The organism is Longimicrobium sp., assembly GCF_048594345.1.
Lineage (GTDB): Bacteria > Gemmatimonadota > Gemmatimonadetes > Longimicrobiales > Longimicrobiaceae > Longimicrobium.
Window position 1 is genome coordinate 1 of sequence record NZ_JBMDXM010000019.1, and the last position, 57471, is coordinate 57471.

A 57471-nucleotide genomic window follows, 5' to 3' on the forward strand; every position below is an offset into this window, starting at 1 on the left:
CTTTGACCACCCAACTGTTCGAGCTCTTGCGACCGCCTTCCGTAGGGCCACCCAGGCTGAGGGACGGTTTGGTCAACCACAGGATGAACGAGTTGACCCTACGAAGGTGAACTTAGCACATCGTCAACACACAAGGATGACGGGCTTTGGGGATTTTCATCAGGAGGTTCGGCAACACTCTCTCACATCATACCGTTTCTGCTCATTCGCTGTGCATTCTGGCCTTTACAACTACATCTCACGCGGAGGCGCGGAGAAGCGTGATTTTCTCCGCGTCTCCGCGCCCTCCGCGTCTCCGCGTGAGCCGGCAGTAGAACTCGGCGTGCACGTCGAATCATGGAAATCTGTATCAGACGATTGGTCTCTGGTTCTGGTGGGAGCTTTGGCAACCCTCTGAGCGGAGGAAGCCGCATGCGGATGTGGGGAAACGGGTGGATGATGATGATGGGGCCGGCCGCGGCAATGGTGCCGCAGCCGGCGTACGCGCACGTCAAATGGTTCGCGGAGTTCAGCTTTTCCGGCTCGCGGCTGACGGTGGAGCAGGTGACGACCCCGGCGTTCTACGCGCTGACCCTGCTCAGCATGGCGGTGATCGGCGGGATGGTGCCACTGGACCGGCGGCTGGGGGAGGCAGCGTGGTACCGCGCCGTGAACGACTGGCTGGCCGACCGCCGCGGCGAGGCGCTGCTGGTGATGCGCATCGGGGTGTTCGCCACACTGCTGCTGGCGTGGCAGGCGGACGCGCTGCTGGCGCCGGAGCTGCGCGTGTGGGCGGGGTGGATCGGCTGGCTGCAGTTTGGGCTCGCGCTGCTGCTGCTGTTTCCGCGCACGGTGCCGGTCGCGGGCGGCGGGCTGATCGCGCTGTACCTGCTGGGCGCGGCCCGCTTTGGCGCGTTTCACCTGCTGGACTACCTGTTCTTTGCCGGCACGGGCTGGTACCTGCTGGTGAGCCGCGCTCGCGGCGAGCGCATGCGCGGAACGGGGCTTCCCGCGCTGTATGCCACGGTGGGGTTCTCGCTCTGCTGGGTGGCGCTGGAGAAGATGGTGTATCCGCAGTGGGCGCTGTACCTGCTGGACCAGCATCCGCAGCTCGCGCTGGGGCTGGAGATGCGCTTTTTTCTGCTGGCGGCGGCGTTCGTGGAGTTCAGCCTGGGCTACCTGCTCATCATCAACCTGCTGCAGCGGCCGCTGGCGCTGGTCATCACCATCGTCTTCTTCCTGACGACGACGGTGTTCGGCAAGCTGGAGGTGATTGGCCACACGCCGATCCACGCCGCGCTGATCGTGTTTCTGCTGCAGGGGCCGGGGACCACCTGGCAGCCGCCAATCGCCTTTCACCGCAAGCTGGGGCTGCGTACGGCGTTCGCCGCGGTGAACTTCGCCGTTCTGCTGGCCATCCTGCTCCCCCTCTACGCCGCCGCCGCCCAGGCCCAAGCGCGGGAGACGTCACGCACGGCGCAGGCGATCTCCGCCCGATCGCCGCGCTGATACCAGATCCGGAAACGATAGATTCCGGATGGGATGCGGGAAGCGCTTGGAGAGGGTAACGGAAGCCGCGACGTGGCGAGCGGCGCCGCACCGCGCGGCGGAGCGTGGTCAGGGGCTGGGGCGGGGCACCGGCGGCAGCGGCCGTACGGGACTGGCTTGGCCGCACAGGCGCTCGAGCTCGGCCTCCGGAAGCTGCTCCCAGTGCTGCGGGATGGGCGTAAGCCGGCGCTTTTCCGTGGGGCACTCAAACGTCAGCCACCCCGTCGCCAGGTGGGGGGACAGAAAAAGCGGCGGCTTGCGCCGGTCGGTGTTCGCGCGGCGCTCGGGGCCGGTGTAGCGGATTACCGGCTCGGGGCTGCGGCGGTCGTACCCCACCCGCCGCTCGTGCACGTCGTGCAGCCCCGGCATGACGTTCCACACCTGCCAGGTGACCCCTTCTCCCGTCTGGAACGAGCGGATCGGCATGGTGGGTCAGAGGTCCCGGGCCGCTGTCACGCCGAGGGCACCGGCTGCTGCCGCGCCTGCGCGCACAGCGCCTCGAGCTCCGCGTCCGAAGCCGCCTCCCATTCGGCCGGCGGGGGAGACAGGCGCCGCTTTTCGCGCTCGCTGGCAAAGCACACCCAGCCGCCGGTCAGCTCCGGGTGCCGAAGCTCCATCCGCCGCGCCCGCACGCGCCGCTCGGGGGTCCACCCGGGGGTGACGCGCACCCGCCGGTCCGTGCCCGCGCGCTTCTGCGTGTACACCCGGTGCGGCGGTACGTCCCACGCCGTCCAGGCGGTGCCGCTCGAGTCCGTAAATTCGCGAAGTGCCATTTCCTTTCTCGTCGCAGTGAAAGGTGCAGCCGGTTTTCTGATGCAAAGCCCATACCCGCAAACACTTAGCATAATCTGTTTCCACGATCCACGTCCGGAGAACTTCCGCTCTTTCCCTGGTGGAGTGGAGAAAACAGTTGGCGCGATGATTGCTGCAACGGACCTGCGTCGCAGTTGCCGGAGTGTGTCGCGGCCACGAAAAGGGGAAAGCTGATGGCGATGCGCGTTTTCCGTGATCCGGACGGGCGCGAGTGGCAGGTGTGGGACGTGGTGCCCAGCCGCGAGGTGGAGTCGGGCTCGCGCCGCCAGCACTACCTGCCGCCGGAGATGGCGGAGGGGTGGCTCTGCTTTGAGGCCGCCGACCAGAAGCGCCGCCTGACTCCGTTCCCCGCCGGCTGGGAGGAGCGGGACGACGAGTTCATGCACCTGCTCTGCCGCTCCGCCGAGCTGGTCAAGGCGCGCGGCGTGGCGCGTCCCGCGGAAGAGGCGCAACTGGTGGAGGAGGCGCACGGCGCGGACTAAGGTGTCGCCCGACTTCCCGAGCCGGTGATTTCCTGGCCTGCGAGTGTGTTTACGAATCGACCAAGGGCTTGATTTCCTGAGGGAGGCGCCGCTCCGAACCTGCTGCCACAAAGACACTTAGCGCCGACCGAAGGATCTCGCCGGCAGAACCGCGGGGCCGGCTTTCTGTGCTTCAGGTCGTAGCCATGCGTGGGGCAGACGAGATCCTTCGGTCGCGCGCAAACGGTTGTGGAAGTTTGGATTCCGTGTGGCGCTCCCTCAGGAAATCAACGGCCGGATTCGGGAGGTGAACCCGCTCTTGCCGCTCGCGCATCAAAACGAAAGCGGCCCCCGGCGTCGATGCCGGGGGCCGCTGTTCGTTGGTCAGCCGCGCTGGCTCAGGACAGGCGGCGGGGCTCGCCCTCGACGGCGAGCGGCTCACCGGCCACCGTGGCGCCCTGCACGGGAACCGCCGGCTGCGCCAGGTAGTTCTGCTGCGCGTTGGCCTGGATGGACTGCTCATCCACGCCGTTCAGCGCCCGCTTGAAGTCGCGGATGCCCTTGCCCATCCCGTTCGCCAGCTCCGGCAGCCGCTTGGCGCCGAACAGAAGCAGCATGACGAAGAAGATCAGTACAAGCTCGAAAGGACCAAGACCGAGACCCATCGTTACCTCGCTTGAAGGAGCGGAAGCTGCAGCCCGCCGTGAGAAGCATTCGAAAATCCGGCGCCCCGACGGCCTTGTGGCAGGGACTGCCAGTCAGGGCGTGCCAGAGTGCACCTAAGATAACCGCGAAACCCCTGTGCGACAACCGTGCCGCCGCACTTTCAGGGAAACCGGAAATGCTTGTCGGGCAGGACCTTACCCCCGATGGAGCATCCCCGGACTCTGGACGGCGGGCATCAGGCGCCGCCGGCCTCCCCTTCCAGCGCCTGGATTGCCTGCCGCACATGCTCCGGCAGCGGCGCCTTGCGGCCGGCGGCGTAGTCGTACGCCACCAGCGTTCCGCCCCCCTCCGCCGCCACCTCGCCCTGCGCGCGGCTCACGATGCGGTACTCCTGGGTGAAGCGGTCCTCCCCCACCTCCGTGACCCGCGCGCCGATCACCACCGTGTCGGGGTACACCACCGGCCGCCGGTAGCGAGCCTGCGTGGACGCCAGGATGGGCCCCACCTGCTGCTGCGCGCTTAGCTCGCGGAACCCGATGCGCTCCAGGTACGCGATGCGCGCGCCCTCGAAGTAGGTAAAGAACACCGCGTGGTTCACGTGGCGAAAGTAGTCCATCTCCGCCCACGCCACCGGCCACTCCACCACCATCGGATACTCCGCCCGCAGCCGCCGCTCCGCCTCGCTCCAGTCCACGGTGGGCTGGCTGGATGATGATACGTCCGTCATTCGCCTGTTGGATCTCTGCCTTGAAAGCCGCGGTTCCCGTTCACCCGTTCACCCGTTCACCCGTTCACCCGTTCACCCGTTCACCCGTTCACGCCTTCACCTCAGCCGCGCCCAGCCCCGCGGCGCGCCCCGTCGCCCAGGCCCAGAAGAAGTTGTATCCACCGATGGGACCGAAGCAGTCCAGGATTTCGCCGCAGAGAAAGAGGCCCGGGACGACCCGGCTCTCGCCCGTGCGCGGGTCCACCTCGCCCAGCGGCACGCCGCCGCCCGTCACCTCGGCCTTCTTGTACCCCTCGTCGCCGGTCCAGGGGAGCGGATAGCGGGCCAGCGCCTCCACCAGCCGCGCCCGCTCGTCGCGCCGCAGCTGCGAGCGGGTGCGCTCGGGGTCCACGCCGCACTCGTCCAGCAGGGTGTCGGCCAGGCGGTGCGGCAGCTGGCGCCGCACCAGCGAGCCGATGGTGCCCGGCCCCGCCTCCAGCAGCAGCGCCTCCCAGCCGCGCGCGTCCATGGGCGTCCACTGCACCAGCACCGGCTGCCGGCGCCCGGCCTCGCGCGCGGAGCGCACGGCCAGGTGCGACACGTCCAGCACGGTGGGGCCGCTGTAGCCGCGGTGGGTAAAGAGAAAGCCGCCGCGCGCCCGCAGGCTTCCTTTGGCCAGCGGCGCGTCCACCGTCACCTCCAGCGAGATGCCCGCGAGCGGCGCGTGCACCGCCGGGTCCGCCGTAAGCGGGGTGAGCGCGGCGTAGGTGTCGTGCATCCCGTGCCCCAGCTGCCGCACGATGCGCATCCCCGTGCCGTCGCTCCCCGTGGCGGGGACAGACAGGCCGCCAGTGGCCAGGATCACGGCCGCGGCGTCGATCTCCCGGCCGCCGTCCACCAGCACCTTCCACGGCTGGCCCTCCGCCGGCGGGCGCAGGCCGACGACGACGGTATCGAACAGGGTCTCCGCCCCGCAGCGGCGGGCGAGCGCCAGCAGGCCGTCGCGGACGTCGCGGGCGCGGTTGCTTTCGGGAAACAGCTTGCCGGTCTCGGGCTCCAGCACCAGCCGCAGCCCCACCTCGTCCTCGAAAAAGCGGCGCTGCTGCTCCAGGGGCCAGGAGAGCAGCATCTTTTTCATGGAGTTGCGGGACGATTCGGTAAAGTAGCGTCCTGCGTCCACCTGCGAGGGAAGCACGTTGCACCGCCCGCCGCCGCTGATGAGGATCTTGCGGCCGCCGTCGCGGGTGCGCTCCACCAGCAGCGTACGCCGGCCGCCGCGCGCCGCGAAGATCGCCGCCATGGTCCCCGCGGCCCCGGCCCCCACCACCACGATCGGCAGATCGGCGTCCGTCACGTGCTTCTCGTCTCCTGGTAGGGGATTGTTCGCGCGGGATGATACGCGTCAACGTGCCGCGCGGCTACCGGCGAGATCCGTTCCGGGGGGCGGATACGTGTACGTCGGAGGTGTGACGACAAGCATCGAACTGGCGTCCGCGGGGGTGCCCCTCCCCCGGCCCCTCCCCGTTCGTTCCTCACGGAGAGGGGAGCACGTCGATCGCGCTTCGACAGGTGCGTCGCACCTCCCTCCCCCGCGCAGTTTGCGGGGGAGGGCCGGGGAGGGGGGCGCCCACCATCCCGCGCACAGCCTTCCAAAGCGCTCCGAACCGAGCCCCAACCTCAACCCCCCCCGGCAGTTTCGGGGGAGGTGGGCGAGTGGTGCTCGCCCGGAGGGGGCCTCCTCGAGCCTGCCGGAGTGCGGCGCATCCACCCAACATGCCGAACCCCCGGCCTCCCGCGCAAACGCGAGACGCCGGGGGCTCTCCGACCAGGTGCCGTCGCAGGCTATTCCCTATTCCCTATTCCCTGTTCCCTGCAGTCCCCGCCTACTCGTACCGCAGCGCGTCCACCGGATCCAGCCGCGCGGCCTTGAACGCGGGGTACAGGCCGAAGCCCATCCCCGACACCGCCGCCGCCAGCAGCGACGCCGCGATGGCCCACAGCGGGATCGCCGCGGGGATGGGGGTGACGGCCGAGATCAGCGCCGCGACCGCCATCGCGATCAGCAGGCCGATGATGCCGCCGATGAGCGTGACCGTCATCGACTCCACCAGGAACTGCCACAGGATCTCGCGCGGCGTGGCCCCCAGCGCCTTGCGCACGCCGATCTCGCGCGTCCGCTCGGTCACGGAGATCATCATGATCCCCACCACGCCCACGCCGCCCACGATCAGCCCGATCCCCGCCAGCACCAGCATGACGATGGCGAACACCTGGATGATGCCGTTCACCATGTCGGCCAGCGCCTCCTGCCGGACGACGGCGAAGTTGTTCTCCTCGCCGGGGCGCAGGCTGCGGGCCTGGCGCAGCCGCGACGTCACGTCGTCCATCGCCTGCTCCTGCGTGTAGCCCGCGGCGGGCACCACCAGCAGGTTCATCCACTCCGGATCCGCCCCCAGCCGCTTGATGGCGCTGGTGGTGGGGATGATGGCCCAGTTGCCCTGGGCGCCGGAGAAGATGTTTTCCTTCTGCTTGTACACGCCCACCACGCGAAACGCCTGGCCCCGCAGCCGCACCTCCTTGCCCACCGCGCTGCCGCTGGGGAACAGCGCTTCGGCCAGCCCGTCGCTCAGCACGGCCACGCTGCTGCTGCGCGTCTCGTCCACGGGCAGGAAGTTGCGCCCTTCCAGAAAGTCGCCGGGCGAGTAGTCCACCCACTGCGCGCTGTACCCCTGCAGCTGCACCGAGGGCACCGACCGCGAGCGGTACTTGACCGTGCCGCTGGTCCCCGCGCTGGTGGCCACGCTGCGGATGGAGGGCAGGTCGCGCAGCATCTGCGCTTCGGCAAAGGTGAGCGACGGCTTGCCCTCCCACGGCGGCGGCCCCCCGTCGTCCACCATCAGGATCTGCGTCTGGTCGAACCGCTCCACGAAAAAGTTCTTGGGGCCAATGGCGTTCAGGCTGTCCATGATGGAGCCCTGAAAGCCCGAGATGGCGGCGGCCATGGTCATGACCGTGGCCACGCCGATCACGATGCCCAGAATGGTGAGCGAGGCGCGCACCTTGTTGCTGCGCAGCTGCTCCAGGGCGATCAGCACGCCGCCCTTCATGCTCGCGAGATTCATCGTCCGCCTCCTAGTCCGCCCGCAGGGCCACGATGGGGTCCAGCCGCGAGGCCCGCCACGCCGGGTACACGCCCGCCGCCAGCCCCACGCCAATCCCCAGCCCCAGCCCCAGCAGAATGGATCCGGTGGACACCCGCGCCGGCAGCGGCGACACGGCCGAGACCAGCGACGCCAGCCCGATCCCCATGGCGATCCCCACCACCGCGCCCACGCCGCTGAGCGTGCTGCTTTCGATCAGGAACTGCAGCAGGATGTCGCGCCGGCGTGCCCCCAGGCTCTTGCGGATGCCGATCTCGCGCGTGCGCTCCGACACCGACACCAGCATGATGTTCATGATCACCACGGCGCCCACCAGCAGCGACACGGAAACCAGCATGGGAAGCACGGTGAGCATGAACTTGGAGATGGTGTCCCAGAAGCCCATGGACCCCTTGGCCGTTTCCACGGAAAAGTTGTTGTCCTCGCTGGGCCGCAGCCGGCGCAGCGTGCGCAGCAGGCCGATCATCTCCGACTCGGCCTGCGCCATCAGCTCGGCCTGGTCCACCTTGAACGAGATGTCCTCCACCGCGCCCGCGTTGGAAAAGATGCCGCCGTTCACGGGTGATTTGACCGGGGCGATGGCCATGCGGTCCATCGACATCCCGAACAGCGACCCCTGCTTTTCCAGCAGCCCGATCACCCGGTAGGGAAAGCCGCCGATGCGCACCGTCTGCCCCAGCACCGGCCGCCCCTCGAACAGCCCCGCCGCCACGTCCTGCCCCAGCACGATGACGGGAACGCCGCGCTGCGCCTCGTTGCGCGAGAACGGCCGCCCGGCGGCAAAGTCCAGCTCGCGGATGGAGAAGAAGTTCTCCGACGCGCCGATGACGTTCACCCCCTGCACCTCGCGCCCCTTGCCGTCGCCCACCCGCGCCTGCTGGTCGAAGCTGTAGCTGAGCCGGCCGGGGGTGCGGATGTTGGCCGCCAGCCACTCCGCGTCCTGCTGGCGAAAGAGCGGGCGCCGCTGCCACTCGCGCCAGTCCTCCTCCGTCGACGGGCCCTGCAGCTCGGGAATGCGGCGCACCAGCACCGTGTTCTGCCCGAACAGGCGGCCGGCGAACTCCTCCTTCATGTACGCGTCCATCCCCTTGAGCAGGGTGATGACGGCGATCAGAAAGGTGACGCCCACCACCGTGCCCAGCACGGTGAAAAAGGCGCGCAGCTTGTTGGAGCGGATGTTGGCCAGGGCGATGCGCAGCGCCTCGCGAATGCCCATGGCTCAGACCTCCGCGGCCACGGGGTGCGTGCCCCACGCCGTCCCCGCCACCGTCGGCTCCTGCTTGCGGTCGCTGGCGATCTTTCCGTCGCGCAGCGTCACCACCCGCTCCGCGTGCGCGGCGATGTCGGGCTCGTGGGTGACCATGATGATGGTCTGCCCCTCGCCGTGCAGGCGGGCGAACAGCGCCATGATCTCTTCGCTGGTCTGCGAGTCCAGGTTGCCCGTGGGCTCGTCGGCCAGGATGATGCTGGGGCGCGTGACCAGCGCGCGGGCAATGGCCACGCGCTGCCGCTGGCCGCCGGACAGCTGGTTGGGGCGGTGGTCCATGCGGTCGCCCAGCCCCACGTGGCGCAGCGCCTCGGTGGCCCGCTCGCGGCGCTCCTTCTTTCCCGCGCCGCCGTAGACCAGCGGCAGCTCCACGTTCTCGAGCGCCGTGGAGCGCGGCAGCAGGTTGAAGGTCTGGAAGACGAAGCCGATCTCCTTGTTGCGCACGCGCGCCAGCTCGTCCTCGTCCATCCCCGCCACCGGGTGCCCGTTCAGCACGTACTCGCCCGCGGTGGGGGTGTCCAGGCACCCGATCAGGTTCATGAAGGTGCTCTTGCCGCTGCCGGACGGGCCCATGATGGCCACGTACTCGTTGCGGTGGATCTCCAGGTCCACACCGCGCAGCGCGCGCACCGTCTCCGCGCCCAGGTCGTAGTGCTTTTCCAGCCCACGGGTGTGGATCAGCGATGCCGTGCTCATCCCTTCCTCCGTTCCCCGCCCTTGGCCTTGTCCTTTTCGCCCGCCTTGCCCTTTTCCTCCACCACCGGCACCTGCACGGCGTCCTCGTCCTCAAGCTCGCGCACCACGGCGTAGCTGCCGCTGACCACCGTCTCGCCGCCGCGCAGCCCGCGCACCACCTCGAAGTAGCGGTCACCGGCGATGCCGATGGTCACCGGCACCCACTCGGCCTTGCCGTCGCGCACCACGAACACGCCCTCGATCTCTTCTTCGTCCCCGCGCGCGCGGACGGCCGCCTGGTCGGGGTTGTCCTTTTCGTCGTCGCTGACCTTGAACTTCTTTCCGTCGGCGTCGCGCACCGTCAGGGCCAGGATGGGGACGCTGAGCGCGTTGGCCCGGGTCTCGGTGACGATCTCAGCGGTGGCGCTCAGGTCGGGGCGCAGCTCGGCGGGGGGGCTGTCGAGGGTGATGATGACCTCGTAGTCCACCGACTGCTGGTCTGAGCCCTGGCCGCTCGCGCCCGCCAGCTGGATGGAAGAGTTGCCGATGCGCGTCACGCGGCCGGGAAAGACCTGGTTGGGAAAGGCGTCGATCTTGACGGTGGCGCTGTCGCCGATCGTCAGGTTGGGGACGTCGGTCTCGTCGACCTCGACCTTGGCCTCCATCACCGACAGGTCGGCGATGGTCAGCAGGAGCGATCCGGGGTTGTTCATCGTCCCCACCACCGCCGTTTCGCCCTGCTCGATGTTCAGCCGGGTCACGCGGCCGCTCATCGGCGCCACGATGGTGGTCTTGGACGCCTGGTCGCGGGTTTCGCTGAGGGCGGCCTGGGCCTGGGTTACGGCGAAGCGGGCGGCCTGCATCTCCTGCTCGGCCACCTGCGCGGTGGTGCGGGCGTTTTCCACGTCGGCGGCGCTCACCAGCTCGTTGGTCTGCATCAGCTGCTCGGCGCGGCGCAGGTCGGCCTGCGCCTTGGTGAGCTGCGCGCGCGACTGGGCCTCGCGGGCCCGCGCCTGCGACACGCTGGCCTCGGCGCGGCGCACGGCGGCCACGTACTGGGTGGGGTCAATGCGCAGCAGCAGCGCGCCGGCGTTCACCCACTGGCCTTCTTCGACGGCCACCTGCACCACGCGGCCGCTAATGTCGGCGCTGATGTCCACCTTGCGCTTGGGCTCGATCTTTCCGCTGGCGGTCACCACCTCCACCAGCGTGCGGCGGCCCACGGCCTCGGTGCTCACCGCCACGCCGCGGTCGTTGCCGCCGCGCAGGGACAGCGCGCCCAGCGCGCCCACGGCGATCACCACGCCGGCGATGATCAGCACCTTCTTTTTCGTCGACATCATTCGATCGTCCTGTCTACCGGGTGGGGGCCCGTGGTTGTGGCTAGCGAAGGGAGCGGCCGACCAGCGCCTCGAGCGCGGCCAGGGACTTGTGGTACATGTACACGGCGTCGATCACGGCGCGCTCGGCCTCGGACAGGCGCGTCTGCGCGTCGGTTACCTCGATGCTGTTGGCGGCGCCCAGGCGAAAGCGCTCGCGCGCCATCCGCAGCTCTTCGGCGGCGTTCGCGGCCACCTGGCGCTGCAGCTCGGCGGTGCGGTAGGCGGTCTGCGCGTTCAGCAGCCCGGTGCGCACGTCGCGGGTAAGCCGCTGCTCCTGCGCGCGCACGGCCAGTTGCGCGTCGTCGGCCTGCACGCGCGCCTCCTCGATGCGGCGCTCGCGGCTGAGCCCGTCGAACAGGGGGAGCGAGATGCTCATGGAGGCCCGCAGCGGCTGCCGCTCGTAGCCAAAGGGAAAGCTGGGGTTGCCGGCGGCCACCTGGCTGCGCACGGCGGCCCGCACCACGGGGTCGTTCACGTCCAGCTGCGAGCAGTTGGAGGGGGTAAGGCCCACGGCGGTGCGGATGGTGTTTCCCTCGTTGCAGCTGGCAAAGGCGTTCTGCAGCCCGCTCAGCTGCTGGTCAACCAGCGGGTCGATGTTGCCGGCGCTGTACACGGAGCCGGCGAGCCCCACCTGAAAGTTCAGGGTGGGCAGGTAGGCGGAGCGGGCGGCGCGCACCTGGGTCTGCGCGGCGCCCGTGTTCGCCCGGGCGGCGTTCAGGCCGGGGTTGGCCTCCAGCGCCATCCGCACCAGGTCGTCGCCGTTCCAGGTGGGCTCGAAGAGCTGGAACGCGCTTTCCAGCCGGGTGCCGGCGGGCAGGTCCACGCCCATCAGCAGCCCCAGCCGCAGCAGCTCGGTCTCGTACGTGTTCTGCTGCTGCACCACGGACACCTCGGCGCGGCCGCGCTCCACCTGGGCGCGGCGCACGTCCAGCGGCGTGCCCGAGCCCACCTCCAGGCGGGCGTTGGCCAGCCGCTCGTGCTCGCGGGTGCGGTCCACCTCGCGCTGCGCCTGCGCGGCCAGCTCGCCGGCCTGCAGCACGGTCAGGTACTGCTGCTGCACCTGCATCACCAGGTCGGCCTCGTAGCCGGCGATGCGGCTCTCGGCGGCCTGGTGCTGCGAACGGGCCAGGCGGGGCTGCAGGAGCTTGGCGCCGCTCACGTCGTAGCTGAGCCCCACGCGCCAGTCGCTGTCGTAGTACTGCGGCCGCTCGCCGAACACCTCGCTGCCAAAGCGCTGCACGCCCGACGCGGTGTAGCCAAAGCCCGCGTTTACGCTGGCGGAGGGGAGAAAGTCCGCCCGTGCGTTGCGGATTGCGGCCTGGGTGCTGCGCGTGTCGTTGCGCTGGGCCTGCATGTCGGGGTTGTTTTCGCGCGCACGGGCCACGGCCTGCTCCAGCGTGAGCACGGGACCCGGCGGCGAAGGCGGCGTCTGCTGCGCGCGAACGGGCGCGGAGGCCAGTGCAGCCAGCAGCGAAAGGCCCGCGGCGCGGGCAAGGCGTTGAGTCGACATGGGTCGAGATGTCCGTCGGTGATGGGTCCTGCGAGAGATGGGGCGGCGCGGTGGGCCGCTGGCCGCACTACGGGCCGCCCCGAGATTGGTTTCAGATCGCGGCGATGATGAGGGCAACCACGGCGTACAGGGCCAGCAGCACACCCACGGCCGTTCCGGTGCTCACGCGGCGGTTCAGCGCGGCGGCGCCCAGCGCCAGCACCACCACCTGCCACACGAAGAACACGTTCCAGGCGTTCAGGAACTGGTAGACGAACGAATCCCGGTCCATCCCGCCCACCAGCGCGCCCAGTGTGATCCCCTGCATCACCCCCTTCTGCAGGATGATGGGGAGCGACACCAGCTGCCCCACCACGCCGATCAGGCTGGCGTGCGCGATCACGCTCACGTACTGGCGAAAGGTCGCGTTGCCGCCCAGGATCACGTTGAACAGCAGCACCATGATCCCCGCCTGGATGGGCAGAAAGATCCACGGCATGATGGCGCCGCCTCCAATGCCGAACATGCGCTGCATCCTGGCCATGGCCTCCGGGTCCATTCCGGCGGGCACCTCCTGGCCGCGCTGGCGCATGGCCTCTTCCATGGTGTTCATCCATACGTTCTGGGGGATGAGCGCGAGCCCGATCACGCCCAGCACCACGGAAACCAGCATCACGTCCACCCACGGCGGCCGCGCGCCAAAGCGGCTGAACAGCGCCACGGGTGAAAAGAACGTGTCCATCACCCGGCGCGGGAACGAGCCGGCGTGGGGTTCCTGCAGGGCGGGCGGTGCCGCGGTGAGCGTGTCGGACATGGGGGGGACCTCCGGATGGGGGGAGTGGATGCGCCTAAGCTAATGGCGCCGGGTTACGGCCGGTAGCGTGCTGATCGATCCGGCCGCGGGTGGATACGGACGGGTGGAGGATGAAGTTGCGCGGCAGCTCTGGATGGCGATGCGGATCGCGCGACGCCCATGATGGTGGAGCGGGTGGACGGTTTTCCAGATCGCGCATCAGGTGGGTGCGATCGACACGTTTCCGTGCGTTTCATAGGTCATCCACCGATCCGCATGCCTCTCCAAAAAAATTCTCATGGCCCCCTGCCGCATTCCGTCTCTTTCGCGTTCCCGAGACGCCTACAGAAGATCGTGCCTCGTCGACCACCCCATCATCACCCGACACATGGGAAGCCCGGCTGCGGATCGCGACATCATCAGGATCAGTACGGAATCCGGAAAACAAACATGGGAAGGTACCGAGGGACCGAGAACAGCCAGAGGAACAGATGTGATCCGCATTCCGTCCTCTGTTCCTCTGCCTGTTGTCTGTTCCTCTGTACCCTGACCTCTGTTTCCCGTAGTCCGACTTGGGGTTAGGCGTCTAGCCGGATTGAGCATCAAAGGGAACGGCGCGATGACGATCATCCACACGAGAGGAGGAAAAAAAGGAGCGCCGGTGTTCGGTACCGGCGCTCCTTCGGTCGATGCTCTGCGTACGGCGGCGTGTCAGCGCGGCATTCGCGTGCGTTCGGCGCGGTAGGCGCGCGCGGGGATCTCCACGCGCACCACTCGGTTGAGCGCGTCGACCCACACGTGGCGCTCGTCGCCGCCCTCGGGCTGCACGATCAGGTGAAAGAGCGTCGCCTCCACGCCGCCGACGGTGACCGCCTCCTCGCCACGGCTGGCGACGGTGGCCATCACCTGCCGGTTCTCGCGGGGAACGATGACGGGAACACGGCCCTGGTGCGTGCGCTGCGCCAGGAACTGGTAGTGGTGCGCTACCCCCGGATCCAGCACCACCGCGCCCTCGCTGGCCAGGTACTCCCGAAGCTGCTCGCCCGACGCGTTGCCGATCTTGGCGCTGAACCGCCTGCCGCTCACGGTGCCCACCACGCGGCTGGGCGAGCTGCCGCCCACGTTCACCTGGTAGTTGACCGGGTCGGCGCCCACGCCGCGCGTGGTGAGGCGCGGCTCCAGGTCCAGGCTGCCCTCGGGCAGCTGCACCCGCACCTTTCCAGTGGCCACCAGCTCCGCTCCCGCGCCGGTGCCTGCCTGGGTGATGAGAAACTGCTCGGTCCCCACCTGGCGGTCCTCCACGTAAACCACAAAGGTGCCGCTGTCCACCTGCTGCGCCCACGCTTCCACCGGTGCGGCAAGGGCAAGCCCCAGCAGGGCGAAGGTATACGGGATGAGCTTCTGGCTGATCTTCATCGATTCCTCGTTGGATGGCCGCCGCAAGACGCGGCGGCGTCGGTCCGCACGCTCCGTACCCCGCGGGGAGGCACGGGTTTCGGCGCGGGGTGGGGAGGATGCGGTTGAAGACGAGGTGCGAAGCGGATTTAGGAGGCGGATCGAGGCGTCGGGATCGAGGCTCGGCGAACGGGATCGAACTGCGTCCGCGGTGCCCCTCCCCCGGCCCCTCCCCGCTCGTTCCTCGCGGAGAGGGGAGACGTCGATCCCGTTTCGACAGGCACGGTGGCGTCCGCCGTTTCGTGCGGCGCCGGGCGAAAGGTGCGCGTCACCTCTCCGCGACGCAGGTTGTACGGGAGCTTGCGAGAGGCGAGCGCCAGCCGCACGCTCCACCCTCCGCCGAAAAGGAGGCCGTCGCGTGAGGGATGCGCGCCCGCAGGGCCGAGAACCCGGCGCGCATGCACGAGACTGGAGGAAACGTGACGAGGCCGGTGCGCGCCGGGGGCTCGGCGCCGTTGGCAACCGTTGTATCGTTGCCTACGGCGCGCGCAGCCCGACCCGGAGCGCAGCGGAGGGGCACGCCCAACCCAACGCCCTTCATCCCTTGAAGTTACGCCGTACACAGAGACGAAGCTACTCCTCGTCCTCGTCGGGCGGGGGGGCGATGAATACCTTGAGGCGGATCTTCTGAAGGATGTGCTCGTAGATCAGCCGCCCCTTCTCGTGCGTGGCCAGCGCGGCGCTGCCCAGCGTGCCCCGGCTGGCGGGGGGGATGCGCCGCAGCCGCCCAACGACGAACTTTCGGACCTTTCGGGGGTCCTCCGTGGGGTCCTTGATCCGGTCCATGAGCACGGCGTCCGGCCGCAGGTGCAGCAGCAGCGAGGTAAGCGCCTCGTCGGCGTGCTCCTGGTGGGTGGCGCCGTCCAGCAGCGCGGACAGGTCCACGTTCAGCGCCTCGACCACGCGCACGCGGCCCGTGGGGGCCCGCAGGGTGGCGATGGCTTCGGCGTGCGGCACGTGCGCGTTGGCGGTGATGGCGATGAACTCGTCGAACCCTTGCGACGACCACACGGCCAGCAACTCGTTGAGGGCCCGGTGCAGCGTCTTGGCGCGCAGGGCGGCGGTGCCGGCGTACGCGTCCTCGCCGGGGATGTTGACGCCGTAGTGAAAGGTGGGCGCGCGCAGCACGCCAAACTCCTGCGACAGGTCGCGCGCAAGCGCCTCGGCCACGCAGGTGCCGGCGCCCACGGGCAGGTGCGGACCCGACTGGTCGCACGCGCCCACCGGCAGAATGAGCCGGCGGTCGTGCTTCAGGTGGGCGCGGACGTCCGTCCACGGCAGTTCGCTGATGGCGTAGGAGCGCATGGGCTTGAGCATCGAAACGACGCTAGCGGGTGAACCGGCGCAGGCGCAAGCCGCACCGTCCGCGCCGCCGCGCCGATCGTCCCGCTTGAACGGGGATGCGGCGGGGTGGGCGGGGGGGTGGATTGCGCTGCTGCTGCTGGCCGTATGGCTGCAGCGGCTTACCCCCGGCTGGATCCCCGCGGCGGCGGTCGCGGCGGGCGCGTGGGCGGTGCTGGCCCGCTCCGCCGGCCGCCCCTGGCGCATCGCCGGCGCCCTGGCGATGGCCGTGACCCTCGCCCTGGCGGCGCGTACGCAGTACCGGCTGGTGCGGGTGTCGACGGACTGGGGCAACGTGCGCGCCGCGGTCGACTCGATCGCGGGGACGCGGGTGCACGCCGACCTGAACCGCCTGTTCGACCGCGGCGGCGAGGCGGTGCTGGGCGCGGCGGACCTGGTGGGGCCGCGGACGCGGGTGAACGCCGCCCTGTTCGCCCGGCTGGACGAGACGCGGAGGCGGACGGGGATGGCGGCGCTGGCCGTCTACCGCGCGGACGGATCGCCGCTGGTGTGGGCGGGGGAGCACCGGGGGATGGTGCCGGACTCGGTGCGCCGGGGGCTGGTGGAATCGTCCTTCTCGTCCGGGCCGCTCTTTGGATACGTGTACTTCGCGGAGCGGCTGAGAAGCGGCAACGTGGCGGTGGCGGCCATGCTGCTGGACGCGCACGTGGAGGTGGGGGAGGGGACGGAGCCGTACGCCGACCGCTTCGCCCGGCGCAACGGCGTGGTGCCCACCTTCACCACCCCCGCGCTGGCCCAGGGCGACGACATCTGGGACTGGACGACGGAAAACGACACCATCCTGAGCGGCGTCTTCGAGGCGCTTACGCAGGACCGCTGGCGCGACCGCGTCTCGCGCCACGGGCGCTGGGAGGTGGCGGGCGCCTGGCTGGTGGCGGCGATGCTGCTGGCGATCGCCTGGTACCGCGGCGCGTCCCGCCCGCCGGGGCTTCCCGTGGCGGTGCTGACGCTGTCGCTGGTGCTGATCCCCATGGGCGAGGTGCTGGAGGGGACCTCGGGGGCGCAGAGCGCCTTTTCTCCCGTACGCTTTGTCCTTCCTTTTCCCGGCGACGTGACGCTGGGGCAGCTGCTGGTGGTGCTGCTGGGGCTGGCCGTCTGGCTGCTGGCGCGGCTGCAGCCGGCGAAGGCGGCGGACCGCCTGCCGATCGGCGTGCGCATCATCCTGGCGGGGGCGGCGCTGGCGGGGGCGCTGGCGCTGGTGCGCGCGTCGGTGGCGGCGGGGGTGCTGGCCGACCGCGCGGCCGGGGGAGCGCCGCTGGTGGTGGCGCTGGCGCTGCTGGGGGCCATCCCCCTCTTCGTCCTGCTGGGCCGGCGGGCGGACGGGGACGCGCGGGTGCGGCCGGAGCTGGTGGTGGCGGCGCTCGTCCTTGCGGGAGTGATGGCGCTCGGCCTGGTCGCGGCCTGGTGGCGGCCGGGGCGCGAGGTGCCGTTCTGGGCGGCGGCGCTGTGGGCGGCGCCGTTCGGGATCGCGTGCGCCGCCGTGCCGCGGAGCGAGATCCGCCGCGGCGCGCTGCTCCCCTGGGTGTGCGCGGGGTGGATCGCGGCGACGCTGGCGCTGAGCACCCTGTGGACCATGCACCTGAACGAGCGGCTGCGCGTTTCCGAGCGCGAGATCGCGCGGCTGGGGACGCAGGCGGACCCGTTCCTGGACTTTCTCCTCCGCCAGTTCAGCGAGCAGGTGCTGCGGCTGGACGCGGAAGGGCGGCGCGGGGTGAGCCTGCTGTACCAGGCGTGGGTGGAGGCGGGGCTGGCGCGGGAGGGGTACGAGGGCCGCGTGACGCTGTGGCAGGACGGCATCGCGGCCACGGAGCTGCGCCTGGCCGACGCGGCGGTGCCGGCGGAGCGCGTGGCGCAGTTGCTGGAGGCGGCGCGCGGGGCAGAGGAGCCACGGCTGGAGCGGGTGACCAACGTTCCCGGACTGTACTACCTGCTGGTGGTGCCCCTGACGGCGGGGCAGAGCGTGTCCGTCGCCGTCCCGCCGCGCGCGTACCTGGGAAGGTCGACTTCGCTGGCCCGGTTCCTGGATCCCGAGAAGCCGGCGGACACCGGCGTGGGCGCGGCGACGCTGTCGCTGGTTCCCGCGACGGCGCACGCCGCGCCCCCCGGGCCCGCGATGCTCTGGGTGCGGACGGAGGACGGGTGGCGCAGCGAAACGAGCGTGACGTTCCCCGGCGCGGCGATGCACGCGCACATGCTGGTGCCCACGCCCTCGCGCTTCATCCTGTTCGCGCGCGGGCTGCTGGCGCTGGTGATGGTCGTCGTCGTGGCGACGGCGCTGTGGGCGCTGGCGCGGACGCTCTGCGGCGAGCCGCTGGGGGTGGACCGCGCGCAGTGGGGGTGGCTGTTCACCTTCCGCGGCCGGCTGACGGGCGCGCTGTTCGTCTTCTTCCTTCTGCCCATGGCGGCGTTCGGCGCCACTGCGTACCGCGCGCTGTCGCGGGAGGTGGAGCGGACGGCGGCGGCGCTGGCGGAGCGGGCGCTCACCCAGGCGGAGAACGAGGCGCACGGCCAGCCGCTGGGCGACCTGGCGCGGCACGTGGGCGCGGACCTGCTGCTGTACCGCGACGGCGTGCTTTCCCAGGCCGCGACGCCGGAGGTGATCGACCTGGGGCTGTACCACGCCTGGCTGCCGCCGCCCGTTTTCCTGGACTTTGCCGTGGGCGAGGCGGTGGAGCGCACGGAGAACCGCGAGCTGGCCAGCCACGAGTACCTCGTCGCCTACCGCCGCTTCGGCGACCGGCAGGTGCTGGCCTCGCCCACGCCGCTGGCCACGGGCGAGATCGCGCGCCGGCAGCAGGAGCTGGCGGACGTGGTGGCGCTGGCGGGGCTGATGGGCGCGGCGCTCTCCATCGTCCTTTCCCTCCTGGTGGGACGCGCGCTGTCGCGGCCGATCGAGGCGCTTTCCGGCGCGGCGACGGCGGTGGGCGCGGGCGACCTGTCCGTGCGGCTGCCCTCGGGCCGGCGGGACGAGTTCGGCCGCGTGTACCGCTCGTTCAACCGCATGGTGCGCAGTCTGCGCCAGGCCCGCACCGCCCTTGTCCGCGAGACGCGGCGTACGGAGGCGATCGTCTCCGAGGCGGGGACGGGCGTGCTGGCGCTGGACGCCACCGGGCGCGTGCAGCTGATCAACCCCCGCGCGGGGCAGATCCTGGGCGCGGAGGTACCCGTCGGCTCGCGGATCCCGGAGGACGAGCCGGTGCAGGCGGCGGTCGCGGCCACGCTGCGCGACTTTCTGGCCTCCGGCGCGCGCGAGCGGGTGGAGGAGCGCGAGGTGGAGGGACGCACGATCCGCCTGCGGATGCGCAGCCTGCACACGGACGGGCCGCGTGGCGCGGTGCTGGTGGTGGAGGACGTGACGCGCGAGATCACCTCCGCGCGCGTGCTGGCCTGGGGCGAGATGGCGCGGCAGGTGGCGCACGAGATCAAGAACCCGCTCACGCCCATCAAGCTGGCGGTGCAGCACCTTCGCCGCGCGTACGCGGACGGCCGCGACGACTTTGGCACCATCCTGGACCGCAACGTCGCCTCCATCCTTCAGGAGATCGACCACCTGGGCGAGATCAGCCGCGCGTTCGCCCGCTTTGGCGCGCCGGCGGAGCAAGGCACTCCCGTGGAGCCGGTAGACGTGCGCCGCGTGGCCGAGGACACGCTGGCCCTGTACCGCGGCGGCCACGACGGTATCGAGTACGTGCTCGACGTTCCGCCGGAGCTGCCGCGCGTGCTGGCCCGCTCCGGCGAGCTGAAAGAGGTGCTGCTGAACGTGCTGGAGAACGCGAGGGCGGCGCTGGACGGCGGCGGGTCGGTGCGCATTGCGGCGGTGCCGGCGGGCGGCGGGCAGTGGCTGCATGTGGACGTGGCGGATTCCGGCGAGGGCATTCCGGCCGAGTCGCTGCCGCGCATCTTCGAGCCGCAGTTCTCCACGCGCAGCAGCGGCACGGGTCTCGGGCTGGCCATCGTGAAGCGGCTGGTGGAGGCGTGGGGCGGGGAGGTGACGGTGGATTCGATGCCGGGGCAGGGGACGACGGTGCACCTGCGTCTGCGGGTGGTGAACGGGTGAAGGGGTGGACGGGTGTGATGGTGTGATGGTGTGATGGGAGTGCGGGAGTGCGGGAGTGCGGGAGTGCGGGAGTGCGGGAGTGCGGGAGTGCGGGAGTGCGGGAGTGCGGGAATGCGGGAGTGCGGGAATGCGGGAGTGCGGGAGTGCGCGCGGGAGGCGGAACGGGGGCGCTTGGAATGAGCCACAGGTGGTCTCGGAGGTGCGGCAGAGACCTCTCGTGAGGCTCGGTAACCAAGCGTCCAAGGATGCTCTATTCGATTTGCGTTTGCTGCGGATATTGCGAATAGTGTAGATGTTGATTACGTTTGAGGCGGAAGTTTTCTGAACCGGAAACAGTGCCCAATGGTCGCAGAACCCATCGGCGTCATCGAGCCCGATGCGCAGCTCTCACAGGCGGCGCTTCGAGCGCATGGAATCGTCGCCGATGCGGTGCGGGAGGCGCCGGAAACGCAGGATGCATCCGGTACCGTGCACATCGAGCGGTTGGAGGTGCCACGGCCGGTAGCCCGGCTGCTCATCCGCATTCTCGACGACCTTTCGCAGGGGCACGCGGTCGCGGTTCACACCATCGCCAGCGGGGAGGAAGAAGTGTCTACCAGCCAGGCAGCGCGCATTCTGGGCATGTCGCGGCCCACGCTCATCGACCTGCTCGAAAAGGGCGCCATCCCCTTTCGCCGGGTGGGGACGCACCGTCGCGTGCCCACGCTCGACCTGCTCGCCTACAAGGCGCGTATGGGGCAGGGCGCCATGCCCTCGCGCGCCGAAAAGCTGCGCGCGCTTGAGGAGTCGGCCGACTACACCGACCGGCTGGGCCTGGGCTACTGATGCGGCCCGCACCGGCAGCGGTGCTGGACGCCAACGTTCTCTTTCCCTTCCAGCTTCGCAACCTGCTGCTGCACCTTGCCGTCGACGGCCTGTTCGAGCCCCTGTGGTCCGAGCAGATCGTCGGCGAGTGCGTGCGCAACCTGCGCCTGCGCGCCGGGCTGACGGACGCGCAGTGCGGGCACCTGTCCGGGCAGATGCGGGCTGCGTTTCCCGAGGCGTGGGGAACCGGCTACGAGGGCGCGGCGGACGGGCTGGTGCTGCCGGACGAGGGCGACCGCCACGTGATCGCGCTGGCGGTGCACCACGAGGCGGAGTTCATCATCACCCGCAACGCGAAGCATTTTCCGCCAGCGGTGCTCCGGCCGTTCGGCATCCGGCCGCTGGATCCGGATGTGTTCATCGTCAGGCTTTGGCGCAGGGACGCGCCGGCGGTGCTCGCGGCGGCGGAACGGCATCGCCTTTCCTTGCGCCGCGCTCCTCTTGCGCCCGAACGTTACCTGGATTCCCTACGCACGCACGCGGAGCTGCCGCGAACCGCCCGCAGGCTGCTCGCGGCAGGATTCGCGGCGATGATGCCGGCGTAATGCGCCTCCCTCGGACGGGAGGCGCGTCTCTTTCGACGGTGCGGTGGGCGGAGATCAGGCGGCGGCGGCTCGGAGCGCGTCGAGCAGCGCGGCGACGTCCGCCGGCTCGTTGTAGACGTTGGGCGCCACGCGCACGGCGTCGCCGCGCAGCGAGACGGTGACGCGGCGCTCGCGGAGCAGGGCCTGCAGGCGCGCGGCATCCACCCGCTCCGGCAACCGCAGGCCGAACATGTGCCAGCCGCGCCACGCCTCATCCTCTACCACGTACCCCAGCGCCCGCGCCTCGGCGACGGCATCGGCCATCAGCGCGCGGCAGTACGCCTGCACGTTCTCCGGACCCCACCCCAGCAGCATCTCCAGCGAGGCGATCAGCATGGGCATGTACACCAGGCTGGCGCGGCCGCCCATGTCATAGCGCGCGGCGCCGGGCTGGTACTCGTCCTCGTAATCCACCAGCGCGGAGAAATCCTCGCTCCCCAGCCGGCCCAGCCACGTTTCCTCCAGCGGCCGCCCGCCGTCCAGGCGTGGGCCGTACCACGCCACGCCCAGTCCGTACGGCCCCATCATGGTCTTGTACGTGGCGCAGACCAGCGCGTCGGGCTGAATGCGCTGCAGGTCGAAGGGCATGGCGCCCACGGACTGCGTGGCGTCGATCACGAACATCGCGCCCACCTCCCGCGCCCGCGCGCCAATGCGCTCCAGGTCGAAGCGCGTGCCGTCGGCCCAGTGCACGTTGCCCAGCGCGACCAGCGCGGTGTCGCCGTCGATAGCCTGCAGCAGCCGCGCGTTCCACTCTTCGCCGCGCCGCGGGCTGCCGGCGGGCGGCTCAACCGCGCGCATCTCCGCACCCGTATCCGCGCACAGGCGGCGCCACGGGTACACGTTGCTGGGAAACTGCGCATGCGCCACCACCACGTTCTGCCCCGCGCGCAACAACAGGTTCTTCGCCACGGCCGCCATGCCGTACGAGACGGCGGGGACGAACGCCACGCGCGAGGGATCGGGCGCGTTGACCAGCCTCGCGAACAGTGCTCGCGCCTGGTCGGCGTCGGTGAAGAAGTCGGCCGGGCGGATGCTGGTAGGGTCGCGGCGGCGCAGCAGCGCGGCGATCCCCGCCTCCTCCACCGGGCGCGCGAGCGGGCTGAGGTACGCGCAGTTCAGGTAGTGCTCACCTTCCGGGAGCGAGAACAGGTGGCGCTGGCTGGTGAGCATGGTCTGATCGGCGGATGGGTTTCACTGCGTCGGCGCAGCAGAGTAGCGTGGCGGGATGAAGACCGCGAGTGGCCGGATGACGCAAAGGCTCCGGCGGGATGCACCCCGGCCGGAGCCCGATCCATTCCGCCGATGCGTTCACACGTGCGGATGATGGTGATGGCCCGTCATCGTCAGCGCGAGTGATGCCAGGCAGACGGCGAGGATCGCCAGCGCCGCGAGTGCCGGGTACGCGGGCCGCCGATAGGTGCCGTGCAGCTGAATGACGAAAAAAGCGGCCATGACCGGCAGGCTGTGCGAGAACGCCACGCATGCGGCCATGACCGCCCAGCACGACTTCACGCAGCCGCCTCCCGCGGCCACGCCCGACCGGACCGGGCCCGCATCCTTCCGCCCTCCCAACGAAGCGTGCGGCACCGCGTCCTGACCCGCGCCGTGCAGCCGCCGCCACGTGGGCGGAGCGAGCTCCCATAGCACCGCCGCCGCGATCGCCACGCTCACCGCCGTGGTTCGGCCCGCGACGGACGCCGTCATCTTCCACGCGGCGTCGATCGCGAACATCGCGAGCATCCACACCGCCAGGTAGCCGGCGATGTATCCGGCGAATACCCGCCGCGGAGCGAAACCGGAGCGTGCCAGCTCCGTTACGCTCCCGGCGGTGAGCGGCAGCATCATCGCGACGACCATCGCTCCCAGTCCGGCCACGTGGCGGGGCCAGCTGGGCGTCCCGGCGTGATCGGACCCCGTGGTGGCGAGGAACACCCAGGCGGCCGCGGAGATGAGCATCATCATCCACCACTCCGGCCGCGTGCTTGCCCCACGCAACCACCGGAGCGCACCGGCCGGACGGGTGCCGGGCGAATGCGTTGCGGCCGTCACGGATGGTGAGAGGTGCAGTTCGGCCGGGCCAGGCTCCATCATCATTCCGTATGCTCCATAAAGGATGACTCCAGATCATTCGGACACGCTGAGGTTAGACGGCCTGCGCGGCGGCGTTTTCCCCTCGTCGACAAGCACACCGGCGCATGGAGCGAGGCATGAAGCGGCGGAAGGCCGCGCCCATGGGGGCGCGGCCTTCCTGCAACGGCTTGTGGCGAAACGGTTTGTAAGAACCCGCTTACTCGCCGGGGAACGCGTAGCTGCTGCCGGGCGAGGAGCCCGGGCCGCCGACGCCGCCAAAGGTGTACAGCGGCAGGCCGCGCGCCTGCAGCTCAGCCGCGGGCACCGGGAAGTGCAGGAACGTGCCGCGGTACAGGTCGCCCCAGCCGCGCGCGTCGAAGTACCACGCACCGTAGTTCTGGTGGTAGTTCTCCATCCGCTTTTCCCACTTCAGCATCTCGAACAGGTTGCCGCAGCTGCCGTTGGGAAGCCGGGGCGTGCAGGTGGGGTTGAAGCCGGCCGCGTTGGTGGGCCGCAGGCTGTTGGGCACGCGCGTCTCGTTGATGATGTCCGCGGCCCCGGCCAGGTTGCCGGCGCGGAACAGGCCCTCGGCCTTGAGCAGGCGCAGGTCGCGGCCGCTGATCAGGACCGACGCGCCCTGGTCGCCCGGGGTTTCGTCCAGACGCGCGTCGCGGTACAGCGACCAGCGCCACGTGCCGCGGTCCGCGCGGGCGTGTCCGCGGGTGCCGCCGTACTCGATGTACTTGCCCGGGTTCTCGGCCTGCTCGGCGGCGGTGGCGCCCTTGGGGAAGCGGTTGTCCTTCGCCTGGATCAGGAAGGGCATGCGGCTCACAACCGGCGTGTTGACCCAGGCCTGGTAGGCGCCCGACTGGTCGGCCATGCCGCTGATGAAGTTGTTCACCTGCGCCCACACGCCGGCCGTCGTCGAGAAGAAGATGTAGTAATGGGTGCCGTGAATCCACACGTTGGGATCGGCGTTGATCGTCAGGTCCTGGCAGTTGGGGCCCGCGCAGGTAAAGCTGGCGTCCACGTCGGCGATGACGGCAGGCCAGTTGACCGCGGCGCGCTCGGCGGGGGTGCGGGCCACGCCGGCGCGCAGCAGCGCCTGGTAGCCGTTGATGGTCTTGAGGAACGTCGCCTTCGACATCCCCACGTTGCCGAACCACGACGCCGGGATGGTGAAGTCGTTGGCGGCGGCGATGGCGGCGGCGTCGTCCAGCTGGGCCAGCGCGGCGGCCATCACCACGCCGTACGGCTGCAGCGTGCGCGTGGCCGGATCGTCACCCTGTTCGCGCACTTCCGCCTGGTCGTAGGTCAGCGCCAGCAGGCCGTGGCCCAGCCCCTGTACAAAGCGCGCCCAGGCGCGGGCGCGCGCCGTGTTGTCGGCGCCCGTGCCGTCGTCGGTGATCTGGATGGCGTCGGGATTGGCGGGGTCGGTGGCGTTAAGCCCATCCACCGCCGCCTGGATGGCGATGTACGAGTTGTACCAGATCTCGCCGTACGTGGCCGCGTAGGCGTCGGTGGTGGTGTTGTTGATGGGCTCGCGCGGGATCTTCGACAGCTGGACCATGCCAAGGTTCGCCGCCATCGACGTGTGCTGGAATGAAGCCGTGCTCAGCACGAGGTCCGTTTGCCAGGTGTAGCCGTAGAACAGGCTGAGGTACGAGCCGGCGATCTGGGCTTCGACGTCCTCTCCGCCCGCGGCGGTGAGGTTCTGGCTCGGTTGGGAGGGAGCGGGCACCGTAACGTCCTCGCACGCACCCGCGCTTCCGAGAAGAAGCGCGCACAGACCGGTGGTCCTGAGTAGCCGCATGTGTTCTCTCCTGGTGGCCGCCGGGGCCGCGAAGGCCCGGGCGGCATGCTTGTATTCTGGAAGGGAGTTGTAATGCTGGGGCCCGCCTCGGTCCGACGGCGGGTGTGCCTCGTTTCTCGACCTCCTGTGTGCCGGCGGCCGGGGAGCCGTCGAGGTTTTTCGGTCACGTAACGGGGCGCGAACGACGTCGGGCGTCGTGCGCCGCGCCGGGTGGTCCAACGGACGTCGGGGGGACGCCGGGATTGCCCGAGTGGACGGCCTGCGCCTGCGGATCCTGTTTGCGCCAGCACCTCCTGCGACAGCGGGTGGCCGGGTCCGTAACGGGGAAAACCGCGCTTGCTCCGCGCTGGGTCTATCAGAACGTACCACTCTCCCAAACGTGACGGGTTACGGTGTGCGTTTTTGGACTGGCCGAGCCGCTGCGTCCGGTGCGTTACGGCCATGCTCGCTGGCGAGAACGGGTTGGATGCAGCGACACGGCAGCGCATCCCGTACGTCTCGCCATCGTGCAAACTATTGTATTTACTACGCATAACCCTGGGATCTCCCGCATCCCATCATGCCGCGTGACCACCTCAGAATGGTTCCCGAAGACCGCCGTATGAAGCGACGAAGGCCGTGCCGAGGGGGCACGGCCTTCTGGCCGAAGCGTTCGCAGGGTGGCCGATTACTCGCGAGAGTACGCGTAGTTGCTTCCCGGCGAGGTGCCGTTGCTGTAGCCTCCGGGACCGCCGAATGTGTACAGCGGCAGCCCGAGCACCTGCAGTTCACGCGCGGGCACCGGAAAGTGCAGGAACGTCCCCCGGTACAGGTCTCCCCAGCCGCGCGAATCGAAGTACCACGCACCGAAGTTGTGGTGGTAGTTCTCCATCCGCTTCTCCCACTTGAGCATCTCGAACAGGCCCCCACACTGCCCGCCTGGCAGCCTGGGGACGCAGCTGGTATTCAGCCCCGCCGCGGTGGCCGCGCTCAGGCCGTTGTGCACGCGCGTTTCGTTGATGATGTCCGCGGCCGCCTGCAGTTGGCCCGCACGGAACAGCCCCTCCGCCTTGAGCAGGCGCAGGTCGCGGCCGCTGAGCAGGATGGACGGACCCTGGTCGCCCGGGGTGTTGTCCAGGCGGTAGTCGCGGTACATCGACCAGCGCCAGGTGCCTCGGTCCGAACGCAGGTGACCGCGCGTGCCGCCGTACAGCAGGTAGCGCCCCGGATTCTGCGCCTGCGCCGTGGCGGTGGCGCCCTGGGGAAAGCGCAGGTCGGGGGTGACGATCAGAAACGGCGTGCGGGACAGCACCTGCTTGTTCAGCCACGTCTGGTAGCCGCCCGACTGGTCGGCCATGCCGTGGACGAAGTTGCTGACCTGCGCCCAGGCGCCGCTCTGCATCGCGAAGCCCATGTAGTAGTGGGTGCCGTGGATCCACACGCTGGGATCCGCGTCGATCGTCAGGTTCTCGCAGGTGGCGGAACCCGGGCACGGGAAGCTGGCGTCCACGTCCGCGATCACCGCCGCCCAATTTACGGCGTTGCGCTGGGCGGGGGTGCGGGCCACGCTGGCGCGGAGGAACGCCTGGTAGCCGTTGATCGTCCGGATGAACGTAGCCCTGGTCATCCCTACGTTGCCGAACCATGTGGCCGGAATGGTGAAGTCGTTGGCGGCGGCGAGGGCGGCGGCCGAGTCCAGCTGGGCCAGCGCCTCCGTCATCACCTCGTTGTACGGCTGCAGCGTGAGCTTTACCGGGTCGACGCCCTGGTCGTACACGAATGCCTGGTCGTAGGTCAGGGCCAGCAGGCCGTGGCCCAGCCCCTGGGTGAAGCGCGCCCAGGCGCGGGCGCGCGGCGTGTTGTCGGCGTCCGTCTGCTCGTCGATGATCCGGAAGCCGTCGGGGTTGAGCGGGTGGGTGGCGTTCAGGCCGTCCACCGCCGCCTTGATCGCCGCGTACGAGTTGTACCAGATCTCCTCGTACATGGACGTGTACGCGTCGGAGGTGGTGTTGTTGATCGGCTCGCGCGGCAACCTCGACAGTTGCACCGTGCCAAAGCTCGCCGCCGTCGTGGAGTGCTGGAAGGCAGTGGTGCTCAGCACCAGGTCCGTCTGCCAGGTGTAGCCCCTGAACAGGGTGAGGTACGAGCCGGCGACCAGCGCCTCCACATCGCCGGCGCTGGCGATGACGCGAGACTGGTCCGGCTGGTTGGTGTTGGGCTGCGTGAGGTCCGCGCACGCACCCGCGCTTCCCACGAGCAGCGCGCACAGACCGGTGATCCTGAGTAGCCGCATTTTCCTCCTCCTGGCCGCCGGGGCGCAAAAAGGCGCTGGCGGCGTAAGCCGTGTGGACCTGCGTTGGATGAGCCGCCGTGATCCTGCGCCCTTCCGGGCCGGACGACGGATGTGTCTGGTCTCTCCACCCGCTGCAGCGGGGAGGGTGGACACGGAATGGGAGAATGCGCGCGCGCTGCATTCAGCCTGTCACAACGCCCATCCTGTTCAGGATGTGACGGGTTTTGCCCGGGCCGCGGCCATGCCGGGCATCGAAAGTGGCTGGATGTCGGGGAACGACAGCGCGTTACGCTGTGCGGTGCTCGCCGCGTACGCCGCAGGGTGAAACGACGAAGGCCGTGCCCCGGGGGGCACGGCCTTCCTGTCGCGGGTCCGTGGCCGGGCCACGCTGCCGCTTACTCCCTGGGATACGCGTAGCTGCTGCCCGGAGACGTGCCTTCCGCGTACCCGCCCGGGCCGCCGAAGGTGTACACGGGCAGACCCAGCACCTGAAGCTCACGCGCCGGCACGGGGAAGTGCAGGAACGTGCCCCTGTACAGGTCGCCCCAGCCACGGGAGTCGAAGAACCACGCACCAAAGTTGTAGTGGTAGTTCTCCATCCGCTTTTCCCACTTCAGCATCTCGAACAGGTTGCCGCACTGCCCGCCGGGCAGTTTGGGGACGCAGCTCGTGTTGGTTCCCGTCGCGTCGGTCCCGTTCAGGCCGTTGTGCTCGCGGGTCTCGTTGACGATGTCCGCGGCCGCCGCCAGCTGGCCCGCGCGGAACATTCCCTCGGCCTTGAGCAGGCGCAGGTCGCGCCCGCTGAGCAGGATGGACGTGCCCTGGTCGCCCGGGCTGTTGTCCAGGCGATAGTCGCGGTACAACGACCAGCGCCAGGTGCCGCGGTCCGAGCGCAGGTGGCCGCGCGTGCCGCCGTACAGGACGTAGCGGCCCGGGTTCCCCGTCTGCTCCGTGGCGGTGGCGCCCTGCGGAAAGCGCAGGTCGGGGGTGATGATCAGGAAGGGCGTACGGGCCAGTACGTCCTTGTTCAGCCACGTCTGGTAGCCGCCCGACTGGTCGGCCATGCCGCTGACGAAGTTGTTCACCTGCGCCCACGCGCCGGCCTGGGTGGCAAAGCCGATGAAGAAGTGGGTGCCGTGGATCCAGACGTTCGGGTCGGCCTCCACCGTCAGGTTCTCGCAGGCCGTGGGGCCGGTGCACTGAAAGCTGGCGTCCACGTCGGCGATCACCGCCGCCCAGTCCACCGCGTTGCGCTCGGTGGGGTTGCGGGCCACGCCGGCGCGAAGGAACGCCTGGTAGCCGTTCACCGTCCTGAGGAACGTGGCCTTGTCCATCCCCACGTTGCCGAACCACGTGGCCGGGATGGTGAACTCGTTGGCGGCGGCGATGGCGGCGGCATCGTCCAGCATGGCCAGCGCCTCCACCATCACCTCGTTGTACGGCTGCAGCTCCAGCGCCGCCGGGTCGTCGCCCTGGTCGTACACGAACCCCTGGTCGTACGTAAGCGCCAGCAGGCCGTGGCCCAGCCCCTGGACAAAGCGCGCCCAGGCGCGGGCGCGCGGCGTGTTGTCGGCACCCGTCGCTTCGTCGATGATCTGAAAGCCGTCCGGGTTGCCGGGGTCGGTGGCGTTCAGGCCGTCCACCGCCGCCTTGATGGCCGCGTACGAGCCGTACCAGATCTCCTGGTACGTGCTGACGTAGGCATCGGAGGTGGTGTTGTTGATCGGCTCGCGGGGGATCTTGGAAAGCTGGATCATCCCCAGGTTTGCCGCCGTGGCCGTGTGCTGGAACGAAGCCGTGCTCAGCACCAGGTCCGTCTGGGCGGTGTAGCTGGAGTACAGGGCCAGGTAGGAGTTTGCGATCAGCGTTTCCACGTCTCCCGCGTCGGCGACGACGCGTGACTGGTCAGGCTGATTGAGGTTGGGCACCGTAAGGTCCGCGCACGCGCCCGCACTCCCGAGAAGCAGCGCGCACAGACCGGTGGTCCTGAATAGCCGCATGACGTTCTCTCCTGTAAGCCGCCGCGGCCCCAAAGGCCTGGCGGCATGCTTGTGTTGGGATGCCGATCGGCGTGGCGGGCCGTGAACGTGCGCCCGGCGCGATCAGCACAATGCGATCGACAAACGGAAAGCTCGCGTTCCCTGGTTCTCCTGGGTGACGGTGGATGGAAGCGGATCGCCAGGGATGTGGCCGATCCGCTGGGGCGCGAACGCCCTGGCTGTCCCGCGCCGCGACGGGCTTCGGTCAGCGTCCGGGTGGACGCCGGATGGCCCGGCCGGGGGACTGCCGTACGCCTGGATGGGATCTTGTTTCGCCAGCACCTCCTGCGGCAGCGGGTGGATGGAATCGGAACCGCGCGTTCCGCGTTGAGAACGGTCGGAACGCGCACCGGCCCCCCGGTCTGACCGATCGCCCGCGGAGCCAGCCGCGTGCGCACGGCTGGCGCATCCATCCCGCTCCTCCTGGGACAGCCGTGGTACCGCTGATCCCTGATGGAATCAGGCAAGTTGACGCCGTGCACGTAAGGGGTTAGGGTAGTGCCGCGGCGCTGTTTCTCGCCGAAAATCCCCATCACACAATGGAGCGATCCCTTGCTCGCACGAGCCCTTTCCGGCGCGGTGCTCGGCATCGACGCGTACCTGGTCACCGTGGAGGCCGACGTGGCCAGCGGCCTTCCCGCCTTCTATACCGTGGGGCTGCCGCAGGGCGCGGTAAAGGAAGGCCGCGAACGCGTGATCGCGGCGGTGCAGAACAGCGGCTACCTGATCCCGCCCAAGCGGGTGACCGTGAACCTGGCTCCGGCCGACATCGCCAAGTCGGGGAGCGGGTTCGACCTGCCGATCGCGCTGGGCATCCTGGCGGGGACGGGGCAGATGGACTCCATCGAACGCCTCGCGAAGTTCCTGCTGCTGGGCGAGCTGGCGCTGGACGGAGGGCTGCGGCCCATCCGCGGCGCGCTGCCCATCGCCATCGCGGCGCGGGCGGCGGGGCTTACCGGGCTGGTGCTGCCGAACGAGAACGTGGCCGAAGCGGCGGTGGTGGAGGGGCTGGAGGTGCGCGGCGCGGCGACGCTCACCGAGGTCATCCGCTTCATGCAGGGGTCGGCGGAGCTGCCGGTGGCGCGCGTGGACCGCGAGGCGCTGTTCCGCACCGCGTCCGCGTACGACGCCGACTTCGCGGACGTGAAGGGGCAGGAGCACGTGAAGCGCGCGCTGGAGGTGGCGGCGGCGGGGTCGCACAACGTGCTGATGGTGGGGCCGCCCGGCTCGGGAAAGACGATGCTGGCGCAGCGGCTGCCGGGGGTCCTGCCGCCGCTCACCTTCGAGGAGGCGCTGGAGACCACCAAGATCCACTCCGTCGCGGGGCTGATCGGGGGCGGCAAGTCGCTCATCATCGGCCGCCCGTTCCGGAACCCGCACACCACCATTTCCGACGCGGGGCTCATCGGCGGCGGGTCCAACCCGCGGCCCGGCGAGGTGTCGCTGGCCCACAACGGCGTGCTGTTCCTGGACGAGCTGGCGGAGTTTCGCCGCAACGTGCTGGAGGTCCTGCGCCAACCCCTTGAAGATTCAAAGGTTACGCTGAGCCGCGCGGCGGTCTCTCTCACGTATCCGTCGCGCTTCATGCTGGTCGCGGCGATGAATCCGTGCCCGTGCGGCTATCACGGCGACGGCCAGCGGCGGTGCACCTGCGGGCCGCTGGCGGTGCAAAAGTACCTGGGCCGCGTGTCGGGGCCGCTGCTGGACCGCATCGACCTGCACGTGGAGGTGCCCGGCGTGCGCTACCGCGACCTGGCCGACACGCGCGCCGGGGAGCCGTCGGCGGACATCCGCGAGCGGGTGGCGCGGGCGCGCGAGATCCAGCGGGCGCGGTTCGCCGGGCGCGGCGACATCTACGCCAACGCGCACATGACGCCGCGCGACATCACCTCGTTCTGCAGCGTGAACCAGGCGAGCGACGCGCTATTGCGCACGGCCATCGCGCGGCTGGGCCTTTCCGCGCGCGCCTACCACCGCGTCATCAAGATCGCCCGTACCATCGCCGACCTGGATGGCGGCGGCGAGATCACCAGCGGCCACATCAGCGAGGCCATCCAGTACCGCTCCCTGGACCGCGCCACCGCGGCCCCGCCCGTAGCCGCCTGAGGAGGAGGAACATGGAAATTCTTTCCCCAACCGCCGTCGTGATCGCCGGGATCAACGGCGCTGGAAAATCGACGGCCGCCGAAGTGCTCCTGATGCAGTTCGGGATCGACACGTACCTGGACGCGGACGCATTCGCCCGTGCACTGGCGGACGATCCCGCCCGGGCCGCGGTGACGGCGGGCCGCATTATGCGCGCGGAGATCGACCGTCTGCGAGACTCCGCGTCGAACTTCGCGCTGGAGACCACCATGTCGGGAATGTCGCTCCGGCGCACGCTGGCGGACCTGCATGCGTCGGGGTATCGGAGCCGCCTTCTGTACCTGTGGCTGCCCGATGCGCACATGGCCGTACGCCGCGTGCGGGGGCGGGTGCGGCTGGGAGGACATCACATCCCGACGGAGGATGTGCTGCGCCGGTACCTGCGGAGCGTACGGAACTTCGAGCGGATCTACCGTCACCTCGTGGACGAGTGGCGCGTCTACCATGCAGCCTTCAGCGGGTCAGGCGGGGGAGGGGTGATGATCGCTCGAGGGTGGAAGTCCGGGCGGGTGGAAGTGTATGATGTAAAGGCCTGGCGGGAGATCCAGGCACAGGCTGCACATGTTTCGGAAGGAGGAGGAGCGGATGAGTGAGAACCGCATCGACGAGGTCTGGCATGACGACGCGCGCATGCAGCGCATTCTGGACCTCGCGTTTCAGACGGCGGTGCGCCGGCACCGGGCCGCCAACGTTCCGATGACGGTGTGGCAGGATGGGCAGGTGCGGGAGGTATCCCCCTTCGACATCCCGCTCCCGGACGATCCCCCCGAGCCGCCGAAGCGCCGCGCGCACGCCGGCGACTGATTTCAATCGGCCACGGATCGGGTTCCCGGACTCGGGAAGAATCGCCTCGGCGCCTCACGCATGCCTGAGCGGCGTGCGTGAGGGATCGGGCTGAGCGGCCGATTCCGGATGGACGGACGCGGGCCCGGTATCTGATCCCGGGCCCGCGTCTTCATCTACCGCTCGTTCCCGTTTATCCGCGCCGCACCAGGCTTTCGCGGGTGAGGACGACGGGGTCGGCGGGGGTGCTGCCGAGCAGGTCAAGCAGCGAGGTCTGGTAGCGCTGGTCGGAGGGCACGTCGTGGCAGCGGCGGCAGCGCGCCTCGTACGCCTCGCTGCCGCCCACCTGGATCTGCGGCCCCTCGTACGGCGCGGGCGAGCCGTCCACCAGGCGCTGGTTGCGGGTGGCCGGGTTGCCGCACACCACGCAGATGGCGTGCAGCTTGTCCACCGTCTCCGCCACGGTGAGCACGCGCGGCATGGGGCCGAACGGCTCGCCGCGAAAGTCCATGTCGATCCCGGCGACGATCACCCGCACCCCGTTGTCGGCCAGCAGGCTGATCACGTCCACCACGCCGTCATCCAGGAACTGGATTTCGTCGATGGCCACCACCTGCGTGTACGGGTGCACGTGCTCGGCCACCTCAGTAGACGAGCGCACGGGAACCGCCTCGACACCCGAGCCGTCGTGGGAGCTGATGGTGCGCACGCCGGCGTAGCGGTCGTCCAGGGCGCTCTTAAACACCTGCACGCGGCGCTGGGCGATGAGCGCGCGGCGCACGCGCCGGATGAGTTCTTCGCTCTTGCCGCTGAACATTACGCCGGTGATGACCTCGATCCAGCCGCGGCCGTCGCCGTGGTACAGCGCGATATCTCTCAACTTGATTGCTGCGTTTGAACTTGCGGATGGGTTGGGAGGCAGCGGGAGGGTTCCGCCGAGGGGGAAGTTACCCCGCCGCCGGGGTGACTGGCAAGCGGCGGCGACGGCGGATCGACGCCATGGATGCAGGACAAAGGAAATCCCCGGAGAGGATGCTCTCCGGGGATCAATCGTTCCAGGGCAGTGAGCCGATCAGCGAAGTCCCGGACCCGGCCTACCGCTTCTTGTTGCGGCGCTCGAAGACGACCTGCTCGTCCACGATCATGTAGCGGATCATCCGCTCGCGTGCTTCGGGGAACGCCTCGGCGCGGTCGCGGAACAGGTCGTTGGAGACGATGACGGCGTCCAGCTCGCGGGCGAACGCCAGCAGAAAGTAGTCGGCGTCGGTCCCGGCGGGGGCCTGCTTGATCTTTCCCTCCTCCACCCGCCGCTCGTACCCCTCCTTGTCGTCGATTTGGTGCCGCAGCGCGGCGTCCGCCACCACGATGGGCTCGTAGCCCTCGGAGATCAGCTTGCGCACCACCAGCTTGATGTTGGCGAGCCGCGCTTCGTCGCCCTCGCTGCTGTGCGCCACGTTGCTGCCGTCCACCAGCGCGATGGGTAGCGCGTCGTCCACCGCCTGCGCGGTCTCGTCGGCCTGCTCGGCTTTATCCGTCATGTGTGTCCCGTCGCCCGTCGTTTCGGCCCCGTCGCGGAAGGAGGGGCGCCTGACATCAGCACAGGCGGTGCCACGGCGGGCGGGTGTGAGGGTGTGAGGGTGTGAGGGTGTGAGGGTGTGAGGGTGTGAGGGTGTGAGGGTGTGAGGGTGTGAGGGTGTGAGGGTGTGAGGGTGTGAGGGTGAACGGGTGAACGGGTGAACGGGTGAACGGGTGAACGGGTGAACGGGTGAACGGGTTGGGGAGCACTCCACATATCCACACGCCTCAGCCATCATCATCATAATACGGAATCCGGGAAAACACCTGCCATTCTGAGGGAGCGCCCTCGTCGGGCTTTCGGGAACGCCACGATGCCAGTGGCGCGACCGAAGAATCTCTCTCCCCTCGCGCGGAATCCCTTTCCGGGCAACGCCCGGGAACCCCGTCGTGACGGAAAGAACCGCGTGTTTCAGCATGGAGATTCTTCGGTCGGCGCCATGCTCCTGAGCGAACGGAGAGCGCTGCGCGGCGCCTCCCTCAGAATGACAGTTTTGTCGGATCTGGTATCACATCACACCTCCGGGGCGGGCGCGCTCATCACCTGCCGCACCTCGATCGGCATGTTCAGCGGCGCGCCGCCGGGGCCGGGGGCGGCCGAGGCCTTTGCCGCAATCTCCCAGGCGCGTTCTGGCGTGTCGACCTCCACGATCCAGTAGCCGGCCAGGAACTCCTTTGCCTCCGGGAACGGCCCGTCCGTCACCGGCTCGCCGTTCTTTCCCGCCCGCACCAGCTTCGCTTTGCCCGGCGGCGTGAGGCCCTGGACCTCCACCCACTCGCCGGCTTCGCGGATCTCGGCGTTCAGGCGGTTCAGGTGATCCATGTGCGCCTGGAAGTCTTCCGGGGGCCAGCTGAAGATCTCGTAGTCCCCTGTCCCGCGCGGCGTGTGCATCATCAGCATGTACTTCATGGTTGCTCTCCTTTGGGTGCCGTGACCGGCGGTTGCGCTGGAGCCGTCGACCGTCGCCTGCACCCGTAGTCGGAGCCGGCGTCACGTCCTCTACATCGCGCATCGGCAGCTACCGCGGGGCAAACGCAAAAAGGGCGCGGGGATGGTTTCCCCCGCGCCCTTCTTGCCACGGCCCGCGGGCTGCCCGCTACTGCACGGCCGGGCTCAGCAGCCAGTCATGCTCCCACAGGCCGCCGTGCCCGTGCTGGCGGAGCACCATGGCGACCTGAGCCCAGTGGCGAATGCCGTGGATGAGCGAGTGTATCAGGACGGTGTGCGCCCGCGACTCGATGCGGCCCAGTTTGCGGGTTTCGGAGACCAGAACGCGGTCCAGCGCCTCGGCCGACGCGTCCGCCAGGTAGCGGCCGCGCGTCGCGTTCGCCGTGTGGTGGATGTGCCAGAGCTGCTCGACGGTTCCGTCCGCCAGCTCGTCGTAGCCGCTGACCGCCTCGCCCACCAGGCGCTGGGCATAGCGCAGCTCCACGGCAAAGATGTGCTTGACCAGCGTGCGGACCGTCCCGTCGGCGCCGGGGCCCAGGGGAAGGTCCAGCACCTCGGGCGGCACGGCCTGAAACCAGTCCCTCCACCGCTCCGTCTCGTGCTCAACGTACCCCGCCAGCGTGCTCAGCTCCAGAACCTGCGCCTGCATGGCCGCAACCTCCGTTGGGGGATGGGATGTCTCGTGCGCCAGCCGTTTACGGGCGGCATGATACGATCCGGCATAAGGGCGCGGTCAGGCGACGTGGATCCGCAGCTCCGGCGCGGCTTCCGCGGCGCTCCCGGTCCACTGCAGCTCTTCGCGCAGCACGCGGATCAACGATGCCAGCACGGGCTCGTCCTGGCGCCCGCCGGCACAGGCGGCGTACCACGTGCGCCACAGACCACCCTGGCCCAGCGGCAGCACCGCCAGCCGGTCCAGCGAGCCCTGCGCCTCCAGGATCCACCGGGGCACGATGGCCACGCCGTAGCCGGCGCGCGCCATCTCCACCACGGCCGCCGTCGCCGGCATCTCGATCGTGCGCCGCGGACGCACGCCGGACGGCTCCAGGAACTCCCGCTCCATCACGCCCCGGCCCGGCTCGGCGTAGTGGCACAGGAGCGCTTCGGCCGCCAGGCTCTCCGGCGCAAGGTGCGGCTCGCCCGCCAGGCGGTGGTCCGTGCTGACGATGGCGACGATCTCGTCGCGAAACACGTCGGTCCGGTGAACGGCGGCCGGATGCGGTGGAACGCTGTACGCCAACGCCACGTCCACGGCCGCCGTCTCCAGCGCCCCCCAGGGATCCCGCGTGGCCTCGGGAACCAGCTGCACCTCGACGCGCGGAAAGCGCTCCCCGAACACGCGCGCCACGCGCGGAAGCCAGTGGTAGCACATGTAGCATTCCGTGCTCACCCGCAGCGCGCCAGCGTATCCCTGCGCCAGCAGCCGCACGTCGTGCTCGGCGCGCTCCAGCTCGCGCAGCACCCGCTCGGCCGACTCCAGCAGCCGGCGCCCCTCGCGCGTAAGCTCCATCCCCCTGGGGTGCCGGCGAAACAGCGCCGCGCCCATCCGCGCCTCCAGCTTGCCCAGCTGCCGTGTAAGCGCTGGCTGCGACAGGAACAGCCGGCTGGCCGCCCGCGTGAGCGTCCCCTCCTGGTGGATCGCCTGCACCATCTCCAGGTGCCGCAGGTTCAGGATCATCGTGACAGGTCGTAAAGCGGACAAACGCGGCGAGCGGCCGCCGTCTCCCAGAATAGGGTGATGGCGGCCATTCGTCCAATGCATTGTTCGGATGATGACGATGCAACCGCGTCATGGACATATGCCATGCCCGCACCACCCCCGCGCCATCCGATATCGGTATTGGACGTCCGTGCGCGGCTGCCTCCACATTCCGGAGGAGCCCGACGCGCTCGGGGTTCGGCGGGAACCCGGCATCGCCGGGGGATTCGCACGGTTCGAGGCCTCGACCGCGCGTGAGAGGGTGCAGCCAAACCTCATCCGCTCCCCGGAGGCCCGGTGTCATCCTGAGAGGGTGTTGTGAAACTCGGTTCTTCGTACGGCAGCGCACAGTCATCCTGAGGGAGCGCCACGGGTAACCTTCAGGAACACAAGAGCTTACGCGCGACCGAAGGACCTTCTCTCCGCCACCGTGAGGCAAGATGCGGGGCATGAAGCCAGCCTCACGCTTCTGCCGGCAAGGTCCTTCGGTCGGCGCCAAACTCCTGCGTACAAGCAGGATACGGCGCGGCGCCTCCCTCAGGATGACTGAGGCGGTTTAGCCACCCTCTGCGCCTGAGGGAGTTCGCCACATCACCGCGCGGCGCGCCACACGCCGCGCACCACCGCTGCCTACGATGAGCTTCGACCTGAGCGCGCAGGTGCCGCTGCTGGAGCGCACGCCGCAAGTGTTGCGCGCAATGCTGGAGGACCTGCCCCCCGAATGGATCCATGCCGTCGAAGGCGCCGGGACGTGGAGCCCGTTCGCCATCGTGGGCCACCTGGTGCACGGCGAGCGCGCCAACTGGATCCCGCGGGCCCGGATGATCCTGGAGCACGGCTCCGGGCGGACGTTCGCGCCGTTCGATCGGGAGGCGCAGTTCCGCGACAGCGCCGGCAGAACACTTACGGAGCTTCTGGACGAGTTTGCCCAGTTGCGGACGGAGAACCTGGCGACCCTCGCCTCGTGGCGGCTGGACGGGCAGAAGCTGCGGCTGGAAGGGCTGCACCCGGAGTTCGGACGGGTGACGCTGGGCCAGCTGCTGGCCACCTGGGTAGCCCACGACCTGGGCCACATCGCCCAGGTCGCGCGAGTGATGGCCAGGCAGAACCGGGAGGCGGTGGGCCCGTGGCGGGCGTACCTGCCGGTGCTGGACCGCTGACCACCGGTCCCTTCCCCGCCCTCCCGGCACGCGCGCCACGCACGGCTGGCGGCGTCGCGCTTTTCACATCCACATGACCACGACATGGACACGATACCAAGCGCCCGCTCCATCGATCCACCCCTGGCGCCGGAGACGCTGGCGGTGCACCCGTGGGCGACCGCGGCGGGGCGGCCCCGGGGGCACCGCACGCTGAACGCGCCCCTCTTTCTCACCACGCAGTGGGAGGGCGGCGATCTGCCGGAGTTGGCGGATCACTTTGCGCGCAATCCGGATCGCGGGTTCTACACGCGCTTCGGCCATCCCACCGTGCGCCTGGCGGAGGAGCGGATCGCCGCGCTGGAGGGCGCCGGGGACGCGCTACTTTTCTCATCGGGGATGGGCGCCATCAGCACCTCGCTGCTGGCTGTGCTGCGCGCGGGAGACCACGTGGTCGCGCACCAGGCGATCTTCGCCCAGACCATCCAGTTCCTGGAGCACCTTTCCGCGTCCGCCGGCGTGCGGGTGAACTTCGTGGATGCCACGGACCCGCGGCAGGTGGAGGCGGCGATACGCCCGGATACCCGGCTGCTGTACCTGGAGACGCCGTCCAATCCCGGCATCGACATCCTGGACATCGAGTCGCTCACCCGGCTGGCGCACGCGCACGGCGCCCTGGTGTTTGTCGACACCACCTTCGCGGGACCGATGATCCAGCGTTCCCTGTCGCTGGGCGCCGACCTGGCGATCCAGTCGGCCAGCAAGTCGCTGGCGGGGCACGCGGACGTGCTGGCCGGCGCCGTCGCGGGGGGCGCCGCGCTGGTCGGGGACATCCGGAAGATGCGGGTGCTTACGGGGCCCAGCCTGGATCCGCACGCCGCCTGGCTGCTGCTGCGCGGGATGCAGACCCTTCCCCTGCGCGTGCGCGCCCAGTCCGAAACCGCGGATGCCGTGGCGCGGCAGCTGGAGGCCTCCCCGGCGGTGTCGCACCTGCGCTATCCGTTTCTCCCCTCGCACCCGGGGTACGAGGTGGCGCGGCGCCAGATGGCGCTGGGCGGGGGGATGGTATCGTTCGCGTTCCGGGGCGGGCTTGAGGCTACGCGCCGCTTTGTGAACGCGCTGCGGTGGATTCCGCTGGCCAGCAGCCTGGGCAGCGTGTACACCACGCTGGAGGTGCCCGAAGAGCTGGACTTTGCGCTGGAGGAGATCGGCGACCGCGCCGCGTCGTTCGCCATGCCCGCCGGCCTGGTCAGGCTTTCCATCGGCGTGGAATCGCGCGACGACATCGAACGCGACATCCAGCGGGGCCTGGACGCGGTGGAGAGCATAATCCCCGCCCCGCATGCCCTGGCCGAGCGGGGGGGATAACTCCGACGACCCCGCTGCCCCTACGGCCGTCGTGCAGGCAAGGGCCTTTCGGTCGGCGCCCGACTGTCGTGTCCACGCAAGCTGCGGAGCGGCGCTGCCCTCAGAATGACCGTCAGGATGCGAAATTTCTCGACGCCCTCTCCGAGATAAACAACATCGGAAGGTACAGAGGGACTGAGAACAGCCAGAGCAACAGAGGTGATCCGCATTCTCTCCTCTGTTCCTCTGGCTGTTCCCTGTTTCTCTGTACCCTGACCTCTGTTTCCTGTAGTTCGTCTGAGATGAGGTGTTTTGCCGGATGTGGATCTGGTATCACGCAGCGCGCGGCGCGGGTTGATCCAGCGCCCGCACGGCGGGAAGATACTCCGATGGCATGAGCAGCCACTGGATGATGGAGCGCAATCCGGCGCGGACCAGGATGGGGTAGAGTCGAACCAGAGGCCGCAGCCACGCCGCGCGCTTCAGCCGCAGCAGGCCTCGCACGTGCTCCGGCGTCAGGATTGACTGAAGGCGAAGCAGCAGGTGGTAGCGCCACAAACCAAGGTGCTCTCGATACTGCGCGTACAGCGCCTTCGTCCCCTCGCTGCGCAGCAGGTCGTGGCGGAGGTGAAGCTCGCGATCGATCCTCCATGCGGCGTACGTCTCCGGGAGATCGGGGATGCCCAGGCCGATGCCCACGCGGAAGAACACCTCGTAGAGCTCGTGCTGTTCGGCGGCGGTCAGCGGCCGCGCGAACGTCTCATGGGCGCGCTCGGAGTAGTCGATGAGCATGTAGAGCACGTCGCGGTGGGCCCAATCCGGGATCTGCTGCCCGCGCTCGCGCTCCACCGTCTGGTGCACCGCGCGGATCCGCGCCAGCGTGCGCGCGGCCGTCGCTGCATCGGCAAAGACGATCCCCTGCGCGTAGCCGGCCGTGGAGAACAGCCGGCCGATGGGATCGGCGGGCAGTTTTCCGGTAAAGAACAGCCAGTCGACGGCACGATTCAGCGCGAACTCGGCGGCGGATCCGGCAAAGACCAGCAGGATCATGTCTCCATCGCCCCAGATCCTCCGCACGATGGAGTTTCGATCGACGAAATCCACGGCGCCCTCGTGGCAAGCACCTCCGGACGGAAGCACCGCCGTGGCCGCCGCCGAATCGTATGCCCGTCCGCGCGTGTGCGGCCGTGGCAGGGCTTCAGTTCTCAGTCTCCACCTCCTTCACGTCGTCGAACCGCGCCAGGCGCGACCAGCATGGGATGATCGCATCGGCCAATCTCCGCGCTCCACCTACCGCCTCCACGCCCATCCGACCGTCACCCGGGCGTACGGCCCGGCGATCGATGCCTCCGGACCTCCCACCACGGTGTGCTCGTACGCATCCCACTCCGAACCGAACGCGGCGGCCAGGTAGCCGGCGCGCACGCCGATCAGCGGGCCGCGGCGGCCGCGCGGCAGGAACTCCGCGCCGGCGCCCAGGTCCACCACCACGCCGTCCCGGCTCAGCACGTTCGTGCGGTCGGGAACCGTTGTCTCCCCCGCCAGCACCTCCTCGAAGTCCACCGTGTCCGAGCGGTCCACCCACAGCCCCATCCCGCCCACACCAACGCCCAGCCGCGGATAGACCCGCGCCCGCGGCGACACGTTCACCATGTAGCCGACGCCCAGCGTAAGGTAGCCGCCGCCTAGCCCCACCTTGCGCCCCTCGTGCGCCTCTTCGCCGATGATGAGCCCGTTGAACTCGCCGCCCAGCATCACCCCGCTCGACAGGATGCGGTACCCGCCAAAGCCGACCGACACCGCGGTGCCGCCGAACGCCGGATAGCCGCGCGCCGCAAGCCAGTCATCCAGCTCCCCCGTCGCGATCCCCGACCCGCCCACCGCGATGAACCCGGCGCCCGGCCCCAGCAGGTCCGCCTGCGCCTCCGCGGACGCAGCCCCGCCCGCGCCAAACGCCAGCGCCAGCACCCCGGCCGTCGTGATCCGCCGTGCGATCCCTCTCACAATCTCTCCAGTTCCTGTTCGCCTGTGTAACGCATCGTCCGGAAATCGCTATCATTCTGGGCGGAAGTCGAAGAGCCTCGACCCTCCCCGTCATCCTGAGGGAGGCGCCGCTCCGCGATCTGCTGATACACAACGCCTTCGCGCCGACCGATGGACCTTGCCCGCAGGACCAGGAGCCTTGAACGGCTCCCTGGGGGCTGGGTTTCGCGCGACCCGACAAAGATCCTTCGGTCGCCCGCAAGCTCTGTGGTTGAGGAAGTCGCGGGGGTGCGCTCCCTCAGGATGACACCGTTCGTCGAAGTCCGTATCGACAGACGTCGATACCGACGCCGGACGGCTTCGTTGGCATCCTTATTGTGCGCCCTTCACCTGCCACGCCTCCGTGGCCACCGCACCGCCATGGCTGGCTTCCAGCTCCTGGATGGCGCGCGCGCAGGGCCACAGCACCGTGGCACCCACCACGCCAAAGGAGCAGTCGATCAGCCGCCAGTACAGCGGAATCTCCCGCACCGCCCCGGCGATCAGGGCCAGCGGAATGACTCCGGCGCACGCAATCAGGCCAAACGTGACCACCCAGCGGTTCCGCACCGGGTCGCGCCACGGGCCCACGAAGGCCACGGCAATCACCAGGTGGGCAAACGCAAGCCAGTCGTATCCGTAGGCCAGGAACGGGTACCGTTCGTTCGTCGCGATCAGCGCGTCCCGCACGGTGACCAGCCAGCGAAGCACGCCGGTGACGTCCTCCGGCCGCGTTCCGGGCCCGGCGCCCAGCGCGCCGGTCAGCCAGCGGATCTCCGTCTCCAGCGGAAAGGCCGTCACGCCGCTGACGACCAGCCCCGCGATGAACAGCAGGAGCAGCAATCGCACTCGCCGTTCAAGCTGCTCCGTCCGGTTCACGCCCTCAGCCCTCAATCTCCACCTCCTCCACGTTGTCGAACCGCTCCAGGTCGATCAGGACGAGATACGGGTCGATGCCGGCGTCGGACGGCTTCCCGGGCACCGTCACGGTGATCGTCTGCGGGCCGGAGCGGATGCGGTGGCTGCGCAGGTACAGCGTCTCGCCGAACTCCGCGCCCTGCTCGGTCGGCGCATAGACCCCGATCGGGATCCACTCGTCCATCGGCACCTCCCCCTCCTTGCCGGCGGGATCCACCGTCACCTTGCGCGCCTTGATGCGCAGCGTCACCTGCCAGGTGCCCGCCGCCGTCTGTCTGGCCGAAGCGCGCTCCGTCTCCAGCTCCCAGAAGGTGTTGGTGGCGAACAGGTCGTTCAACAGGTAGCGCAGCGAGTCCGGCGTGACCGCCTGCAGCTCGCGGTACAGGTCCAGCGAGGTCGCGCCCGGCAGCGACGCCGTGCGGTGCGGCTCGATCAGGCGCCGGAAGGCCAGGTTCACCCGCTCCTCGCCCATGTACTCGCTCATGGCGAACAGCGCGAACGGGCCCTTGCGGTAGGCGGCGTACGGGTCCAGCGCCCGGAGCAGCGGGACGGATTGGCGGATCGGCGGGATGGGGGACGGCTGCCGGAAAAACCGCCGCAGCCGCTCCAGGTGCTCGCGCCCGTAGGCTTTTTCCACCACCCCCATGGCGGCGTACCAGGCAAAGCTTTCGGACAGCAGCGGGGCGCCCTCGGCGTACGCGTGGGGAACCTGCCACTGGTGCGCCATCTCGTGCGCAAAGATCGCGAACGGCATGTCCAGCCCTCTCGGATCCGCCGCCGGGTTGTAGCGGGAAAGCCCTTCCGTGTAGTCGATGGTCGTCGCCTCCGCGTGCGCCCCCATCCCCTGCCCGGGGTTCTCCACCAGCCGGATCACGGGGCCGTGTGGATACGGGCCGTACGCGCGGGTGTAGTAGTCCAGCGAGCCCCGTACGCTGCGGACCATGCGGTCCAGGTTGGCCGCGTGGCGCGGGTGATGGTAGACCTGGATGGTGACCGGCTGCCCGCCGCCCGCCGGCGGCGTCCAGACTTCCTCGTGCACCGCGTAGCGGGCGGAAAAGAAGGAGTACGAGCCGATGCGGGCGTCGGTCGCGTAATGGAAGTAGCGGCGCCCGCCCTCCGTCCACGTGCGGCGCAGGGTCCCCGGCGCCACCCCCACCTGGTCCGCGTCCGTCCCGATCACCGCCTCGAACGCCATGCGCTCCGTGGCGACCATCCCCGACGCGCCGGTGATGTCCTCGCCCGCTTCCGCGTCGTCCAGCGTGGGGATGATCGGGCGCGCGGCCAGCCCGTACTGGCGCCGCTCACCGGGCTTCAGCAGCTCGCGCGCGGCCTGGTAGCCGATCTCGGGCAGCACGTCCTGGCTGCGGAAGTAGCTGCTTGTTTCCGTCACGGCCAGCACGGGATCGAACGCGCCGTTGCGAAAGCCGCGCGGCTCGTAAGCCACCGCGAAGCTCAGCCGCAGCGAGTCGCCGGGCTGCAGCGGTGCCCCCAGCGCGTAGACGTGGTGCCACAGGCCGTCGACCTCGTTCGTGCGCGTCGCCGGCCGGTCGAAGGTGACCGCCGCGGTGCGGACGCTGGGCGCGGGCGCCAGGTGGATGGTGTCGATCGGCGCCGCGGTGTGGTTGACCAGGTGATAGACGCCGCGGATCTCCGCCGCCCGCCGCCGGGGATGGATCTCCACGCGCAGCCTGGCCGCGGCGATGCGGGGCTGCGGGGCGTTCGCGTATCGCCCGTAGCGGCGCTCGTACTCGGCGCGCATCTCCATGAGTTCGGAGGCGCCGCGGTACGAGTTCAGGACGTTGGTGTTGTAGAAGATGAACCCGCCCAACCCCAGGACCAGCCCCGCCGCCACCGTGGCGATCCCCATCGTCGGCCGCGTGAACCGGCCGCGCGCCAGCCGCAGCCGCGCCCGCGGGCTGCGCTCCAGCCCGCGCACCCACAGCAGCCGCGCGACGACGCCCAGCAGCAGCGCCCACGCGCTCCAGTACAGCATGAACCACAGCCACGGCCCCAGCGACGGGCCAAACCCACGCATGTCCGTGTAGACCCAGTCCGGCGCGGACCCGTAGACCAGCAGGTTGTGGCGAATGCCCAGCCGCGCGGCAAAGAGGATGAACGCGTAGACGATCAGCGCGACGAAGTGGCCGATGTACTTCTGGTTCACCAGCCCCTGCACCACCAGCGCGAGCGCGGCAAAGAGCAGGTACTCGGGAAGCTGAAGCCCCAACAGCACCTTCAGGTACAGGCCGATCTCGAAGCGGTGGTAGTCCTGGGTCACCTGGATGATGATCCCGATCGCCATCAGCACCACCATCCACACTGCCAGCACCAGCCCCAGCCCCAGGAACTTGCCCAGGAAGGGGACCCACTCCGGCACCGGCGCCGCGTCGGTGATCTCGCCCAGTCCGGCCTCCCGCTCCCGCCACACCAGCTCCCCCGCCCACAGCAGCGTCAGCATGGGGATGATCACCCAGGGCGTGATGGGATCGGTGAGCGGCGCCGTCAGAAAGGTGAGGACGTACTCCGTCCGGGGCAGCAGCGGCGTGCCCATGTTGGTCATGTGCTCCGGCAGGATCATCACCGCGACCAGCGCGATCGGCGCCGTCACGATCAGCCCGCCCCGGCTCCTGGCGATCACCCTGAACGACGTCCACGCGATGTCCAGCGTCTGGCGCGCGCGCATCGCCCAGCCGAACGTCTGCCGGACCTCCGGGACGGAGATCGGGCTGGTCCGGATGCCGCTCCCCGACGGCGTGGGCGCCTGCGCCTCCCGCCGCCTCAGGAGACGGCCCCACCACGGCCTGGCCGCCAGATGCTGGAAGCGGAAGCGGGCGTAGGTGAACGCCAGCGCCGCCAGCGCAACGCCGAACCACAGCAGGCGGCTGCGGAGCAGCGAGCCCTCCAGTGTGACCAGGCGGGTGCTCTTTTCGATCGGCGTCCAGTTCAGCGTCAGGTCGACGATCGTCAGGTGGGCGAACGCATCCAGCAGCTCCGCGTACGTCCGCTCATTCAGAAAGTACATCACGGCGAAGATCCCGCCGTACACCACGCCAAAGAGCATCACGCTCCCCACGTAGCTCCCGATGGCCCGGCGGCTCAGCGTGGCCCAGGCAAACTGCACCGCCGTGCCCAGCAGCGCGTTGGGCAGCGCCAGAAAGCCGTACGCCGTCAGGTACGCCGCCGGCCGAAAGGGCCCGACGATCTGCGGATCCACGCCCGACGCGTAGACGGCCAGCATCACCCCCAGCGGCACGGCAAGGAGGATGATGGCGTTGATGACAAAGACGGCCAGGAACCGCCCCCCCAGGTACTCGGCCTTGCTTACGGGCGCCGTGTAGGTGAGCGGATGCATCCCCGTTTCCACGTCGCGCACCGCGATCTCGCCCGCCACGCCCGCGGCCACCAGCAGCCAGAACAGGGTGCAGAAGACGGTGACCACCGCGATGATGAAGGGCGAGTTGAGATGGAAATCCGCGTACAGCTGGTCGGAGACGACGTTCTGCCGGATGAACAGGTACGCGACCACGGCCAGGGCCGCGAACGGCAGCCAGGTGGAGAGACGACGAAGCTGGTAGACCAGTTCGAAGCGAAAGATCTCCCGGAACTTCATGTCAGGTCCCGCGATGCTGCGGGTGAACCCGGACGGGCGTGCGATAAATCGCCTCCGCCTCCGCCGCTGGCCATCCGGCATTCAAGCCATCGTATCGATCCGGCCCGCCGATGGATCGGGTTTCCGCGCGCTGGGCAAGCCACATCGAGGCACCCGCCGCAATCCCGCCGAACACCGTGGCGATGATCAGGTCGGAAAGAACGTCGTCGAGCGCCGGAAATCCGTCCCCGGAAATCAGGCCGGGGATGCCGAGGAACGCGAGCATCAGCAGCAGCGCCACGGCCGCGCCGCCCAGCCCGAAGCGCATCCAGTTGATGTCTGACAGCCGCCGCCCGCGATACAGCAGGCTGACGAGCAGAGCAAAGGCGCCCCCCGCGACCCCGCCGGCGATCCCGACGCGCAAGGCCATGCCGATCGCGTCCAGCACCCCGATCTCCGGCGGAACGATGACGCCGATTGTGCGGAGCCCGATGATGGTCGCGAAGGCGAGACCGAACCAGGTGCCGCCCCACACTACGGCGTTCTTCGCCGCGCCCGTCAGGCGCCGGATGATGTTCTTGATCATCAGATTCCTCCCGGGATGTTTCCGTCCACCGTGATCGTAGCCCTTCACGCCGCCGCCTCCAGTTGCGCGCGCCGCCCGATGTGCCCCGCCATCGTGCTGAAGTAGACGTCCTCCAGGTCCGGCTCGGCGGGCCCGAAGCCGGCGCCGGGCGCCGTGTCGCTGTAGACGTGCACCACGGTCCTTCCCCCCAGCATCTTTGTGGAGATGACCGGATGCGTTCGCTCGGTCTCCGCCAGCGCGCTCTTCTCGATCACACTCCGCCAGATCCGCCCCCGCATCTCTTCGATGGCGCCCAGCGGCTCTGCCTCCAGCAGAATCTCACCCCGGTCGATGATCGCCATCCGCGTGCACAGCTCCGACACGTCCTCCACGATGTGGGTGGAAAGGATGACCGCGCTGTTCTCGCCCAGCTCGCTCAGCAGGTTCAGAAAGCGCACGCGCTCCGCCGGGTCCAGCCCCGCCGTCGGCTCATCGACGATGAGCAGCCTGGGGTTCCCCAGCAGCGCCACCGCCACGCCGAACCGCTGCCGCATCCCGCCCGAGTAGCCGCCCAGCTTCTGCTTGCGCACCTCCCACAGGTTGGTCTGCCGCAGCAGTGCCTCCACCAGCGCCTTGCGCGACTTGCGGTCGGGGATGCCCTTGAGGATGGCGAAGTGCTCCAGCAGTTCCTCCGCGCTCACCCGTGGATACACGCCGAACTCCTGCGGCAGGTAGCCCAGCGTCTTGCGCACCTCGTCCTTCTGCCGCACCACGTCCAGCTCGCCCAGGTGGATGCTGCCGGAGTCGGGCTCCTGCAGCGTGGCCAGGATGCGCATCAGCGTGGACTTCCCCGCCCCGTTGGGGCCCAGCAGCCCGTACATCCCCGCCGGAATCGTAAGCGTCACGTCCTTCAGCGCCTGCACGCCGTTGGGATAGCTCTTGGAGACGTTGCGGATGTGCAATTCCATCGTGGCACCCTGTAGATGTATCCCAACCAGCCGAAGAACCGTCGCGTCAATCGCCACTCCACCCCGGCTCCAGCATCACTCGCGAAGTACTTTACGATACAAAGAACATCAGCGCAAGTGGCCCGTAGGTGACGCTACGCTCCGCGGTTGCAGGTGCTATCCGCTTTCGTCGTAGTGCTGCTGGTCGACGAACCATGCTCGCTCACCAAAAAGTCGGGGGGGGGGCCGGGGGGGCCCCCCCCCCGACATTGTTGTGAGCATTCAAACCTGAAATCCCGGTTAGCGCGTGGCGTCCGACACAAAGAGGACAGGTCCCCGCACTCCAACCACCTCTGGAGCATCGGGATCAAGACCGACCATCGCGTCCCGTGAGAACCACCGGCGAACACGATTCCGAGCCGCGAGCATACGACCACGGGCGCCATCGCGCACGTCGCTCATCACACCAGCATTCCGAGTCACGTCTGTACTCATTCCTCACCCCGGTCGTTCGGGAGGCCCATCGCTAGATATGGCCACCCCACAGAGCATGGATCCGTACCACAGGGCGCATTGAAAATTGCGAGGCTCCTGACGACAAAGCCGATGCCACAGGTACTTCCAGTCGAACCCACCGTACCCGGAAGGATGACGTCAATCCCACGTGCTCACAAACGCAGTGAGCGCGGCTCCATCGATGCCGCTGATTCGTACGTGAATCGGCGGGATGGCGGCGGATGCGTCCTCCGCCGCAAGTGTGTGTGGGCGTCGGAACGGATGCGCGGGTAACCGAAATGTGACACGGCAACGACCCGAGCAACACTGAGGCAGGTTATCGTTATACCGAATCCGGAAAACAACATCGGAAGGTACAGAGGAACCGGGAACCGCCAGAGGAACAGAGGTGATCCGCATTCCTCCTCTGTTCCTCTGGCTGTTTCTCTGTTCCTCTGTACCCCGACCTCTGTTTCCTGTAGTCTCACTTGAGGTGAGGTGTTTTGCCGGATTTGGTATTAGGAGAAAGAAACTGCGTGATCTCTGTGCATGGTCAGAAGGGAAGTGGCCAGCGGCCACTTCCCTTCGAGTTGCCTGTCGACAGTCACGGCGAGTGCGTGACGATCGCGTGGGCCGGTCAGAACGGCAGGTCGTCGTCGTCTTCGAAGGGCGGCGCCTGGAAGTCGTCGTAGTTGCCGCCGCCCGCACCGCCGCGGCCTCCGCCACCGCCGGCCGGCGCACCACCTCCGCCGCCGCCCCGCGCGCCACCACCACCGCCGTACGACCCGCCTCCGCCTCCGCCGCCGCCGCCGCCGCGGCCACCGCCCCCGCCGTACCCACCACCCCCGCCGCCACCACCTCCATACCCACCACCGCCGCCGCCGTAGTCACCACCACCGCCGCCGCCCTCGCGGCCGCCACCCAGCATGATCATCTCCTTGAGATTGATCTCCGTGGTGAACTTGGTGACGCCTTCCTTGTCCTCGTACGTGCGGTACTGGATCTCGCCCTCCACGTACAGGCGGTCCCCCTTCTTTACGTACCGCTCCACGATGTCCACCAGACGGCCCCACACCACAATGCGGTGCCACTCCGTTTTTTCCTGCTTCTGCCCGCTCTGGTCGTTCCAGGTGCGGGTGGTGGCCAGCGAAAACTGCCCCACGCGCTGGCCGCCGCCCGTGGTGCGAATCTCCGGGTCCTGCCCCAGGTTGCCGATCAGGATCGCCTTGTTCAAGCTGCGCGACACAGCTCCTCCTCTTCCCCCAAGTGAACAAAGTAGACGGCGAGACGGCCTATCTTACCCGGGGCCGGACTGCCTGTCAAGAAAGATCTCCCACGCGCAGGCGCATCACAAGCGCGTCCTCCGTGGGCAGCGAGTAGTACCGGGGCCGCCGCCCGACCACGATGAATCCACGTTGGCCGTAAAGGGATTGTGCCTCGCGGTTCGACTCGCGTACTTCCAGGTAGCACTCGTGGCTGCCGCGCTCCTTGATGCGCTCCACCACCGCGTCCACCAGCGCCCCGCCCATCCCCGCCCCGCGCGCCGCGGGCGACACCGCCACGTTCCCCAGCTCCGACTGGTCGATCACCGTCCAGCACGCCGCGTAGCCGGCCAGCCACCCCTCCTCCGTCTCCGCCACCAGCAGGTCGGTGTCGGAACGCTTCATCAGGCCGCGAAAGGTGACCTCCTTCCACGGCGTGGAAAAGCACTCGCGTTCGATCTCCAGCACGCGCGGCAGGTCGCCCTCGCGCAGGGAGCGAATGCGAAAGCGCGGCGAAGGCGCCAGCGCGGCCACCGTCTCGGCGCTCGACGCCATCACCCCGCGCCCCGCGCCGCCGCGATGCGCTCCACCCCCGCCGCCCGCACGTAGTCCGGCTCCCACGCCGCCGCGTCCGCCACGCGCCCGTGCTCCGGCATCGTGCGCGCCAGCCAGAGCAGGCCGTTCGCCGGCGAACGCTCCCCCCCCGCCACCGCCTCCGCGCCAAACGCGTCCGCCAGCAGCGCGTGGTGCAGCGCCGCCCCCTCGCCCACAAAGCGCACGCGCTCCCCCCGCAGCCGCTCCACGACGTCGTCGATCCCCGCCGCCGTCACCCCCAGCACCTCGCGTGCGCCGGCATCAAAGCGCCAGCACCCGGCAAACACCTCGCGGTTGCGGGCATCGAACAGCGCGCAGACGGCGCCGTCCCCGTCCCGGTGCGCGGCGGCGGCGGCCAGCAGCCCCGAGTACGCGTACAGCGGCACCCCCAGCGCCCGGACGATCCCCTTGGCCGTCGCCGCGGCGATGCGCAGCCCCGTGAACGAGCCCGGCCCCCCGCCCACCACCACGGCGGAGAGAGCGCCCGGCGCCAGCCCCGCCGCGCGCACCGCCCGGTCCACCGCCGGCAGCAGCGCGGAAGACGCGTTGGCCCGCGCCGTCACCGCCTCCTCCGCCGCCAGCGTCCCGTCCACCTCCACCGCCACGTACGCGTCACGCGTGGAGCTGTCGATCGCCAGCACGGTCTCGCTCCCCGCACCCCTCACGCCCCGCCTCCGTCAAACGCCGGCAGCGGCGGCGGGTCGCCCACCGGGCGGGCATGGACGCGGCGGCTGGCGGGGTCGCCCTCGTCCTCGATCGCCACCTCCCACCGCGGCGTGGGGAGCAGCGACTCCGCGCGCTCCGGCCACTCGATCAGCACCAGCTCGTCCGGCGCGCCCAGCTCCTGCCACCCCAGCTCCCACACCTCGTCCGGATCTTCGAGACGATACAGGTCCAGGTGCTGCACCTGCACCCCGCGCGGCGTGTCGTAGCGGAATACCAGGTTGAACGTGGGCGAGGGCACGTCGCCTTCCACCCCCGCGCCGTGCGCCACCGCGCGGGCCAGCGTGCTCTTTCCCGCGCCCAGGTCACCCCGCAGCGCAATCACCAGCGGCGTGTGCGCCTCCGCGCCAATGCGGCGCCCCCAGCGCTCCAGCGCCTCCTCCGTCAGCACGGCGTCCATCCGGGCCTCACCCCCGCAGCGCCGACACTGAGCGGCGCTGCGGGCCGGGCTTGGCGCCGTCCATCTCCGCCTTGAGCTCCAGGTACTGGTCGCGCAGGATCGCCGCCCGCTCAAAGTCCAGCTGCGCCGCCGCGTCGCGCATCCCCTGCTCGATCTCCTTCAGCAGCTCCGCCGGGCTCCTGGTGCCGAACACCGGGCGCTCCGCCGCCTTCGTCGCCCCCGCCGCCGGCTCCGGCTTGGTCCGCGCATCGGCCACCCGCGTGCTGAGCTCGATCTCCTCCACGGACTTGAAGACCGTCATGGGGATGATGCCGTGCTGCTCGTTGTACTCGCGCTGCAGCACCCGGCGGCGGTTGGTTTCTTCGATCATCCGCTCCATGGAGCCGGTGACCTTGTCCGCGTACAGGATGGCCATCCCCTCCGAGTTGCGCGCCGCACGGCCCACGGTCTGGATGAGCGAGCTGGCGGAGCGCAGAAAGCCCTCCTTGTCCGCGTCCAGAATGGCCACCAGCGACACCTCGGGGAGGTCCAGCCCCTCGCGCAGCAGGTTGATGCCCACCAGCACGTCGAACTTGCCCAGGCGCAGGTCGCGCAGGATCTCCACCCGCTCCAGCGACTGGATGTCGCTGTGCAGGTAGCGCACGCGCACCCCGTTCTGGTGCAGAAAGTCCGTCAGGTCTTCCGACATCCGCTTGGTGAGCGTGGTCACCAGCACCCGCTCGTTGCGCTCCACGCGAATGCGGATCTCCGCCAGCAGGTCATCCACCTGCCCGCGCACCGGCCGCACGTCCACCACCGGATCGAGGAGACCGGTGGGGCGGATGATCTGCTCCACCACCACGCCGCCGCTCTGCGCCAGCTCGTACGCGCCGGGCGTGGCGGAAACGAACACCGCCTTGGGCACCAGCTCCTCCCACTCCTCGAACTTCAGCGGCCGGTTGTCCAGCGCGCTGGGCAGGCGAAAGCCGTGGTCCACCAGGGTCAGCTTGCGCGCGCGGTCGCCGTTGAACATCCCGCCGATCTGCGGAACGGAGACGTGGCTCTCGTCCACGATCACCAGAAAGTCCTCGGGAAAGTAGTCGAACAGGCACGCCGGCCGCTCGCCCTCGGTTCGGCCCGCGATGTGGCGCGAGTAGTTCTCGATGCCGGAGCAGGTGCCAATCTCCAGCATCATCTCGATGTCGAAGTTGGTGCGGCTCTCCAGCCGCTGCGCCTCCAGCAGCTTGCCCTGCCCCAGCAGCTCCTTCAGCCGCCCGTCCAGCTCGCGGCGAATGCGGTCCACCGCGCGCTCCAGCTTGGGCCGCGCCGTCACGAAGTGCGTGGCGGGAAAGATCGCCGTGCTCTTGAGCGTGTTGATGGTGTCGCCCGTCAGCGGGTCAAACCGGGAGATGCGCTCGATCTCGTCGCCCCACAGCTCAATGCGGATCCCCTGCTCCTCGTACGCGGGGTACACCTCCACCGTGTCGCCGCGTACGCGAAAGTTGCCGCGCTCGAACGCCGCGTCGTTGCGCTTGTACTGAACGGCTACCAGCCCCTCCAGGATCTTCTTGCGGCTGATCTCCTGCCCCACGTTCAGCACCAGCATCTGCGCCCGGTACTCCTGCGGGTCCCCCAGGCCGTAGATGCAGGAGACCGAGGAGACGATGATCACGTCGTCGCGCTCCATCAGCGAGCTGGTGGCGCGCAGGCGCAGCCGCTCGATGTCCTCGTTGATGGAGGAGTCCTTTTCGATGTACGTGTCGGTGCTGGGGACGTACGCCTCGGGCTGGTAGTAGTCGTAGTAGCTGATGAAGAACTCGACGGCGTTCCTGGGAAAGAAGCTCTTGATCTCGCCGTAGAGCTGCGCCGCCAGCGTCTTGTTGTGGCTCATCACCAGCGCGGGCCGGCCGTGCCGGGCAATGACGTTCGCCATGGTGAGCGTCTTGCCCGTGCCCGTAGCGCCCAGCAGCGTCTGGTACTTGTCCCCGCGCTTCAGCCCCTCCGTAAGCTCCGCGATGGCCCGCGGCTGGTCGCCTGCGGGGGAGAACGGGGACACCAGTTCAAACGGCATCACTTCCTCGTCTGGTCGGGATTCCGGGCATGGACGGTCAACCCGGTTTGTACCCCGAAGAAAACCCGGCGTTCACTTCCGTGGAACGCCGGACGGTCACGAGCGGCAAACTCAGCCCGCACTGCGGAAGTGCGTACTCCACACACCTTCCGTGCCTGCCATCGGGCATCGATGCATCCGCGAGTTCCGGCCGCGGCACCCGCCTCTGCCCAGGCGGTTCAAACCGCGGCTACAACGGCACAAAGTCCGTCTGCGCGGACTCGGCGGCGTAGGCGTGTGCGGCGTCCCCGGCAGCGGTGCGTCCGCAGGCGGGAATCACTCCGTCACATTCCATTCCCTGCCCTCTCGCCGCTCCTACTCCTCCGCCACCTCGCTCAGGTCCGTCTGCTCCCGGCGCTCCACACGCACCACACCCTTGACCTTCTTGATCGCGGCCAGCACGCGGTTCAGGTGCGCCAGGTTTTCCACCTCCACCACAAAGTCGCCGCGCATCCCGTGCTCATCGGCGTTCATGTCGGCGCTGCGGATGTTGGTGTTGGTGGCGGACACGGCGCTGGCGATGTCGGCGAACAGCCCGCGGCGGTCGGTGCCGTCCATTCCCAGGCGCACGAAGAAGCGGTCCGCGCCGTCGCCATCCCAGTCGATCTCCACCCGCCGCTCGGGGTGCTCCTTGAGCTGCAGGATGTTGGGGCAGTCGATGCGGTGCACGCTCACCCCGCGGCCCCGCGTCACGTACCCGATCACCTTGTCGCCCGGCACCGGCTGGCAGCACTGGGAGTAGCGCACCATCAGGTTGCTCATCCCCTGCACGCGCAGCGGCGCGGTGGCCTGCTCGCCGCGCACCCGGGACACCAACCGTTCGAACGCCGAGGGGGGCTTGGGCGGCTCTTCCACCGTCTCCGGCCACAGCACCCGCATCACCGCCGACGGACCCAGGTCGCCGCGGCCCAGCGCGGCGTACAGCGTCTCCGCGTTCTCCAGCCCCAGCGCCCTGGCCGCCTCGCCAAAGCGGTCTTCCGACACCTTCTCGCGCCGCGCCTTGCGGATCTCGCGCTCGATGAACTCGCGCCCCAGCCGGGCGCTGTCACCAAACTCCTCTTCCTTGATCCACTGCCGGATCTTGTTGCGCGCCCGCGCCGTCTTTACGAATGCCAGCCAGTCGCGCGAGGGGCGCTGCTTGGGATCGGTAAGGATCTCTACCTGGTCGCCGTTCTTGATCTCACGCGTGATGGGGGTAATGCGTCCGTTCACCCGCGCGCCGGCGCAGTGCAGCCCCACCTCGGTGTGCACCGTAAAGGCAAAGTCGATGGGCGTGGCCCCCTTGGGCAGCTGCTTCACGTCGCCCATGGGGGTAAAGACGAAGATCTCGTCCTGGAACAGGTCGATGCGGAGGAATTCCATGAACTCCTCCGGCTCCCGCGTCTCCTGCTGCCACTCCAGCACCTGCCGGAACCACGAGAGCGTGTCGTCCACGTCGTCGGCGGGGCGCGGGCCGTCCTTGTACTTCCAGTGCGCCGCGATGCCGTTCTCCGCCGTGCGGTGCATCTCGCGGGTGCGGATCTGGATCTCGTACAGCCGTCCGCCCGGACCAAAGATGGTCGTGTGCAGCGACTGGTACATGTTGCTCTTGGGCGTGGCGATGTAGTCGTGGAACCGCTCCGTGAGTGGCGTCCAGCGGTTGTGGATCACCCCCAGCGCGTGATAGCAGTCGGCGATGGTGTCTACGATCACCCGCACCGCCATCAGGTCGTAGATCTCGTCGTAGTTCTTTTCCCGCTGCACCATCTTGCGGTAGATGGACCACAGGTGCTTGGGACGCCCCGTCACCTCGCACTCGATCCCCGATCCGCGCAGCTCGGCCTCCAGCGGCACGCGCAGGTTCTCGATCCATTCCTCGCGCTCGCGCCGCTTCTCCGCCACCCGGCGCGCCAACTCCCGGTACTCGTCCGGCTCCAGGTACTTGAAGCAGAGGTCCTCCATCTCCCACTTGATGGCGGCCACGCCCAGCCGGTGCGCCAGCGGCGCGTAGATGTCGCGGGTCTCCTGCGCGATGCGCCGGCGCTTCTCCTCACGCAGCCAGTCCAGCGTGCGCATGTTGTGCAGCCGGTCGGCCAGCTTGATCAGGATCACCCGGGCGTCCTGCGCCATGCTCAGCAGCAGCTTGCGGAAGTTCTCCACCTGCTGCTCGGTGCTGGTGCGGAACTGCACCTTGGCGATCTTGGTCAGCCCGTCCACCACCGTCACCACTTCTTCGCCAAACGCGTCGCGCACGTCGTCCAGCGTGGCGGACGTGTCCTCTACCACGTCGTGGATCAGCCCGCCCGCGATGGTGGCGCTGTCCAGGTGCAGGTCGGCCAGGATCTTGGCCACCTCGATGCAGTGGACGATGTAGTCCTCGCCCGAGTGGCGCTTCTGCCCCGCGTGCGCCATGGCGCTGAACTCGTACGCGCGCGCGATCAGGTCCAGGTCCAGCCGGTCGGCGTACGGCTGCACCGCCGCGAACAGGTCGGGCGGCAGGATGGCGCGCGCGTGGTCCAGCCCGCCGTCCACGGCGGGGAGCGCGGGTGCGTGCGACGCCATCAGCCCCCTCCCGCGCGCGAGGGGGCCGGCCGCCCGGCCGGGGCGGCGCGGCGGGGCAACGGGGGTGGCGGTGCGGAGAAGTACCTCATACAGGCAATGTAAGCGATGGGGGCGCCCGCTCACCACCCCGACGTCATCTGCTTCTGCTCGGCGAACGACCAGTACCGCTGCTCGCCCACGATGATGTGGTCCAGCAGCCGCAGCCCCAGCAGGGTGGCCGCCGACTCCAGGCGGCTGGTGAGGTTGCGGTCTTCGTTGGAGGGCCGCGGCTCGCCGCTGGGATGGTTGTGCACCGCCACCACGCTGTACGCCCCTTCGCGCATCGCGGGCCCAAACACTTCGCGCGGCTCCACGTGGCAGCTGTCGATGGTGCCCTGCGCCACCTTTTCCATGCGCAGCAGCTCGCCCTGGGCGTTGAGCAGCACCACGTGGAACTCCTCGTGGCGAAGGTCGCGCATGCGCACGTGCACGTGCTCAAACACGTCGCTGGCCGACAGAAAGCGGGGCGCGTCGCGCCGCACCTCCTGCACCGCCCGCCGTCCCAGCTCCATGGCGGCCAGGATCTTGGCGGCCCGGGCCGGCCCGATCCCCCGCACGCCGCACAGCTGCGACGCCTGCGCCATCATGATGCGCCGCAGCGGCTGCGCGTCCCTGCGCCGCCTGCCGCCGCCCTTGCCCGGTTCCTCCTCCTCGTCCTCGTCAGCACCCTGCAGCGCCCAGGCCAGAAGGTCGCCGGCCAGGTCCATGGCCGAGCGCGCCGGCCGCTCGTCGGTGGCGGGGCGCCCGCTTTCGATGAGCAGCGCCAGCAGCTCGCGCGACGAAAGCGACTGCGGCCCCAGCGTGCACAGCCGCTCACGCGGGCGGTCGGTGGCAGGCCACTCCTTGATTTTTACGACGCCGCAGGTGGATTCGATGGGGACGGCAAGGGCAGGCATGGGCAGCTCCGGCAAAAAGGTGTCAGCGATCTCGCCACCACATCCGAACAAAAACCGAAATACAAGATATGGACGCCGTCACCGAATCACCAGACCCAATTCGGAGCGCCCCGTCCGCGCCAGCCGTGGGCACGCAACACGTGCGCTCGCGGGGGATATCGGTCAACTGGAATAGCCAGGCGGTGAGATCGCTCAGATCATCTGATCGTGGAGCGAGCATACGGTTCTCAAGATCGCGTATCAGGTGGTGCGATCCACTTGCTTCCATGCGTCGTAGAAGTCCATCTGCCGGTCTACGTCCCTCCCTCAGAAAACGCGGATGGCCCCCTGCCGCATTCCATCCATCTGCCGTTCCCGACACCTCACCCAAAGCCTCGTCCCTCGCCGACCTCCTCATCGGCACCCGACGTGGGCACTCCGGCTTCGCGCCGCGAGATCGGAGGCAACGGCACGAGAAAACTCCGTTGACTCCGTTAACTCCGTGTGAAACCCTTTTGCTCCGCGCCTTCGCGCCCTCCGCGTCTCCGCGTGACACTTGCGGTTTCTACGGATTCAGCATGAAGGCCGAGGGCTCGGCAGGTGGCGGAAAGACGAGAGCCCCGGAACAGTTGCTGTCCCGGGGCTCTCGCGATTTCATGATCCGTGTGGCAGGTCAGGCGTTACGCCCGTGGCACTGCTTGTACTTCTTGCCGCTCCCGCAGGGGCAGGGATCGTTGCGTCCCACCGTCTGCGCCGCGGGGGTGGGGGCCGGCGTTTCCTCGCGGTTGGTGCGCATGGGCTGCGGGCGCGGCGTCACGGCCGCGTACGGGTTCACCCCCAGCGAGGAGCGCCGCGGCTGCGGCTGCGGCGGCGGGGGCGGCATCTCCTCCGCCTCTTCGGCCACACCCAGCTCCCCGTCCGACACCGGGCCCGAGAACGTCATGGGCGGCGGCGGGGGCGGCGGCGCGGGCGCCAGTTGCGCGCGGAACACGTACTTGGCTATGGAGGCGTACATGTCCGTCATCAGGTCCTCGAACATGTCGTACGCTTCCTTCTTGTACTCCAGAAGCGGGTCCTTCTGCCCCCAGCCCCGGAAGCCGATGCTGGCCTTCAAGTGGTCCAGGTCGTACAGGTGGTCCTTCCACTTTTCGTCGATGGTGGAAAGCACCACGAACCGCAGCACCGCGTCCGCCGCCTCGCCAAAGCGGTCAAGCTTGTCGTGGTACTGCTCCCGCGCGCGGTCCACGACGTACTCCTCCAGATCGTCGCGCGAGGAGAAGGTGTCGCCACCGACCGAATCGTTGGGCAGGCGGTCG

The 57471-nt window shown here is 69.2% G+C and carries 48 protein-coding genes (1 of these 48 only partly in view); 11 read left to right on the plus strand and 37 right to left on the minus strand.

Annotated features, from left to right (window positions below; all coding sequences use genetic code 11):
* Window positions 1-411 precede the first annotated feature (411 nt).
* On the plus strand, window positions 412-1488 hold the full coding sequence (locus tag ACOJUJ_RS01675; protein ID WP_420125104.1) for a hypothetical protein: 1077 nt from the start codon (window positions 412-414) through the stop codon (window positions 1486-1488).
* A gap of 108 nt (window positions 1489-1596) precedes the next feature.
* Here ACOJUJ_RS01675 and ACOJUJ_RS01680 read toward each other — a convergent pair whose 3' ends face one another.
* On the minus strand, window positions 1597-1953 hold the full coding sequence (locus ACOJUJ_RS01680; protein ID WP_420125105.1) for a hypothetical protein: 357 nt from the start codon (window positions 1951-1953) through the stop codon (window positions 1597-1599).
* Between the two features lie 26 nt (window positions 1954-1979).
* Window positions 1980-2300: a hypothetical protein gene (locus ACOJUJ_RS01685; protein WP_420125106.1), complete on the minus strand. Its 321-nt coding sequence runs from the start codon at window positions 2298-2300 to the stop codon at window positions 1980-1982.
* 213 nt (window positions 2301-2513) lie between these two features.
* Here ACOJUJ_RS01685 and ACOJUJ_RS01690 point away from each other — a divergent pair, with 213 nt between their 5' ends.
* Window positions 2514-2822, plus strand: coding sequence for a hypothetical protein (locus ACOJUJ_RS01690; RefSeq protein WP_420125107.1), 309 nt, complete (start codon window positions 2514-2516; stop codon window positions 2820-2822).
* A gap of 377 nt (window positions 2823-3199) precedes the next feature.
* Here ACOJUJ_RS01690 and ACOJUJ_RS01695 read toward each other — a convergent pair whose 3' ends face one another.
* From ACOJUJ_RS01695 to ACOJUJ_RS01745, 11 genes are all read right to left on the minus strand, one after another.
* Window positions 3200-3466, minus strand: coding sequence for a Sec-independent protein translocase subunit TatA/TatB (locus ACOJUJ_RS01695; protein WP_420125108.1), 267 nt, complete (start codon window positions 3464-3466; stop codon window positions 3200-3202).
* 236 nt (window positions 3467-3702) lie between these two features.
* Complete coding sequence (locus tag ACOJUJ_RS01700; RefSeq protein ID WP_420125109.1) at window positions 3703-4194, minus strand: acyl-CoA thioesterase; 492 nt, start codon at window positions 4192-4194, stop codon at window positions 3703-3705.
* Between the two features lie 88 nt (window positions 4195-4282).
* Window positions 4283-5527, minus strand: coding sequence for an NAD(P)/FAD-dependent oxidoreductase (locus tag ACOJUJ_RS01705; RefSeq protein WP_420125110.1), 1245 nt, complete (start codon window positions 5525-5527; stop codon window positions 4283-4285).
* Window positions 5528-6056: 529 nt separating this feature from the next.
* Window positions 6057-7295 (minus strand): ABC transporter permease, encoded by a 1239-nt coding sequence (locus ACOJUJ_RS01710; protein WP_420125111.1) that lies wholly within the window; start codon window positions 7293-7295, stop codon window positions 6057-6059.
* A 10-nt stretch (window positions 7296-7305) separates the two neighbouring features.
* A complete protein-coding gene (locus ACOJUJ_RS01715; protein ID WP_420125112.1) occupies window positions 7306-8550 on the minus strand; it encodes an ABC transporter permease in 1245 nt (414 codons plus the stop codon).
* 3 nt (window positions 8551-8553) lie between these two features.
* Window positions 8554-9297: an ABC transporter ATP-binding protein gene (locus tag ACOJUJ_RS01720; protein ID WP_420125113.1), complete on the minus strand. Its 744-nt coding sequence runs from the start codon at window positions 9295-9297 to the stop codon at window positions 8554-8556.
* The gene (locus ACOJUJ_RS01725; protein ID WP_420125114.1) at window positions 9294-10616 is read right to left on the minus strand and encodes an efflux RND transporter periplasmic adaptor subunit; all 1323 of its coding nucleotides are present in this window, start codon (window positions 10614-10616) and stop codon (window positions 9294-9296) included. Before ACOJUJ_RS01725 ends, ACOJUJ_RS01720 begins: the two co-directional genes overlap by 4 nt.
* 43 nt (window positions 10617-10659) lie before the next feature.
* A complete protein-coding gene (locus tag ACOJUJ_RS01730; protein WP_420125115.1) occupies window positions 10660-12168 on the minus strand; it encodes a TolC family protein in 1509 nt (502 codons plus the stop codon).
* 91 nt (window positions 12169-12259) lie between these two features.
* Complete coding sequence (locus tag ACOJUJ_RS01735) at window positions 12260-12961, minus strand: YIP1 family protein (RefSeq protein ID WP_420125116.1); 702 nt, start codon at window positions 12959-12961, stop codon at window positions 12260-12262.
* A 690-nt stretch (window positions 12962-13651) separates the two neighbouring features.
* On the minus strand, window positions 13652-14356 hold the full coding sequence (locus ACOJUJ_RS01740; protein ID WP_420125117.1) for a hypothetical protein: 705 nt from the start codon (window positions 14354-14356) through the stop codon (window positions 13652-13654).
* 612 nt (window positions 14357-14968) lie between these two features.
* Complete coding sequence (locus tag ACOJUJ_RS01745) at window positions 14969-15712, minus strand: creatininase family protein (protein ID WP_420125118.1); 744 nt, start codon at window positions 15710-15712, stop codon at window positions 14969-14971.
* Between ACOJUJ_RS01745 and ACOJUJ_RS01750 the strand changes: the two genes are divergently transcribed.
* The 3 genes from ACOJUJ_RS01750 to ACOJUJ_RS01760 all read left to right on the plus strand — a co-directional run bounded on the left by ACOJUJ_RS01750 (window position 15705) and on the right by ACOJUJ_RS01760 (window position 21223).
* Complete coding sequence (locus ACOJUJ_RS01750; RefSeq protein WP_420125119.1) at window positions 15705-19814, plus strand: ATP-binding protein; 4110 nt, start codon at window positions 15705-15707, stop codon at window positions 19812-19814. The two genes, ACOJUJ_RS01745 and ACOJUJ_RS01750, sit on opposite strands and share 8 nt — an antisense overlap.
* A gap of 342 nt (window positions 19815-20156) precedes the next feature.
* Window positions 20157-20639 carry a helix-turn-helix domain-containing protein gene (locus ACOJUJ_RS01755; protein WP_420125120.1) on the plus strand — a complete coding sequence of 161 codons (483 nt, stop codon included), beginning with the start codon at window positions 20157-20159 and terminating at the stop codon, window positions 20637-20639.
* Window positions 20639-21223 carry a PIN domain-containing protein gene (locus ACOJUJ_RS01760; protein WP_420125121.1) on the plus strand — a complete coding sequence of 195 codons (585 nt, stop codon included), beginning with the start codon at window positions 20639-20641 and terminating at the stop codon, window positions 21221-21223. Before ACOJUJ_RS01755 ends, ACOJUJ_RS01760 begins: the two co-directional genes overlap by 1 nt.
* Before the next feature lie 54 nt (window positions 21224-21277).
* Here ACOJUJ_RS01760 and ACOJUJ_RS01765 read toward each other — a convergent pair whose 3' ends face one another.
* The 4 genes from ACOJUJ_RS01765 to ACOJUJ_RS01780 form a co-directional block, all read right to left on the minus strand.
* Window positions 21278-22435 (minus strand): aminotransferase class V-fold PLP-dependent enzyme, encoded by a 1158-nt coding sequence (locus ACOJUJ_RS01765; RefSeq protein WP_420125122.1) that lies wholly within the window; start codon window positions 22433-22435, stop codon window positions 21278-21280.
* A 138-nt stretch (window positions 22436-22573) separates the two neighbouring features.
* Window positions 22574-23359, minus strand: coding sequence for a DUF2182 domain-containing protein (locus ACOJUJ_RS01770; protein WP_420125123.1), 786 nt, complete (start codon window positions 23357-23359; stop codon window positions 22574-22576).
* Between the two features lie 193 nt (window positions 23360-23552).
* The gene (locus ACOJUJ_RS01775) at window positions 23553-25148 is read right to left on the minus strand and encodes a hypothetical protein (RefSeq protein ID WP_420125124.1); all 1596 of its coding nucleotides are present in this window, start codon (window positions 25146-25148) and stop codon (window positions 23553-23555) included.
* Window positions 25149-25815: 667 nt separating this feature from the next.
* The gene (locus ACOJUJ_RS01780) at window positions 25816-27420 is read right to left on the minus strand and encodes a hypothetical protein (protein WP_420125125.1); all 1605 of its coding nucleotides are present in this window, start codon (window positions 27418-27420) and stop codon (window positions 25816-25818) included.
* Between the two features lie 145 nt (window positions 27421-27565).
* Between ACOJUJ_RS01780 and ACOJUJ_RS01785 the strand changes: the two genes are divergently transcribed.
* A complete protein-coding gene (locus tag ACOJUJ_RS01785; RefSeq protein ID WP_420125126.1) occupies window positions 27566-27745 on the plus strand; it encodes a hypothetical protein in 180 nt (59 codons plus the stop codon).
* Between the two features lie 70 nt (window positions 27746-27815).
* Here ACOJUJ_RS01785 and ACOJUJ_RS01790 read toward each other — a convergent pair whose 3' ends face one another.
* Complete coding sequence (locus ACOJUJ_RS01790) at window positions 27816-29420, minus strand: hypothetical protein (RefSeq protein ID WP_420125127.1); 1605 nt, start codon at window positions 29418-29420, stop codon at window positions 27816-27818.
* Window positions 29421-30011: 591 nt separating this feature from the next.
* Between ACOJUJ_RS01790 and ACOJUJ_RS01795 the strand changes: the two genes are divergently transcribed.
* The 3 genes from ACOJUJ_RS01795 to ACOJUJ_RS01805 are packed head-to-tail and all read left to right on the plus strand — an operon-like array spanning window position 30012 to window position 32408.
* On the plus strand, window positions 30012-31565 hold the full coding sequence (locus ACOJUJ_RS01795) for a YifB family Mg chelatase-like AAA ATPase (protein WP_420125128.1): 1554 nt from the start codon (window positions 30012-30014) through the stop codon (window positions 31563-31565).
* A gap of 11 nt (window positions 31566-31576) precedes the next feature.
* Window positions 31577-32197, plus strand: coding sequence for a zeta toxin family protein (locus ACOJUJ_RS01800; RefSeq protein ID WP_420125129.1), 621 nt, complete (start codon window positions 31577-31579; stop codon window positions 32195-32197).
* Window positions 32190-32408: a hypothetical protein gene (locus ACOJUJ_RS01805; RefSeq protein WP_420125130.1), complete on the plus strand. Its 219-nt coding sequence runs from the start codon at window positions 32190-32192 to the stop codon at window positions 32406-32408. Before ACOJUJ_RS01800 ends, ACOJUJ_RS01805 begins: the two co-directional genes overlap by 8 nt.
* Window positions 32409-32580: 172 nt before the next feature.
* On the opposite strand, the gene ACOJUJ_RS01810 is transcribed toward ACOJUJ_RS01805, so the two are convergent.
* From ACOJUJ_RS01810 to ACOJUJ_RS01830, 5 genes are all read right to left on the minus strand, one after another.
* Window positions 32581-33252 (minus strand): thymidine kinase, encoded by a 672-nt coding sequence (locus tag ACOJUJ_RS01810; protein ID WP_420125151.1) that lies wholly within the window; start codon window positions 33250-33252, stop codon window positions 32581-32583.
* A gap of 229 nt (window positions 33253-33481) precedes the next feature.
* The gene (locus ACOJUJ_RS01815; protein WP_420125131.1) at window positions 33482-33925 is read right to left on the minus strand and encodes an NYN domain-containing protein; all 444 of its coding nucleotides are present in this window, start codon (window positions 33923-33925) and stop codon (window positions 33482-33484) included.
* Window positions 33926-34476: 551 nt separating this feature from the next.
* Window positions 34477-34872: a YciI family protein gene (locus ACOJUJ_RS01820; protein ID WP_420125132.1), complete on the minus strand. Its 396-nt coding sequence runs from the start codon at window positions 34870-34872 to the stop codon at window positions 34477-34479.
* 187 nt (window positions 34873-35059) lie between these two features.
* On the minus strand, window positions 35060-35560 hold the full coding sequence (locus ACOJUJ_RS01825) for a DinB family protein (RefSeq protein ID WP_420125133.1): 501 nt from the start codon (window positions 35558-35560) through the stop codon (window positions 35060-35062).
* A gap of 84 nt (window positions 35561-35644) precedes the next feature.
* The gene (locus ACOJUJ_RS01830; RefSeq protein WP_420125134.1) at window positions 35645-36589 is read right to left on the minus strand and encodes a LysR family transcriptional regulator; all 945 of its coding nucleotides are present in this window, start codon (window positions 36587-36589) and stop codon (window positions 35645-35647) included.
* 656 nt (window positions 36590-37245) lie between these two features.
* Between ACOJUJ_RS01830 and ACOJUJ_RS01835 the strand changes: the two genes are divergently transcribed.
* The gene (locus tag ACOJUJ_RS01835) at window positions 37246-37770 is read left to right on the plus strand and encodes a DinB family protein (RefSeq protein WP_420125135.1); all 525 of its coding nucleotides are present in this window, start codon (window positions 37246-37248) and stop codon (window positions 37768-37770) included.
* A gap of 84 nt (window positions 37771-37854) precedes the next feature.
* Entirely contained in the window at window positions 37855-39117 is a 1263-nt protein-coding gene (locus ACOJUJ_RS01840; RefSeq protein WP_420125136.1) for a trans-sulfuration enzyme family protein, read from the plus strand.
* Window positions 39118-39429: 312 nt separating this feature from the next.
* Here ACOJUJ_RS01840 and ACOJUJ_RS01845 read toward each other — a convergent pair whose 3' ends face one another.
* From ACOJUJ_RS01845 to secA, 14 genes are all read right to left on the minus strand, one after another.
* Window positions 39430-40236 carry an oxygenase MpaB family protein gene (locus tag ACOJUJ_RS01845; protein ID WP_420125137.1) on the minus strand — a complete coding sequence of 269 codons (807 nt, stop codon included), beginning with the start codon at window positions 40234-40236 and terminating at the stop codon, window positions 39430-39432.
* Between the two features lie 150 nt (window positions 40237-40386).
* Window positions 40387-41100 carry a hypothetical protein gene (locus ACOJUJ_RS01850; RefSeq protein ID WP_420125138.1) on the minus strand — a complete coding sequence of 238 codons (714 nt, stop codon included), beginning with the start codon at window positions 41098-41100 and terminating at the stop codon, window positions 40387-40389.
* 351 nt (window positions 41101-41451) lie between these two features.
* The gene (locus tag ACOJUJ_RS01855) at window positions 41452-41967 is read right to left on the minus strand and encodes a hypothetical protein (protein ID WP_420125139.1); all 516 of its coding nucleotides are present in this window, start codon (window positions 41965-41967) and stop codon (window positions 41452-41454) included.
* Window positions 41968-42001: 34 nt separating this feature from the next.
* Window positions 42002-45646, minus strand: coding sequence for a hypothetical protein (locus tag ACOJUJ_RS01860; protein WP_420125140.1), 3645 nt, complete (start codon window positions 45644-45646; stop codon window positions 42002-42004).
* 1 nt (window position 45647) lies between these two features.
* Window positions 45648-46211 carry a hypothetical protein gene (locus tag ACOJUJ_RS01865; protein ID WP_420125141.1) on the minus strand — a complete coding sequence of 188 codons (564 nt, stop codon included), beginning with the start codon at window positions 46209-46211 and terminating at the stop codon, window positions 45648-45650.
* Between the two features lie 44 nt (window positions 46212-46255).
* Entirely contained in the window at window positions 46256-47158 is a 903-nt protein-coding gene (locus ACOJUJ_RS01870) for an ABC transporter ATP-binding protein (RefSeq protein WP_420125142.1), read from the minus strand.
* Between the two features lie 1111 nt (window positions 47159-48269).
* The gene (locus ACOJUJ_RS01875) at window positions 48270-48878 is read right to left on the minus strand and encodes a single-stranded DNA-binding protein (RefSeq protein WP_420125143.1); all 609 of its coding nucleotides are present in this window, start codon (window positions 48876-48878) and stop codon (window positions 48270-48272) included.
* Between the two features lie 73 nt (window positions 48879-48951).
* Window positions 48952-49449: a ribosomal protein S18-alanine N-acetyltransferase gene (gene rimI, locus ACOJUJ_RS01880; protein WP_420125144.1), complete on the minus strand. Its 498-nt coding sequence runs from the start codon at window positions 49447-49449 to the stop codon at window positions 48952-48954.
* A complete protein-coding gene (gene tsaB / locus ACOJUJ_RS01885; protein WP_420125145.1) occupies window positions 49449-50153 on the minus strand; it encodes a tRNA (adenosine(37)-N6)-threonylcarbamoyltransferase complex dimerization subunit type 1 TsaB in 705 nt (234 codons plus the stop codon). Before tsaB ends, rimI begins: the two co-directional genes overlap by 1 nt.
* Complete coding sequence (tsaE, locus tag ACOJUJ_RS01890; protein ID WP_420125146.1) at window positions 50150-50611, minus strand: tRNA (adenosine(37)-N6)-threonylcarbamoyltransferase complex ATPase subunit type 1 TsaE; 462 nt, start codon at window positions 50609-50611, stop codon at window positions 50150-50152. The genes tsaB and tsaE overlap by 4 nt, the downstream gene beginning before the upstream one ends.
* Before the next feature lie 7 nt (window positions 50612-50618).
* Window positions 50619-52661: an excinuclease ABC subunit UvrB gene (uvrB, locus tag ACOJUJ_RS01895; RefSeq protein WP_420125147.1), complete on the minus strand. Its 2043-nt coding sequence runs from the start codon at window positions 52659-52661 to the stop codon at window positions 50619-50621.
* Between the two features lie 354 nt (window positions 52662-53015).
* Window positions 53016-55241 carry a RelA/SpoT family protein gene (locus tag ACOJUJ_RS01900; RefSeq protein WP_420125148.1) on the minus strand — a complete coding sequence of 742 codons (2226 nt, stop codon included), beginning with the start codon at window positions 55239-55241 and terminating at the stop codon, window positions 53016-53018.
* A gap of 119 nt (window positions 55242-55360) precedes the next feature.
* Window positions 55361-56176, minus strand: coding sequence for a RadC family protein (radC, locus tag ACOJUJ_RS01905; protein WP_420125149.1), 816 nt, complete (start codon window positions 56174-56176; stop codon window positions 55361-55363).
* Window positions 56177-56828: 652 nt separating this feature from the next.
* The coding region annotated (gene secA / locus ACOJUJ_RS01910) for a preprotein translocase subunit SecA (protein ID WP_420125150.1) crosses the window boundary (this coding region is incomplete at its 5' end): on the minus strand, window positions 56829-57471 show 643 of its 2720 nt. The annotated region continues 2077 nt past the right edge of the window.

Coding starts and splice junctions, on each gene's coding strand:
- ACOJUJ_RS01720 (WP_420125113.1), bottom strand. CDS start 9,297: ATGAGCACGGCATCGCTGATCCACACCCGTGGGCTGGAAAAGCACTAC.
- ACOJUJ_RS01760 (WP_420125121.1), top strand. CDS start 20,639: ATGCGGCCCGCACCGGCAGCGGTGCTGGACGCCAACGTTCTCTTTCCC.
- ACOJUJ_RS01695 (WP_420125108.1), bottom strand. CDS start 3,466: ATGGGTCTCGGTCTTGGTCCTTTCGAGCTTGTACTGATCTTCTTCGTC.
- rimI (WP_420125144.1), bottom strand. CDS start 49,449: ATGGCGTCGAGCGCCGAGACGGTGGCCGCGCTGGCGCCTTCGCCGCGC.
- ACOJUJ_RS01770 (WP_420125123.1), bottom strand. CDS start 23,359: ATGATGATGGAGCCTGGCCCGGCCGAACTGCACCTCTCACCATCCGTG.
- ACOJUJ_RS01820 (WP_420125132.1), bottom strand. CDS start 34,872: ATGAAGTACATGCTGATGATGCACACGCCGCGCGGGACAGGGGACTAC.
- ACOJUJ_RS01710 (WP_420125111.1), bottom strand. CDS start 7,295: ATGAATCTCGCGAGCATGAAGGGCGGCGTGCTGATCGCCCTGGAGCAG.
- uvrB (WP_420125147.1), bottom strand. CDS start 52,661: ATGCCGTTTGAACTGGTGTCCCCGTTCTCCCCCGCAGGCGACCAGCCG.
- ACOJUJ_RS01840 (WP_420125136.1), top strand. CDS start 37,855: ATGGACACGATACCAAGCGCCCGCTCCATCGATCCACCCCTGGCGCCG.
- ACOJUJ_RS01725 (WP_420125114.1), bottom strand. CDS start 10,616: ATGTCGACGAAAAAGAAGGTGCTGATCATCGCCGGCGTGGTGATCGCC.
- ACOJUJ_RS01780 (WP_420125125.1), bottom strand. CDS start 27,420: ATGCGGCTACTCAGGATCACCGGTCTGTGCGCGCTGCTCGTGGGAAGC.
- ACOJUJ_RS01685 (WP_420125106.1), bottom strand. CDS start 2,300: ATGGCACTTCGCGAATTTACGGACTCGAGCGGCACCGCCTGGACGGCG.
- ACOJUJ_RS01740 (WP_420125117.1), bottom strand. CDS start 14,356: ATGAAGATCAGCCAGAAGCTCATCCCGTATACCTTCGCCCTGCTGGGG.
- radC (WP_420125149.1), bottom strand. CDS start 56,176: ATGCCTGCCCTTGCCGTCCCCATCGAATCCACCTGCGGCGTCGTAAAA.
- tsaE (WP_420125146.1), bottom strand. CDS start 50,611: ATGGACGCCGTGCTGACGGAGGAGGCGCTGGAGCGCTGGGGGCGCCGC.
- ACOJUJ_RS01775 (WP_420125124.1), bottom strand. CDS start 25,148: ATGCGGCTACTCAGGACCACCGGTCTGTGCGCGCTTCTTCTCGGAAGC.
- ACOJUJ_RS01815 (WP_420125131.1), bottom strand. CDS start 33,925: ATGACGGATAAAGCCGAGCAGGCCGACGAGACCGCGCAGGCGGTGGAC.
- ACOJUJ_RS01700 (WP_420125109.1), bottom strand. CDS start 4,194: ATGACGGACGTATCATCATCCAGCCAGCCCACCGTGGACTGGAGCGAG.
- ACOJUJ_RS01735 (WP_420125116.1), bottom strand. CDS start 12,961: ATGTCCGACACGCTCACCGCGGCACCGCCCGCCCTGCAGGAACCCCAC.
- ACOJUJ_RS01745 (WP_420125118.1), bottom strand. CDS start 15,712: ATGCTCAAGCCCATGCGCTCCTACGCCATCAGCGAACTGCCGTGGACG.
- ACOJUJ_RS01765 (WP_420125122.1), bottom strand. CDS start 22,435: ATGCTCACCAGCCAGCGCCACCTGTTCTCGCTCCCGGAAGGTGAGCAC.
- ACOJUJ_RS01675 (WP_420125104.1), top strand. CDS start 412: ATGCGGATGTGGGGAAACGGGTGGATGATGATGATGGGGCCGGCCGCG.
- ACOJUJ_RS01690 (WP_420125107.1), top strand. CDS start 2,514: ATGGCGATGCGCGTTTTCCGTGATCCGGACGGGCGCGAGTGGCAGGTG.
- ACOJUJ_RS01865 (WP_420125141.1), bottom strand. CDS start 46,211: ATGATCAAGAACATCATCCGGCGCCTGACGGGCGCGGCGAAGAACGCC.
- ACOJUJ_RS01830 (WP_420125134.1), bottom strand. CDS start 36,589: ATGATCCTGAACCTGCGGCACCTGGAGATGGTGCAGGCGATCCACCAG.
- ACOJUJ_RS01870 (WP_420125142.1), bottom strand. CDS start 47,158: ATGGAATTGCACATCCGCAACGTCTCCAAGAGCTATCCCAACGGCGTG.
- ACOJUJ_RS01835 (WP_420125135.1), top strand. CDS start 37,246: ATGAGCTTCGACCTGAGCGCGCAGGTGCCGCTGCTGGAGCGCACGCCG.
- ACOJUJ_RS01790 (WP_420125127.1), bottom strand. CDS start 29,420: ATGCGGCTATTCAGGACCACCGGTCTGTGCGCGCTGCTTCTCGGGAGT.
- ACOJUJ_RS01805 (WP_420125130.1), top strand. CDS start 32,190: ATGAGTGAGAACCGCATCGACGAGGTCTGGCATGACGACGCGCGCATG.
- ACOJUJ_RS01860 (WP_420125140.1), bottom strand. CDS start 45,646: ATGAAGTTCCGGGAGATCTTTCGCTTCGAACTGGTCTACCAGCTTCGT.
- ACOJUJ_RS01730 (WP_420125115.1), bottom strand. CDS start 12,168: ATGTCGACTCAACGCCTTGCCCGCGCCGCGGGCCTTTCGCTGCTGGCT.
- ACOJUJ_RS01680 (WP_420125105.1), bottom strand. CDS start 1,953: ATGCCGATCCGCTCGTTCCAGACGGGAGAAGGGGTCACCTGGCAGGTG.
- ACOJUJ_RS01715 (WP_420125112.1), bottom strand. CDS start 8,550: ATGGGCATTCGCGAGGCGCTGCGCATCGCCCTGGCCAACATCCGCTCC.
- ACOJUJ_RS01900 (WP_420125148.1), bottom strand. CDS start 55,241: ATGGCGTCGCACGCACCCGCGCTCCCCGCCGTGGACGGCGGGCTGGAC.
- ACOJUJ_RS01825 (WP_420125133.1), bottom strand. CDS start 35,560: ATGCAGGCGCAGGTTCTGGAGCTGAGCACGCTGGCGGGGTACGTTGAG.
- ACOJUJ_RS01755 (WP_420125120.1), top strand. CDS start 20,157: ATGGTCGCAGAACCCATCGGCGTCATCGAGCCCGATGCGCAGCTCTCA.
- ACOJUJ_RS01800 (WP_420125129.1), top strand. CDS start 31,577: ATGGAAATTCTTTCCCCAACCGCCGTCGTGATCGCCGGGATCAACGGC.